We start from the raw sequence: 54,537 nt of genomic DNA, 5'->3' as shown, positions 1-54,537 counted from the left end.
AGTTGGCCGAGCCTGGTGCCATCGAGCGGGCGAACCGCAAGGGAGTGACGATCAGAAAGATGATCGAGCAATACCTTGATGAGTACGAAAAGATCCGGCCGCTGGGTAAGACAAAGAACGCAACACTCAATGCGATCAAGGACACTTGGTTGGGGGACCTCGACGACTCGGCGTTGACCAGTCAGAAGCTGGTTGAGTTCGCGCAATGGCGAATGAGTAAAGAAGGCGGCGGCGTTCAGGCGCAGACGGTCGGCAATGATCTGTCGCACTTGGGCGCGGTGCTGTCAGTGGCGCGGCCTGCGTGGGGCTATGAGGTAGATCCGCTAGCGATGCCTGACGCACGCAAGGTATTGCGTAAGCTGGGCATGGTAAGCAAGAGCAAGGAACGCAACCGCCGGCCGACGCTCGCTGAGTTGGACAAGCTAATGGCGCACTTCTTTGAAATGCAGGAGCGTCGTAAGGCTCAGATCGACATGCCGAAGGTGATCGCCTTTGCGCTTTTCTCAACGCGCCGGCAGGAAGAAATTACGCGGATCCGCTGGGATGATCTCGACGAGTCGCGGCAAGCTGTCCTAGTGCGAGATATGAAAAACCCCGGGCAGAAGATCGGCAATGACGTGTGGTGTCATCTGCCAGATGAGGCTTGGGCGATTTTGCAGAGCATGCCAAAGGTTGAGCGGGAGATCTTCCCTTACAACGCGAAGTCGGTGTCGGCCTCATTCACGCGGGCGTGCCCGATGCTCGGCATCGAGGATCTGCATTTCCATGACCTGCGGCATGAAGGAGTAAGCCGTCTGTTTGAGATGGACTGGGACATTCCGAGGGTGTCGAGTGTTTCTGGTCACAGAGATTGGAACTCACTCCGTAGATACACCCATTTGAAAGGTAGGGGCGACGTGTACCAATCCTGGCGTTGGCTTCCAGATGTGTTGAATTAGCTCATTTGTGTATTGATGTCCCGTCGTGATTGCAAAATGGCATCTACGTCAATACCCTAGAGCCATATCATGGAGGCTTGAGCGAAATGGCTAGGGTGAATGGTGTTTCACATGACGGGTATTTGATAGAGCTAGTTAAGTCTGACCATCTGTACGATGACTCGAATATTTTCTCAGTGATAGTTGGAAAAAATGGCGTTGGTAAAAGCAGGTTATTAGCAGACATTGCAAAAGACCAGTCGATAGAATATGCGTACCTCCTTGATCTCGATGACGGAGATCTGATTTTTTCCAATCGGATAGGTGAGGACAAAGATTCGAAAGTTATCGCAATATCAACCAGTCCATTCGATAAATTTCCAAGCCCTAGAAAACGTTTAGGTCAGGATGTGAGCAGCAACTACAGATATGTAGGGATGCGCGGCGAGGGAATGTATCAACCCTCTTCAGCTGTTTCGCTGATAGCCTCAGCTGCAAAAGGATTGATAGATAAATTATTGGCTCGACAAAGTAATCACAACTTACTGTCTGTATTTGATTCCTTGAATTTTCGCCCAATTGTTGAGTTTGTATTTAAGCCTGGTTATATAAGAGCGGCGAAGAAATACGACGAATACGATCCTCATCGAATAGGCGACGCTAGTCTGGCAATAGACTTGAAATGTCTTGACCATGATTATGGTATTCAGATTGATGAGCGCTATTTTCCGATACTCGAGGCTCTGCCATTTTCAACGCGGCAAAAGGTGTTCAATGCTGCAAAGAGGGTGCATGGTTTATTTACCAAGCGAAAGGCTGTTGAGCTGACGGTAAATTTCTCCGGTGGTTCTGCATCGTTGGATGGTCAGTTTGCGAATGATGAATACATAGAGTCAATGTTGGTTTTATTGAACGCGGGGTTGATGCGCCTTATCGACCTTAAGCTTGAAAAAATCGGCTACGGTGAAATGTCTCTGAAACGGGCTAGTTCGGGAGAGCAGTGTCTGTTGGTTTTAATGTTGGGTATTGCGGGGCATATAACGGATGGCTCGACTATTCTGATTGATGAACCTGAGATTAGTTTGCATCCTCGATGGCAAGAGCAGTTTATGATGCTGCTCACTACATCCTTCTCTGCGTATAGAAAATGTCATTTTATTGTTGCTACGCATTCGCCGCAGATTATAGCTAGGCTAAGGGGGGATGGGTGTTTCATAACTTCTCTCTCGAAGAGGGAAGTATATGATGCTGAGGAGTTTTACAATCGATCAGCAGACTATCAACTCGCCGAGCTTTTTGATGCTCCAGGTATAATGAATGAGTATATTTCACGTCTTGCTTTCAATTTGCTAGCTAGGGTGAAGGCAAATAAATGCGTTGACTATGAGTCGGTCGCGGATCTGCAAAGATTAAAAGAGCTCGATAAGCAGGTTGAAGCTAATGATCCTGTAAAAGAACTTATTAACTCCGTTGTAGATTTGTGTGAAAGCTATGCCGATAGTAAATGAGCCTGTAGTTTTAAGTGAAAACTCATTGGCGATTATTAGGGCCAAGACTAGTGAGCCTGATTATTGTCATGCGAAATGGAATGATCCAGATCTGGAGTCAGTCAGATGTGAAATCAGAGATCATTACCGAAATGTGCAGCGTTTGATTTGTGTGTATTGTCAGGGGGCGGTGTCAATGCGTTCGGCTTTTGGAGCCCCAGTTGAACATATAGTTCCGAAATCTCAACATTTAGGGTTTATGTTTGAACCAAAAAATCTTTGTGTAGTATGTCCTGATTGTAATGAGTATAAGGGGAAGCGGGAAGTGTTGGTTGAGCCAGTGATGGTTGCCAGTCGCGTGAATTACCCGGATAATCCTATGGCTTTTAGGATTATGCATCCTCATTATGACGAGTATGAGGATAATATTATGAGGCATAACAGGATTTATCTCGAATGCTCAGATAAGGGCGGCTACACAATTTATATATGTAATCTTAATAGGTTTTTTAGAAAGTTTGGTCGCTGTGACGAGTTTGTAAATGATGCTGAGTTGGTGGAAAAATCTGAACGCTTTTATGATGAAGGGCGTGTTGAGCTGTAATTATAACCCGGTCAAATTGACCGGGTTATAATTTGAATTAAAGGTTTTTTCCAAGTAGTTTTGATTGTTCATTGACTGCCTGTTGTCGTTGGCGGTCAATATAGTTTGCTAGGTCGATCAAATGAATCCCTAGTCCTGCTTTCTGACTGCGAGCGCCTAAACGTACTACAGGGATGTCTATCTCTCCTGTCAGTTGTTTGTGCTTGAATTTTTCGACTGTGAGATTCATGTAGTCGGTGCATACGCGAGTTAATGGGATTACAGCCAGTCCGTCATATTGGGCCATGAGTAGGAACAAGGTATTCATAGATGCACCGTTTTTGTCGACGCACTTAGCGCAATGGCTACCGGTTGCACCCAGATCGAAACATTACTGAGCATGAATGTCTCGCCTGTCTCCGAAAGCAGCAGCGTCATCCCGAACACGGCTTCTGGATCTTCGTTGCCGGCAGCGCGGCGCAGATCTTCGGCGGTGGCCTCCTTCCATGCGGAGGGCGGCTCCTGGTCGTGGAATGCAGTGAACTGCTCGCGGGTGAGCAGATCCATCAACGTCCCTGATACACCTGTCATCATTTGGAAGTCGCGCAGGCCGGCTGGGTCGACGTCGACACCTCCCAGGCATTGCCATTCGGCTTGGATAGAACCCAAGGCAGGCTTGGAATCACTAAAGCCTGCGGCACCACTGCCCAGCCCGCAGCACATGTTGAAGTGTTTGAAAGTGCGCTTGATCACGGGCGAGCTCCTTTGGCTTGCTGGCCAACGAGTGCGGCGTGGTTCCACGCTCTGCGCTTCCATGCTGCGAAGCCAGCCCAGTACGCGTAATGCTCACGGGCGAACGAGTCGGATGTCTTCGCGCCTGGTGCGGTGAAGTACGTGCCTTGCTGGGCGCAGTACTGCAGGCCTTCAGGGGGCGAGAACTCTTTCTCGAACTCAACCCGCTCGTCGATCTGCATCTCGTCGACGGATTTCTGTGGTGGGCTGTCAGAGTGCGTATACCCCACAGCAGGCTGCGCGCGCGGGCGATTCTGAGCGATTAGCGTTGCATTGGGTGTGGCTGCCTCGCGCAGCCTTTTGTGGGGTTTAAGCGACTCGATGGTGCTGCTGGAAGAGGCAATAATGCCTGCTGCTTCGCAGCAGAGACTGTTTGTTTCTAGTGTGTCGACGCTGGCTTTTTCGCAGAGCAAAGCGGTCGTGGATTTGTTGTTTTGCTCGTCCTTTTGCATGCCGCTTTCCTCCGAGGTTCGATTGCGCGTTGGTTCTTCTGCCGCTAGTGGGGCGTGAGCCGGGTTGCGGTGGGGGCTGGATTGATTGCTGATCCGGATCATGCGACGTTCTCCTGATCGGCTGGCTCTAGCAGAGCGGCGATGGCAAGCGCTTGCTCGCGCAGGGTACGGGTTTCGCGTTCGAGTTTTTTACCCGTGCGAAAGGCGGCAAACGTCTCGGCGGCAACCCGGAGCTTTTCGGCGATATCGATTAATGTCTGGCGTTCGGTTTCCCCGAGTGCCAACGCTTGCTGAAGGCGCTTACTGAATTGCGCCAGGTGGGCATGGTCAGCCTTGATGAAGTCGAGGGATGCTTTCAATTCGCGAATGGTCTTGGCGCTTTCGGCGCGTTGGATGGCATCGCTTTCTTTCATGCCCGTGGACTTGCCGTCGGTATGCCCCATGAGATAGCCGGCCCAGACTAGTAGTCCGGCCAAGGCGATCAAGGCGATAAGTGCGCAGATCTGAATAGCAGTCATGTGGTGTGCTCCTGGTGATGCCACAGGCTGGTGGTGGCAGCCGTTCGGTGTGTGGGTATTACTCGTTGGTGTCGTCCTGCTGTCGCTGCATGTCTTCGTCGGCCTTGTAGGCACGGATGTCGATCAGTGAGGCGACGTGCCGGATGTGGGCGTACTTCGGTGCCTTGCGGCTGGTGTCCAGCGTAGTGATGGGGAGCTGGATGCGGCCGCTGCTGATCTCGGCCACGAACGATTGCTCGTTGAGGTTGCGGAAGTACTGCTCGCGCACTTTGTCGAGCGGGATTAGGACGTCGCCGAAAATGCGGTAGAGCAGTTCGACGGTGGCTGACTCCGGCGCCGGGTGTAGGCGGAGTGGGTTTTGTGCTGTGTTACTCATGGCTTTGTTGGGCCTCCTTGCGTTGTATTCTGGCTGGGTGGTTCCAAGCGTTCAGGCAGTGGGTTTTGGTCAGCTCGCGCAGATGTTCGGGCACTTCGAGGAGCGCCGCGTTGCGCTCCTCTAGTGTCCGCATGGCAATGATCTGGCGGGCGTATTCCCTAGGCCACGTCACGGTTGTCTGCCGGAATGGCAGGCAGGTCGATGCCCAGCTGTTCGGCGAGCCAGCGGATACCGAGTTGCTTCACCCGGGTGGACTGGCTGTATTGCATGCCGAGTTGGTCGTGGTACCACTGGCCGTCCTTGACTCGCAGATAGTCGCGATCACGGTTTGGGTAGGCCGGTAGGTTGCGTTCGTTGAGCAGGCCTTTTTCCCGCATGCGAGCGATGAGCTTGGGGCGTGTCAGGCCGAGTTGGGTTGCGGCTTGGGCGAGGGTGCGTTCCATGGCGTCCCCCTCATGCCGCGTGCGCGGCTGGGGTTGCCGCTACAGCAAGATGGTTGATGGATTCGCTCACCTTGCCGTAGATCTCGACATCGCTGCCGTACACGGTGAAGCACCGGGTGTGTGGGCTTTTGTTGCCGATGCTCAGGATGGTGGTGACACCCGAGCGCGATTGAGTACGGTGAAGCGCGACAACTAGGGGATAGTCGAAGCCCATGTCGAGGTTCAGCACGCCTCCGGTGCGTACCAGCTCGAACACTCGTTGCTTGTCCGATACTTCAAAGCGGCCGTATTCGCGGCTGGCGTGCGATCGCTGCACCAGATCGCTGGAGTTGCTCGTGTCGAACGGGCCATTGGCGATTTCTTCGATGAAGTCGGCCAGCTTAAGGTGCATCTTCTTGTCGTTCTGCAGCGTCAGCGTGTGGCGTTCGCTGCCCAACTCGACGACGAAGGTGCTTTCCGTTGTGCCACGTTCAGCCCTGAGGCGAAACGCCAGGCACTCGCGCTTGGGCGCTGTCCGGAGTACATGGTTGAAGGTCTCGCTCAGGTTGACTTGGGCATTGAGCAACTGCAGGGTGCGGTTGTCGATTTTGAACTTGATCATGCCGCGTGCCCTCCGCCGTTCGGATCGAATTTTTCGGGGGCGGTACTTGCTTTCTGCTTCGGTTTGGTGGGGACGAACGAGCAGCCGCTCTCGCGGGCAAGGCGACGGATTTCGAAAGTTCGGAAGGGGTCGGCAGCGGTCGGATGGACGTGCAGGGTTGCTGTGGTGTGCATGGTGTTGCCTCGCTCTGTGGTGGAAGAGTGAGGAAAAATTAACCCTAAAGGTTATTTTCGTCAATAAAAATATCCTTGTAGGTATTTCTCGCTTTGATCATGTCGATGATCGGTGATGGCAAAAGAGAATCATTGGTTGCTAAGATTGAGGTCTCACATTTCAACTACGGAGCGGTTCAGGTGAGTGAGTTTTTTGAAATTGCGTATGCAGCAGCCTCTAAACGACTGTGTTTTTTTACTGGAACGGGATTTTCTAAAGCAGTAACTGCCAACCAAGCACCGAGTTGGCAAGAACTATTGGAGGTGGCTTGTGATGCGACTTTAAATCCTGAGCCGCTTAAACAAGCATTGTTCCCAAAGGATGGACCTAATCCATTGAGTTTAGAGGAGGCAGCTCAAGTAATTGCTCTCGAACTCTCAAAGGTTGATAAAGATATTCATAATGAGATTGCAGCGGAAATCAGTAAATTATCACTGATGGGTGATAATTCAATAATTGCCAGTTTTTTGATGTCTAACTTCGTAGATGTTGTGACTACCAATTATGACAATCTTGTTGAGGTCTTGTCGGGTAATGGATGTCACTCTTTGACCCCGGGGATTCCAGTTCCGCGCTCAGACGCTAGAGTAAAGGTTTATCACGTCCACGGGTCTATTGTTAGTCCTCAAAATATGGTGGTTACGTCTGAGGATTATTTTAAATTTATTAACGGTGAATCGTATTTCTCTAGGAAACTAAGTACGGTGCTTCATGAGAATACAGTGGTGATTCTCGGTTATTCATTAGGGGATACAAATCTCAAGGCGATCATTAATGAGTATCGAGGTTTCTCCAAAAGTCATGTTATTGGTTCTAACATATTTTTTGTGTCACGATCTCTTGTGAGTCAATACGTTAAGGATTACTACCATCACTGCTATGGGATACGCGTATTAGACGGTATGCAGGTCCATGAGTTTTTCCAGCGTCTTAGCTATCACATGCCCGCTGCAACGGCATGTGCGCTACCATCATTGAGTAATATCAGAGATATTTTGCAATTTGGAAAAGTTTATACACCTCACTATTTGCAGTCGGAAAACTCATTTTACGAGATAGTGTCATCTTTTTCCGCGGTTGGTGTCAGCATAAATCATCAGACTGTAGTGGAATGTATAGGTAAAATAATTCAAACAAAACTCGAATTGACATCGGTGAATGGTGCGTGGGAGCAATATCATCAGATGGCAAAGTGGTTGGTATATCTGGGGAGTATATTGGAGATTAAAGGTACTTCAATTGAAGGTACTTATCTTTCGGCAGTGAAGTCTTCTATGAGTAGTATGCGAAGTGGGTACTATCTTGGGTATTCATGGGATGCTTATAAGTGTTGGTACTCCAAATGGAATAGCTTGATCTCCTCCAATAGATCAATGATTAAAAAATTCATACACCAAAATTTGCCTTGGCCTGATGCTCATACTGTTGTTGATCAGTAGAGCGCCCATGCGGCGAATATTAGTATTCGCCGCATGGCAATCAGAGATTGATACGCTGTTACAGGTCTGAGATTTTCCACCTGGCCCTGCCACAAATAACCCACTCCTCTGTCATCCGTATTATCCGTTCAGGCCAGTCGGGATTTAGTGCATACAGGTAACGTTCGCCACCTTCTTGTTTTAATTGTTTAAGTGTTGCAGCTTGATCCCTTGTCCTCTTTGCCGCGACAAAGTGGCCAGGTAGCGCCTCCAGGGAAGGATCAATCACGATTTTATCGCCCTCCGTGAATTTTGGCTCCATGCTCATACCTTCAACACGAAGGATGAAAGCTCGAGGGCCTACGGGGCCCGGTGCGTCTATCCATTCTTCAGCATCACTTGGGTCAAAATTTACGTGAGTCTCGCACCAAGCCCCGGCTGCGATCGATCCCATTACTGGAAGCTTGCGACCTGTATGACAGAGTACAGTTGCGTTGTTGAACTCACCGATGCCGTACGGCATATCGAGATACCCATCGTGTAGATGAAGAGCCTTTTCAATCTCACGAGCAATCTGGTCGCCAATACCCTTCGTCGGGTTCTTGCCCCCGAAAGCACTCACTTGGGCTGGTGCCTTACCTAATCGGTCGGCAACGTCCGTCAGGCGGAGTCCTTGCTCAGCAATGACTCTGCGGAAATTCTGTAGGCGGGTATCTGAGATTTTCATCAGGCGATTCTGGCCGGATTAACCTTGCGGGTGAATGTCTCTTCGGGTATTGCAAAAAATAACCTTAAAGGTTAATTTGTTCCTCGGAGGTATTTTATGAAGCTACGAGACTACATAACCGATTTAGATTTACGAGGGCTTGAGGCATACGCCACGCGCTGTCGTATCGCTGTTAGTTATCTGCGTCTACACGTCAAATATGCGAGCAAAGATCCTAGTGTTTCGTTGATCAAAGCGTTGGCTCGTGAGAGTGAAGGCCGGGTTTCGTTAAGCGAAGTTCTTGAGCATTTCGGCGTCACAGAGACCGCTACATTGGTCAAAGCAGCATAGCTAGAAAAAAGGCGACCCAAAGGTCGCCCAGTTCCTCCCGGCACGCACCACCACAGCGCTGTCGGGTCGCAATAAAGATAGGCGGGCACACCACATGCAACCACCTCCCTTTATCGCGCTTTTCCAAGGCTCGGAAGCCTTGGTGTTGCTGCCTTTTCCACCACAGATTGGGCAGCTGTTGCGCCAGGGGTGAGCAACGGATTGCTCGCCCCGGCACGGTGCCGGTGTCGATCCCGAAGATCTAGCCGGCGTTTGGGCCCTTTCAAGCCACGCGGCAAATGTATCACCACTGCATGTCGCGCGGCACTGGCAACTTACAAGGATTAATGCCATGAGCCGTATCATTCTGAGCTCTCTAGACCGGGCGCAGCGGGAAGTTCTGCCGCTCGACCTCGCGCTTTACCATGCCGCACGGGACTACCCCGGCGGCGCCGCTGCCATCGCCGCCACCACCGGCCGGAATGCGACCACGCTGCAACACAAGCTTTCCCCAACCCACCCAAGCCACACGGTGAACATTCAAGAGTTCGGGGAGATTCTGGAGCTGACCAAGGATCGCCGCATTCTGGATGCGGTACATGCGTTGGTCGGTGACACGACTTGGCAGGAGCTAGCCGAGGCTTACACCAATGACATGCCCGAGACGTTGACCACCGGTATCGCGGACTACTTCCGGCAGGTGGCGGATCTGGCGGATACATGGGCCAAGAGCATCGGTGACGGTGTCGTTACTGACGAGGAACTGGCTGCGATTCGCCTGCAGGTGTTTCGTGGGATTCAGGGGCTGTTGGGGATGTTCAACCGCGCCACGTATGTCAACCAGACGACGCGGGGTGTTGATCGTGGCTGATATCGCTGACTTCGCTAATGACCTGGTGCAAGAGCGCATCGATCAGGCGCTCGCTGCACGCAACGCTGCCAAGCCTGCCTTGGTGGCGCATTCGTTTCTGTTCTGCGAAACGTGCGATGACCCGATCCCTGAGGCCCGTCGTTTGGCGCAGCCCGGCTGCACGCAGTGCGTGGGGTGCCTTTCTCTCGCGGAACAGAAGGGGGCCCACCATGCTTGATGAGGTGTTGGGGCAATTCGCCGATTACGGGCTTGAGCCTGCGCAGCCATTGGTGTTCGGCAAGCTGACGCGGTGCAAGACGGCGCAGGACAAGGGCAAGGAAAAAAACGGTTGGTACATCGCCCATGAGCATCGCACGGAGAAGGGCGAAACGCTGATTTTCGGCGCGTTCGGTGATTGGCGTTCGGGTGAGTCGCAGAAGATCAAGGTCAAGGCCGGGCGCATGTCGCCGGAAGAGCGTGAGGTTATGCGCGCTCGGCAGGAGGAGGCAAAGCGCCGGGCTGCCGAGATCGCGGCCAGTGCGGCACGTCGTGCTGCGAAGCGGGCAGCGGGCATGTTCAAGCGTATGCCGGAGAAGGGCCGCAGCGATTATCTGGATCGCAAGCAGATCGTCGGTATCGGTGTTCGGTATGCGCCTCGCACTGGCGCGTTTCTGGTACCGATGAGCAACGTGCGTGACGAGATTGTCGGCCTGCAGGTGGTGTATCCAACCAAGCAGGAAGACACCGGCCGCGACAAGACCTATTGGCCTTACGGTATGTCGAAGGAGGGCGCCTTTCACCTCATCGGGCCGCATCCGGATCCGGGGGAGCCAGTGCTGGTGTGTGAGGGCTACGCCACCGGCGCCAGCCTGCAGATGGCGACTTCGCTGACTGTGGCCATCGCGTTTGATGCGGGCAACCTGTTGGTGGTCTGCAAGGCCATGCGCGAGCGGTTCGCTGGCTGCCCGCTGATCATCTGCCGTGACGATGACTGGAAGACCACGAAGCCGAACGGTGATGCTTGGAACCCCGGTGAGGAGAAGGCCAACAACGCGGCCCTGATCGTCGGTGGTCAGGTGGTCGCGCCGATCTTTTCTGGTGAGCGGGAGATCAAATGGACCGACTTCAACGACCTGCACGTCGCCGAAGGTCTGGACACGGTGCGCCGTCAGGTGCTGGCCGTGGTCAAGCCACCAGCCGCTGGTGGCTGGAAAGATCTTCTGGCTCGTAGCGAAAGTGGGGCATTGATTGCGCACATGCAGAACGTCGAGCTGATCCTGGCCAATGACGAACGCTGGGCTGGGGTGATCAGCTACAGCGCTTTCAGCTCGAAGATCGTGAAGCTGCGTGCGGCACCGTATGGCGGCGGCACGGGCGATTGGGCGGACATCGATGACGTGCGGGTGATGAAGTGGCTCGCGCAGCAGTACAACCTGCGGGTGAAGGCGTCGCATGTGATCGAGGCGGTCAGTGTGGTCGCGCATGACCATGCGTTTCATCCGGTGCGGCAGTATCTGCGCAAGCTCGAATGGGACCGTGTGCCGCGTCTGGAGAGCTGGCTCACAGACGTCATGGGCGTGAAGGCCACCGATTACTCGTCCAAGGTGGGTAAGCGCTGGATGTTGTCGGCCGTGGCGCGGGTGATGAAGCCTGGCTGCAAGGCTGACTCGGTGATGATCCTCGAGGGCGCGCAAGGCGCTGGTAAGTCGACAGCGATGAGCATCCTCGGCGGCGAGTGGTTCATGGATACGCCGTTCGCCCTCGGCGACAAGGACGGGTTTCAGGCGATCCGGGGCAAGTGGATCGTCGAGCTGGGCGAGCTGGACAGCTTCAACAAGGCAGAGAGCACCAAGGCCAAGCAGTTTTTCTCTGCATCCACTGACACCTACCGCGAGAGCTACGGCCGTCGCACGATGGACGTGCCGCGTCAGTGCGTGTTCGTGGGCACGACGAACCAGGACGAGTACCTCAAGGACGCGACCGGTAACCGCCGGTATTGGCCGGTGGCGTGTACCAAGGTGGATCTGGAGTTGTTGCGCTCGATCCGCGATCAGCTCTGGGCTGAGGCGGTGTTCTGCTACGACGCGGGCGACCTCTGGTGGGTGACATTGGATGAAGCGGAGATGTTCGGCGAAGAGCAGGATGAGCGCTTTGTGGTGGACGAGTGGGAAGGGCCGATTCTGACCTGGCTGGAAGAGTCGCAGATCGGCGAAACCACTACCGGCAGCGATGTGCTGACCAGTGCGTTGAAGTTGGACTACGGGCATTGGGGCAAGCCGGAGCAGATGCGGGTCGGGGCGATCATGCATCGGTTGGGGTGGCGGCGTGTCCGGTTGCCGCCGTTGGTGAAGAGTGGTCAGCGGCCTTGGGCTTACAAGAAGCCGGCAGGGTGGGGTGGGGCTTCGGCATTGAAGCGGGAACCAATTGAGGAGCCTTGCTTTGATTAAGGAAGTCGACTCGCTGCTCAGACTGTGGGCTCAGGAGCTGCATTCCGAACATTCGAAAGGGGGGCTTGCTGGGGGGAACATGGTTGCCATGATGATGGAGAGTAATGGGCAACTGATCCGTGGGCGGCGGGCCTTTCGTGCGCCGCTGGAGAGTTCTCTCGACATTGAGCTGATCGTGAACAAGCATCTTGTGCCCGAGCTGGTGACGGTTGTGCGGGAGCATTACTGCACGCTCGACGTTGATATGCGCTTGCGGTATGCCCATTGCGGTTGCGGCCGTGACACGTACTACCAGCGCTTGCATGACGCTCACCTGCAGATCCTCGGCGTGATGATGGGGAAGGCTGCGTGACCCCAGGCATTCATCCGGCTGTTGTTGTCCCACTGGCTCGTCTTGTCCCGCTGCGCTTTGATGCAGTGGGACAGGTGCGGGCCTTGTCGTTGTTGGGCTGTCCCACCGTCCCGCTACAAACTGCCTTCCGCCCGTGTAAGCGTAGCGGGCAGCAGTACGCGCGTTTCACGCGCATGCGTGTTCTTTAAATTCTTCCTTTACACGAGAAAGGAGAAAAATAAGTAGGACAGTGGGGCGAAGCCCGAATTTAGGCGCTCTCAGGCGTCCCACTTCGACGCTGAATGGTGGGACATATGGGACACCGCCGAAATAGCAGAATGCCGTTGTGAGATATTCGCCGACATTCGCTAGGCGTTCACCCGGTGTTACCCACTTATTCGCCGGGTGGCATTAAACCGGGGTTGCTGCCACCGGAATCGACCTGTAAAAAGTAGTCATCTTCGATAGGTGCGACCGCAAAGAGCGGCAGGCACCACACCACCAAACCCGGCCATTGCGCCGGGTTTTTGCGTTTAGAGGTTAGCGATGACAAACGAGCAACAAGCGCTGGCAGAGATGCCGATTTGGTTAGTGATCGTCCTGGCCCTGGTCGGTGGCGTATCGGGGGAGATGTGGCGAGCCGATAAAGACGGGGCGCGGGGTTGGGCGTTGTTGCGACGCCTCGCGCTGCGGTCCGGCGCCTGTATCGTCTGCGGCGTGTCGGCGATGATGCTGATGATCGCCGCCGGCATGTCGATCTGGACAGCGGGTAGCTTGGGCTGTCTGACCGCGATGGCCGGTGCCGATGTTGCCATTGGCCTCTACGAACGCTGGGCTGCCAAGCGGCTGGGCGTTTCCGAAGTGCCACCCGCCAGTGGCGAACAGGGGTGATGCACCGTTCCGGGGCGCCGAAAATCGCCGGGGACCCTGGGGTTATCCGAGGGGTACGGGGTCGGAAACCCGCGGGATCGTGTTAGCGGCAGGGTTGCCAGCTTACTGAAATTCAATCCATTGAAAATTGAAAGGTTCCATTGAAAAGCCGTTGAAAAGGAGGGCTTATGACAGAACCAATGTACCTGTCAAAGAGTGCCTTCGCGGCTCGGATTGGCAGGGCGCCCAGCTACATCACCTGGTTGAAAAACAACGACCGTCTGGTGCTGACCGCCGATGGAAAACAGGTCGACGTGCTGGCCAGCGAAGCGTTGATTCGCGACACCGCTGACCCCAGCAAGGCCGCTGTTGCTGATCGGCACCACCAAGACCGGCTTCAGCGTGACGTGTACAGCCAGCTATCCAGTCAGGTCGAACCGACTTCAATGGCTGCGCCGCCGCCTGCGATCACCCCTGCGGGACAGTTGCCCGACTTCCAGAAGGCCCGGGCACTGCGCGAGCATAACCTGGCCCAGCTCGCCGAGATCGAATTGCACAAGGCCAAAGGCTCGCTGGTCGCGATGTCGGCGGTGCAGACCGGCGCCTACAACGCCGGCCGCATGCTGCGCGATCAATTGCTGGGCATGCCTCCGCAGCTGGCTCCCGAACTAGCCTCCATGACCGACCCTTGGGAAATTGAAAAGCACCTCACCGCGGCGATCCGTCGCTCGCTGGAAGACGCCGAACGCATGTCTTCAGCGGACCTTGAACACGCACTGACCACGAGTTAAGCCCATGCCCACGGATATTCCTGACGGTGCAGAGGTGTACCGCGAGGCGTATTTCCGTGGGCTACGGCCCGACCCGGACGTCTGGATCGATCAGTGGGCCGATGAGTACATGCGGATTCCGCGTGATACCGGCGCCGCTGAGCCGGGCCAGTACCGCACTTCGCGCACACCGTATGCCCGCGAGCCCATGCGTTGTCTGTCGCCGGCTCACCCTTGTAAGCGCGTGATCACCATGGTCGCGTCGCAGCTGATGAAAACCCAGATCGGTCTGAACTGGATCGGCGGCCTGATGCACATGGCGCCGTCGAACATCCTGGCGCTGCTGCCAAGCCTCGGCCTGGCCAAGCGGGTGTCGTCGCGGATCGGCAAAACGATCAAGGCCACGCCGGTGCTGCGGGAGAGAGTAGCTGCCAACCGCTCGCGGGATTCGCGTAACACCATGGACACCAAGGAGTTCGAGGGCGGTACGTTGTACGTCACCACCGCCGGCTCGGCAGCCAACCTCTCGGAGCTGTCGGCGCGCTACGTGTACGGCGACGAGATCGATCGTTGGGAAGTGGACATCGGCGAGGAGGGCGACCCCATTGAGCTGGCGGAGACCCGGGGCAGCACCTTCGGCCGCAACGCGAAGTTCTACTTCTCAAGCTCACCGACGATCAAAGGCGCCTCGCGGATCTCCGACCTGTTCGACGGCAGCGACCAGCGTCATTACTACGTGCCATGTCCGACCTGCGGGCACATGCAGACTCTGGAGTGGGAGCGACTGCATTACTCACAGGACTTCAGCGTGGTGCACTACCAATGCGCCGGGCCTGACTGTGACGTGCTGATCGAGGAGTACCACAAGGGCGAGATGCTCGCTAACGGCGAGTGGCGTGCCCATGCCGAGGGTGACGATGAGACGGTCGGCTTCCACCTCAACGCGCTGTACTCGCCGCTGGGCTGGATGGACTGGAAGTCACTGGCCAAGCAGTTCGAAAAGGCCAAGAAGGCCCAAGCCAAAGGTGATCTGGAGCCGATGCAGGTGTTTTACAACACCCGTCTGGCGAAGGTCTGGGACGCCGCTCAGGAGCAAACCAAAGCCGATGTGCTGAGACAACGGGCGAGGTTGGAAGGCTTCAGCCTCGGCTCGATGCCGGCAGCGGTGCTGATGATCACCGGTGCCGTCGACGTTCAGGCCAACCGCCTGGAGTTCATGGCGATGGGCTGGGGTGTCGGCATGGAGCGCTGGGTCATCGACTACCAAGTGGTGTCGGGCGATCCCGCCGATGAACGCACCTGGGCCGCGCTGGACGAATTGCTCAAGGCCAAATATCGCCATCCCTGCGGTGTCGGCCTGGGCATTCTCGCGGTGGCCGTCGACTCTGGTGGTCACCACACCGATGAGGTCTACCAGTTCTGCCGGGTGCGTCGCTGGCGCAACGTGTTCGCCATCAAGGGGGCGAGCAAGCCTGGCAAGCCAGTGATCGCACAGCGACCGTCGATGGTGGACGTGACGTGGAAAGGGCAAACCGAACGCAACGGCGCGGAGCTGTGGTTCGTCGGTACCGATACGGCCAAGGACTGGATCTACAACCGTTACCCGTTCGAGTCGGGACCGGGTGCATTGCACTTTGCCAGTGACCTGCCGGACGACTTCTTTGACCAGTGTGTCGCTGAGCGCAAGGTCGCCCGCTACATCCGGGGCCACAAACGCATCGAATGGGTCAAGGGCAAGGCTGAGCGTAACGAAGCGCTCGACCTGATGGTGTACTGCCTGGCCATGGCGCACTACCTGGGTCTTAACCGCTACAAGGAACACGACTGGGAGCGGGTGCGTCAGGCCTTGGCGCAGTCAGGACTGTTCGACGAAGCATTGGGCATCAAGCCCGTGCAAGGCGAACGCGTCAGTAACCCGCTGCCAGCAGTCCCCGTTGCCGCCCCCCAACCGGCACCGCAACCCGCTGCCCCGGTCGTGCAATCGCGACCGGCAGCACCGCCACCTCAACGCCGCAGCTCCAGCAGCGGTTACCTGAAGAGACGCTGATATGTCATTTACCCAGAAGCACCTCGACGCGGTTGAGGCGGCCATCGCTCGCGGAGAGAAAACCGTGCGCTACACCGACCGCACCGTGGAGTACCGCACGGTCGATGAGCTGCTCAAGGCTCGCGAAGAAATCCGCTCGTCGCTGATCAGCGCCGCCGGGCCGCGCTCGCGTGTGGTTCGGCTGTACCACGGAGGCAAAGGAGTCTAATGGCCCGCCACTATCCGACGCTGACCCGTAACGGATTCTTGCTGCCGTCGAACATCAAGGCCAGTTACGAAGGCGCCGGGGAGGGCCGCCGATCCACTGGCTGGGATGCTCCCGACAACGGGATCAACAGCATCAACACCCCGGCACTGCGTAACCTGCGTTCGCGTTCGCGGGCGGCGGTTCGTAATGACCCCTATGCCTACAACGTGATCGACAAGCGGGTCAGCAACCTGATCGGTACCGGCATCACGCCACGGCCCAAGACCGACGATGAAGCTCTGCGCAAATTGCTGCAGGAACTCTGGGAGGACTGGGTCGATGAGTCGGACGCCGATGAGCGCACCGACTTCTACGGCCAGCAGGCACTGATCGCGCGCACGGTGGAGACCTCCGGCGAGTGTTTTGTTCGCTTGCGGCCGCGCAGTCTCGACGAGGGCCTGGCGGTGCCGTTGCAGATTCAGGCGCTGGCGCCGGAGTTCGTTCCGCACGACAAGTACGAGACCACCAAGAACGGCAACGTCATCCGCGCCGGGATCGAGTTCACTCCCAGTGGCAAGCGGGTGGCGTACTGGATGTACCTGTCGCATCCGCGTGATGCGTCGTCGCTGAACGCCGGCTACAACCAGCTGGTACGGGTGCCAGCGGCCCAGGTGCTGCACATCTTCGAACCGGTCGAGCCGGGCCAACTGCGCGGCGTGCCGCGACTGTCGCCGGTGCTGAAACGCCTGCGTAGCCTCGACAACTATGACGACGCGGTGCTGTTCCGTCAGGAGGTGGCCAACCTGTTTGCCGGCTTCATCAGTCGACCGCCGCAGGACTCTGGACCGGTGCCGAGAGATCCCGTCACCGGCCAGCCGCTGAGCCTTGATCGCGACGGCTTCACGCCAATGGTCGCGCTCGAGCCCGGCACCATGCAGGAGCTGGGGCCGGGTGAAGAGGTCGAGTTCTCCAAACCGCCGGACGCGGGTAACAACTACCCGGACTTTATGCGGCAGCAACTGATGGCCGCTGCGGCGGGAACGGGCACGCCTTACGAAATCCTCACCGGCGATATGCGCGAGGTCAACGATAGGGCGCTGCGTGTGGTGCTCAACGAGTTCCGGCGTCGCCTGGAGCAACTGCAATTCAGCGTTTACGTCCACCAGCTTTGCCGCCCGGTTCGGGCTGCCTGGATGGACATGGCTGTGCTGTCGGGCGCTCTGGTGCTGGAAGACTACGCACAGCGTCGCCGCGAATACCTGCGCACACGTTGGGTGCCACAAGGTTGGGCCTACATCCAGCCCGTGCAGGACGTACAGGCTCGGCGGATGGAAGTGCAAGCCGGCTTTGCCTCGCGTAGCGAGATGGTCCTGCGCACCGGCTACGACGCGGAAACGGTCGACGCGGAAAACGCCGCCGACCTGGTCCGGGCCACAGCTCTCGGCCTCAATTACACCACTCTCGAAGCTTTCGTCCCCATCGACGACAAGGAGCAACCATGAGCAAGAAAGCGAGCCCGCGCATTTATAACCGGGCTGGCAAACGCGTGCAGGTACAGGACAAAACCTGGTATGCACTGCAAGCCAGCGGCGAAGCCGCCGAGCGAGTCATCGAAGTCTTCGTCTACGGCGAGATCGGTGCCTGGGGCATCACCGCCAATCAGTTCGTGCAAGATCTGCGCGCCATGGACGACGGCGTCTCGCAGGTGATCGCGGCGTTCAACAGCATTGGCGGCGACCTGTTTGACGGCTTGGCCATGCACAACGCGCTGTCGCGTCTGGGCGAGCGTTGCACCGGTCGAATCGATGCGTTGGCCGCCAGTGCGGCCAGCGTCGCAGTCTGCGGGGCACACAAGGTCGTGATTGCGGCCAACGCCATGCTGATGATTCACAACCCATGGACCTACGCGGCCGGGGATGCCGAAGACTTTCGCAAGGTGGCCGACGTCCTCGACCAAACCATGGAAGCGATCATCGCGGCCTACAAGGCCAAGGCGCCGGACATCGATGAGGTCGAATTGCGGCGGCTGGTCGCCGCTGAGACTTGGCTGACGGCCAATGAGGCCGTGGCCTTGGGCCTGGCCGATGAAGTCGGCGATGGCATCAAGGTCAAGGCCTGCCTCGGCCAAGGCGGTGTGCTGCAGCGTTACCAGCACGCACCGGCCGAACTGCTGGCCCAGCTCGATGAACCACCCGAGCCAGATCCGGAGTTAGAGCCTGAGGATCCGCCACTGGTACCGCCGGTGGTCGACTCGACGAAGTTGGCGCTGATGATCACCCAGCGTTGCACGGAGGCGGGCATTAGCAACCTGGTCGCGCCGCTGCTCAGTTCGACGAAGCTTGAAAGCGAAGAGATTGTCCTGGCTGGCCTGGCCCGCGCCAAGGCGGTGAATGACCTCTGTGTGGCGGCCCGGTTGCCGGAGTTCAGTGCCGAATACGTCGCGGCGGGGCTGGATGCTCCAGCCGTCCGGGCGCGTCTGTTCGACAAGATTGTCACCAGCGGCAAGGGCTTTGAAATCGACAACAGTCTACCGCTCGACAACGACCCGGCACCCAAGGTGCTGGCCAAACAACCTGATCCAACCTCGATCTGGGCCTCGCGACAAGCAGCTCAGTCTGGAACCGCGCACGGCGCGAAAGGAGCAAGAACATGACCATCAAAAAAGAGCCGATCCACGCGGGTGAATTTCTCCTGTCCGAGGGCGCCGGGAACATTTCGCGGGAGTCGATCAACGTTGCGGCAGGCCCTGCGCTAGATCCGGGCCAAGTCCTCGGTCTGGTGACGGCCACGGGCGAATTCGCGCCGTATCACCCTACCGCCGAAGATGGCACTCAGACCGCCGTCGCGATTCTCTTCGGACCACTGGGGGAGTCGGACGTCGTACGCCGTGGTCGCGCCGTGGTGCGTTTGGCTGAAATCAGTGAAGCGCATCTAACCGGGCTTGATCTCGATGCCGAAAAGGCGCTGGCCGCCCATTTCCTGATCGTTCGATAAGTCCGTCAGTCACGTTTACCCAGCCCGCCTTGAGCGGGTTTTTTCATTTCTGGAGAGCACCCATGGCCGAGATCGCCATTTTTGACGACGAAGCGTTCACCGTCACCGCGTTGACTGCTGCACTCAACGATCAACCCTACCTGCCGGGCCGCATCAGCGCCCTGGGTCTGTTCCGCGAGGAAGGCATCACCACCCTGACCGTTCAGATCGAAAAGGACGGCGATACCTTGGCCCTGGTGCCTGCCGGTGAACGGGGCGGCTCTGGTCTGGTGGTCGCAGCCAGCAAGCGCAACCTGATCCCGTTCAACACCGTGCACCTGCCGGAGCGCTTCACCATCAAGGCCGACGAGATCCAAGGCATTCGCGCCTTCGGTACCCGCACCGAGTTGCAAGCGGTGCAGGATGTGGTCAATGCCCGTCTGGCCAAAGCGCGTCGTCAGTTGGACGCGACCCATGAGTTCCAGCGCATGGGCGCGCTCAATGGTCTGATCCTCGATGCCGATGGCTCGACGGTGCTGTTGGACCTTTATGACCGCTTCGGTGTGCAGCGTCAGAAACTGCCTATGGGCTTGGCGGATCCAGGCACTGAGTTGCGGGTTAAATGCGGTGAAGCGCTGGATATGCAAGAAGACGCGCTCGGCAGTGTGACCAGCACCGGTTCCCGCGCCTTCTGCGGCAAGAACTTCTGGAACAAGCTGATCGTCCACAAGTCGGTCAAGGAAACTTACCTCAACAGCCAGCAGGCGGCGGCTTTGCGTGGTGATGCCCGGGAGAGTTTCGAGTTCGGCGGCATTATCTGGGAGCGCTACCGTGGAAAGGTGGCCGGTGTGTCTTTTGTCCACGACGACAAGGCGTTGTTGGTCCCTGAAGGTGTGCCGGATCTGTACATCTCGGTGTTTGCTCCCGCTGACTACATGGAGACGGTCAACACTCAGGGCATTCCGTACTACAGCAAGCTCGAGCCGCTACCGTTCAACAAAGGCATGGCCGGTGAGGCCCAGTCCAACCCTCTGCACCTATGCACCCGACCGCGCGCACAGATCCTGCTGGAGCTCTGACCATGGGCTTTCGCGATCTGATCGCCGAGGTCGACGCCGTGGTGTTCGAGACCCTGGGCGACACCGCGCGGATCGAAGGCCGGGAGGAACCGGTGCTGGGCATGTTCTCCGCGCCCTGGCTACAGCCGAAGATCGGCAAGCTCAACACCGGCCTGCGCGAGCCTCGGTTCGAGATTCGCGTTAGCGACTCGCACGGACTGGAGCAGGGTTTGCTGGTCACCATCGAACTGCCTGAGTTGGATGGTGGCGGCGAGTACGACCTGCTGCAGCTGGAGCCCAGCGGTGACGGTCTGGTCGCCCTGATCCTGAGGATGCGCGCATGAGCGTCGGCAGCTACTACAAACCGTCAGCCGGTGGCGGGATGCTCTCCATCCAATCCTCGGCGGTGGACCTGAAAGCGTTTCAGGACTTCGCCAAGCTGGTACCGAAAGCAGCCGCAGCAGCGCACCGTCGAGCGATCAACAAGACGTTGGGTTGGTTGCGCACGCACATTGCCCGCGCAGTCAGCCGGCAAGAGCGCATCGCCGTCGCGGCGGTGCGTCAGCGTCTGCGCAGTTACCCGGTGTCCGGGGGAGCCACGAGTGGCAAGTTGTGGTTTGGTCTCAACGCGATCGAGTCCAGCCGGATTGGGCGAGCACGGCAGTCCGGTAGCGGCGTGTCGGTGGCCGGGCGGCGGTATCAAGGGGCCTTCCTCAAGAAGGTTTATGGCAACAAACCCGACATCTGGATCCGCACTGCGAGCAAGCACTTCAACGCAGACGACTATCCCGATAGCACGGTGTCGTCGGCCGCCGGTGCCAGCTCGGGATGGGTCGTGGAAAACGGCGATCGCTTTCCACTGGCCAAGGCCAAGGTGTCACTGGAGCAAGCCCGCCCGCACTTCGACACCTGGGTCAAACGGGCCGACGCGCGTCTGCTGGAGATCCTGCAACAAGAGCTCAACTTTGAGCTGCAGAAATACCTCAAGGGGACGGCCCATGTCTGACGAGCCTTTTAGCCTGGACCAGCTATATCAGGCCATCGAGCAGCACCTGGTGAGCAATCTGTCCGGCATCAAAGCGGTAACGGCTTGGCCCAACATCAAGGACCGCATCGCGTTGCCGGCGGTGTTCATTGAAATGGCGGAGATGGAACCGGGGGTTGATATCGGTACCGGTGAGACCAGCCTGATTTGCCGGTTCGAAGCACGGATCATCGTTGATCCTATCCGCCCGAAGCATTGCCAGCAGGCCGCGCACTTGGCAGCGCAGTTGGCCGTGTTACTCCGCCTGCAAACCTGGGGCTTGGCGGTAGAGCCCGCTGAGTTCGTTCAGGCCACACAAGATTGGACCAAGCCGGAGCTCGACGGTTATGTGGTCTGGCTCGTTGAGTGGACTCACCAGATTTACTTGGGCGCTGAGGAATGGCCGTGGCCGGATGAGCTACCGGGCTCGCTGGTGATCAATGTCGAGCCAGGTGACGGCCCGGTTCATCCGGAGGATCTGTGAGTTACGCCAGTGCGGAACACGACCGCATGATTGCCGCAATGCTGATGCCGTGCGTGGTGGTCGGCGTGGATCTGGCTGCGGCGATGGTTCGTGTCTCCAATGGCGAATGGACCAGCGCCTGGGTGCGCTGGCACAGCCTCGCAGCCGGTAAGGCGCGGCATTGGCGGGCGCCGAGCCTCGGCGAGCAAGGGGTGTTGTTCAACCCCAGCGGACAGGCTGGCATAGGCACCTTTATGCCGGGGCTGTACGGCAATGCCGGCGCCCAGCCGGACAACCGCGACCATGTTGAAGTCTGGCGCTTTGACGATGGGGGCTCGCTGATCTACGACTGGCAGGCCAAGACCTACACCATCACGCTGCCCACCGGGACAATGACGATCAAGGTCGGCAGCACCGAAGTCGCCGTGACGGATGACGCCGTGACGGTGAAGGTTGGCGGCACCGAGGCCGCGCTAACGCCCGATTCGATGACGGTTAAATCGGCCGCCATCAAGTTGGTCGCAGCGGTGGAAATCGACGGCACGTTACACGTAACGCAGGACATCACCGGCAGCGCCTCGATCCTCGCTGCTGGATCCAGCGACAACCATCACACGCACTAATCAATAAACCCATTCATCCCGCCCAGTGCGGGCTTTTTTATGCCAGGAGAAAACATGGCCAAGACCACCGAACAGTCAGCTGCCGATCAGTCGCGGGCGGATCTGCTGCTGACCTTTCGCGACAAGGTGTACACGTCGCGCACTCTGATCATTCCTGGCAGCGATCGCACGCTGTCGGTGGCCAAGGGGTGTGTCGAGGTGTCCGTTTCCGATGAGCAGGCCGTCGCGTACCTGAAGGCCCATCCCGAGATTGAACCACTGAAGGAGTGATGTAGATGATCGGAATGGATCGCCATACCGGCCAGCCCATTTCCGGCATCGAGCATCTGCGCCAGTCCATGGGTGACGTCCTGGGCACGTCACTGGGCAGCCGCCGGCACCGGCCGGAGTACGGCAGCAAGGTCCGCTCCTACGTGGACTTGCCCGTCAATGAGGGATGGAAAAGCTCCGTGCAAGCGGAAGCCATTCGTGCCCTGGAACGCTGGGAGCCGCGGCTGAAACTGCAGCGCGTGCGCGTGCTGTCGGTGCTGAGCGGGCAAATCAATCTGAGCATTGCCGGCGACTACCTCGGTGACAGCTTTCTTGTGGAGGTCAGCGTATGAGTCTGCTGGATCTGTCGGCCCTGCCAGCGCCGGATGTGCTGGAGCCTCTGGACTTTGAGACCACCTATGAGGAAGGGCTGGGCGTCTTTCGCGGCTACATGGGTGACAACTGGACCGCGACGCTGGAAAGCGATCCGGTCACCAAGGTGATCGAGGTCGGGGCTTACATCAAGGTCGGGAACCGCGCCCGGGTCAACGACGGCGCCAAGGCGCTGTTACTGGCCCATGCCATTGGCAGCGACCTCGACCAGTTGGGGGCTAATTACAATCTGAAGCGCCTGGTGATTCAGGCCGAGGATCTGACAGCGGTGCCGCCGGTACCGGAAATCAAGGAAAAGGATGATCCGTTTCGCGAGCGCATCCAGTTGGCCTTTGAGGGGTTGACCACGGCCGGCCCGCGTAATAGCTACATCCTGCATGCGCGTAATGCGTCGGGCCTGGTGGCGGATGCCACGGCGGAAAGCCCGGCGCCGTGTTGCGTCACGGTAACGGTGCTGAGTTCGGAAGGGGAAGGCGAGGCCGGCCCTGAGCTGTTGGCCATCGTGGACACGGCGCTGAATGATGAAGATGTGCGGCCGTTGACCGACTGGGTGACGGTGCAGCGCGCGGAGATTATCCGTTACCGCATCGATGCCATTTTGCACATGAGCAGCGCCGGGCCTGAAGGGGATGCCAGTTTGGCCGAGGCCATCAAGAGACTGGCAGCCTGGATCAACCCGCGCAAGCGGTTGGGGGTTGAGGTGGCGCGGTCGGCGATTGACGCTCAGTTGCACGTTGCCGGCGTTTCCCGGGTCGAGTTGCCCGGCTGGGTCGATCTGGCTCCGACCAAGGCGCAGGCGGCCTGGTGCTTCGATTACAACGTCACGATGGCGGGGGCGACATGAGAAGCCTGCTACCCAGCAATAGCACGCAACTGGAGCGCGCCCTGGAGGCGACGTTTTACGAGCGCACGATTGTCCCGCTACGCACGCTCTACAACGCCGATACCTGCCCGGTGCATCTGCTGCCCCATCTGGCATGGGCGTGGTCAGTCGATCGCTGGGACTACCGTTGGCCCGAAGCGACCAAGCGCGCCGCCATCAAGGCGTCGTATTACATCCATGCCCACAAGGGGACCATCGGCGCCTTGCGCCGTGTGGTCGAACCCTTGGGCTACCTGATCGAAATCGTCGAGTGGTTCAAGACGGTGCCTAAAGGCGAGCCGGGCACCTTCGCGCTGAAGGTCGGCGTTCTGGACACCGGGATCACCGAAGAAATGTATCAGGAGCTGGAGCGCCTGATCGACGACGCCAAGCCGGTCACCCGGCACCTGACCGGGTTGGCGATCAGCCTCGAAACCCAAGGCGATTTGAATATCGCCGTATCCCTCTACGAAGGCGACGAAATCGACGTTTACCCGCCGGTGATGCGTGACATCGAGGTCACGGGCCGCTTCGGCGTGGTCGGGCGCGAACACTCCATAGATACCCTGGACGTTTACCATGATTGATGCGAACTCGCAGTTTTTCGCCATCCTCACGAACGTGGGCATGGCCAAACAGGCGAACGCCGACGCGCTCGGCATTCCCTGGAAGATCACCGAAATGGGGGTGGGTGATGCCAACAACACCGACCCGATCCCCAATGCCTCGCAAACAACGCTGATCAACGAATGGCGGCGCCGGCCACTGAATCAGCTCAAGATCGACCCGATTAACCCGGCGGTGCTGATCGCAGAGCAGGTTATCCCGGCGGATGAGGGCGGTAAGTGGATTCGCGAAATCGGCCTGTACGACGCGGACGGGGATCTGGTGGCGGTGGCTAACTGCGCGCCGAGCTTCAAGCCGTTGCTGTCGCAGGGCTCGGGTCGCACGCAAATCGTGCGCATGAACTTCATTGTCACCAGCACCGGCAACATCACGCTCAAGATCGATCCGGCGATTGTCCTGGCCTCGCGGGCCTACGTCGACGCGGCCATTCTGGAGGTGCTGCCGAAGAACAAGACCTCCGGCGAGTGGACTCGGGTCAAGACCAACGATCGGGGGATTGTGGTGTCGGGTGACAACCCAAACACGCTGGCGGGCATGGGGATCACGGACAGTTACACCAAGGCTCAAGTCGAGGCGATGATTGCCCAGGCCTCGGCGTTGCCGGTGGGGGCCACCGTGGCGTTTCCACTGGACAAGGTCGCTCCCGGGTTTCTTGAGCTGGATGGCAGCGTCAAGAGCATTGCGGCCTATCCGGATCTGGCGGCGTTCCTAGGTACGGCCTTCAACAAGGGCGATGAGGGGGCCGGCAACTTCCGCCTGCCGGAATCACGCGGCGAGTTCCTGCGTGGCTGGGATCATGGGCGCGGGGTTGATGCAGGTCGCGCAATTGGCACTTATCAGAAAGGTTCGTTGCTTTACGGTAATGATGATACTGGTGCCGAGGTTCACGGGCTCAATAATATCAATGCTAATCGTGTTGGCTTGGGCTGGGATCTTCCGGCGATGGCTGACTATTCTGGGAGCAGCGCGTACACGGCAAGCGGAGTTCAAATTCCCGGCTCCTCGCTGTTTTCTCAAGCGCACTATGGTGTGTCGCGCCCGCGCAACTTGGCGGTGATGTGGTGCATCAAGGCCTGGAACGCGCCGATCAATCAGGGAAACATCGACATTCAGGCGCTCGCGGCGCTGGCGACGCAGGCCACGGAAGCAAAGCTGGGCACGGCCAAGATTGCCACGCAGGCGCTGACCGATGCCGGCGTGGATGACGCCACGATCGTGACCCCGAAAAAGCTCCGCTGGGGGTTTCAAATCCTCAAGGCCACCAATGGCTATATCGTGTTCCCGTCGTGGCTGGGCGGCCTGGTTATTCAATGGGGGATCTTCACCGGGAATGGCGGGAATGATCTTTCCGTTCCTTACTCGATCCAGTTTCCCAATGCCGTGTTCACGGTGCAGGCCACTCTGCAATACACGCCGTCTGCGGCAATGAATGGCTATGTCGATGTGTCGCAGGGCGTGAGTAAGACCGCCTTTTGGGCAAAGCACTCGTTTTCGGGCCCTACCGCAATCAACTGGCTGGCAATCGGTCACTAAGGTAAATCTATGAAATACGCAGTGTTTAACGATGACTCGACCTTGCAAACTTGTCTGATTGAAGGGGTTCATCCAATCCCCGTGTCGGCGCTAAAAATCGACGACAGCCTGTTTATCAGGCTGACCCAGGAGACGGATGGGGTTTGGCGTCTGGTCGACGGTGAGGTGGTCAAGCAGGCGCTGCCGGAAGCCGTGCCGGACTATGCGCAGTTGGTCGCCGTTGAGCGCTTCCGGCGCGAGGCTGCCGGCGTAGCTGTTGCAGGCCTGCAAATCGAGACGACCCGCGAAAGCGCAGGGTTGGTCTATGGCGCCGGGCTCTCGGCGCTCCTCGATCCCGAATACCGCTGCAACTTCAAGACGGTGACTGGCTTTGTCGAGATCGGATCTGCGCAAATCATTGCGATTGCCAAGGCGGTTCGGGCGCACGTCCAGGCCTGCTTTGACCGCGAGCTGACATTGCTGCGCGCGATTGAGGCGGGCGAGTATCACGACGACATGCTGTCAGAAGGTTGGCCGGATTCATCGCCGCCTGACCCTGTAGAGCTGCAATAGACGCCCCGCACTGACGGGGCGTTTTCTTTTCCGTTACGCGTAACACGAACACCCTCACAGCCTCGCTTATGCGGGGCTTTTTCGTTTCTGGAGATTGACCCTTATGAGTGGTTTTTTTCACGGCGTTACGACCACGCTGATCGACACCGGCGCGCGCACCATCTCGCTGCCGTCGTCCTCGATCATCGGTCTTTGCGACACGTTCACCCCGGGCGTTCTTGGCGGCGGCACGGCCAAGGCCGGCGAGCTGAAGCTGATCACCTCCGAACGCGAAGCCATCGCGGCGTTCGGCGCGGGTTCGGCCATCGCCAAAGCGGCGGCTGCGATCTACGTACGGGCCAAGGCGGTGATCGTCGCTGTCGGCGTGCCCAAGCTCGAAGACGCCGCGCTGCAAACGTCCGCCATCATTGGTGGCGTTCTTGCCGATGGCCAGCGTACCGGTCTTCAGGCGCTGCTGGACGGCAAGAGCAAGCACAACGCCCAGCCCAAACTGTTGATTGCCCCGGGGCATTCGGCGACGCAGGCCGTGGCCACCGCCATGGATGCCCTGGCCGGTAAGTTGCGCGCGATCGCCATCATCGACGGGCCGAATACCACCGATGAGGCCGCCATGGCCTACGCCTTGAACTTCGGCAGCAAGCGGCTGTTTCTGGTCGATCCGGGCGTGCAGTTCTGGGACACGATCGAAAGCGCGACGGTCGATGCGCCGGGCTCGGCGTGGACGGCAGGTCTGTTTGCCTGGACCGATGCCGAATACGGCTACTGGGCGTCGCCGTCGAACAAGGAGTTTGTCGGCATCACCGGCACGAGCCGGCCGGTCGAGTACCTGGACGGCGACGCCACCTGCCGGGCCAACCTGCTCAATAACGCGAACATCACCACGATCATTCGTGACGGCGGTTTCCGTCTGTGGGGCAACCGCACGCTGTCCAGCGATCCGAAATGGGCGTTCGTCACTCGCGTGCGGACTTGCGACATCCTCATGGATGCGGTCCAGGCCGGGCACAAGTGGGCGGTCGACCGCTCGATCACCAAGACCTATGTCAAGGACGTGACCGAAGGTCTTCAGGCGTTCATGCGTGACGAGAAGAACCGTGGCGCGGTGATCAATTTCGAAGTCTACGCGGACGACGAAATGAGCACGGCCAGCCAAATCATGCAGGGCAAAGTCTACTGGCGCATTCGTTTCACCGACGTGCCGCCGGCGGAAAACCCGAATTTCCTCTTCGAAGTCACCGATCAATGGGCGACCGAAGTTCTTGAAGCAGCCTAAGGGGGCCGTTCGATGATTCCTCAAGTTCTCTCCAACTGTAACGCGTTCGTCGACGGCATCAGCTTCGCCGGCGACGTGCCGACCCTGTCGCTGCCCAAGCTGACCCAAAAGACCGACGACTACCAGGGCGGCGGCATGTTGTCGCCGGTCGAAATCGCCACGGGCCTGGAAAAGCTGGAAGCGGCGTTTACCACCAACGGCGTGCGCCGCGAGGCGCTGAAGTACTTCGGCCTGGCCGATCAGACCGCTTGCAACATCGTGTTCCGTGGTGCCTTCAAAGGCCTGAAGGGTGCGGTCACACCGGTCATTGTGACCATGCGCGGCGGCATCAAAGAGGTCGACATGGGCGACTGGAAACCGGCCGACAAGGCTGAAATCAAGCACGCGATCAAGCTCGTTTACTACAAGCTGGAGGTCGACGGCCGGGTCATGTACGAGATCGATCCGCTCAACATGGTGATGGTGGTCGATGGTGTCGACCAAGCTGCCGCCGAACGCTCGGCCCTCGGCCTCTAAGGACAGAAGCACATGACTCAAGTAACCCAGGACCAAGAACTGCCGAGCTGGCTGAAGCTGAGCGATGAGGGCGTGACCGTAACGCTCAAATACAAAACCCTAATCAGCGGTGTCCTGACGGACAAGCTGATGATGCGTGCGCCCAGCGTCATGGATTGGCGCGCCTCAAAGGTGGCGGGCAATGGCGACTATGAAAAACAGGAGTTGTCCCTGTTCAGCAGTTTGCTGGGGCTCACTGAGGCGGAATTGTTGAGCCTGAAATACAAGGACTATCAGCGCCTGTCGGCGGGCTATTTTCGCCTGGTCGAAGAAGACGACGTTTAACGCGACCACCCTGAAAATGGCGGCCCAGCGCTTGGCGAAAGAGACTGGTTTCTCTGCCGCCGAGATTACGGCCATGCCCTTTTCAGAGATGGTTTGGTGGCTCACGGATTGAGCCGCTGTTTGATCGACCCGACGTATAGGGCAAGTACATGGCGAACAAACTCGCGCTCGGCCTGGTCATTGGCGGGGCGGTCAGCTCTACCGTGGGTTCCGCGTTCAAGGATGTCACCAGTCGCATCAAGCGCCTGGAGGCTGAAGGCAAAAAAGCCCGGGTGCTGGAAAAGACCATTGGCGACACCATGCGGTTGCGCGATGAATGGCGCAAGGCACACATGGCGGGCGAGAAGGGCGCCGGTGCGCTGCTGAAGCAGCTGGAAAGCAATCTCAGCAGCCTGAAGAAGCAAGGCGTTGAAGTCCGCAATCTGGCCAAGGCTTACAGCACCATGGGGCAGGCGGCCGCCAAGGCCGAGCTGAAAGCCAAGGGTCACCAGCAGATCGATGAGGGCAAGCAGCGGCTGAGAAGCAGTGTCGGCCAGGCGGTCGCCGGCACGGCCGCGCTGGCGCTCCCGGCGAAGATCAGTGCGGACTATGGCGCGATCATTCGTGACATTGCGATCAAGTCGAACATTGCCAACAAGCCCGAAGAAGCGAAGCTGTCCCAGACGGTGATCGACACGTCTCGCGACACCGGCATGGCGCGTAATCAGGTGGCCGAGGTGGTCAACGCGCTGGTGGGGGCCGGCATGGAGCTGGACAAGGCCCTGCAATATGCCCCAACGGCGGCCAAGTTCGCCGTGGGCCAAGGCTCGGATGGCGGCGAAACGGCGCGCATGATCAACGCCCTGGGGCAGAACGCCAAAATCACCGATCCGGCCATGATGCAAAAGGCGCTGGAGGCGATCGCCTACCAAGGACAAGCGGGCAGCTTCGAGGCGGCCGACATGGCGCGCTGGTTCCCTGAGCTGCTGGCCGGCATGGGCAAGCTGGGCATCACTGGGATGGATTCGGTGACGCAGCTGGGCGCGATGCTTCAGGTGCAAATGAAGACCGCCGGCGGCTCGGATGAGGCGGCGAACAACCTCAAGAACTGGATGGAAAAAATCGGTTCGGGCGACACGGTCGAGGCCTACAAAAAGGCCGGGATCGATTATCAGGGGTCGATGAACACCGGCCTGCAGAACGGCAAGTCCACGTTGGAATCCAGCTTTGAGCTGGCGCAAAAATACATCGCGGCGACCGATCCGAAGAAGGCCGCCGCTATGGCGGAAGCCACGGCCAAGATCAGCAAGGAGACCGATCCGGAAAAAGCCAAGGCCATGATTGCCTCCCTGGAGCAGGCCTTGCGCACCGGCGATCTGTTCGCCGACATGCAGGTCAAGGGCGCCTTGACCGCATACATGCAGTACAAGGATCTGTATGCGAAGTTAAAAAGCGAGTCGGCCAGCGCCACGGGGATTCTGGATAAGAACCTTGAGGAGCGCCGACAGTCCTCCGCGCAGAAACAGGCGGAAATGGTCCAGGGTATCGACGACGCTATGCGTGGCATCGGTGATGCCTTTCGGCCGGTGACTGACGCAGTGGTCGACGGGGTGACCTCCGTCACGCAAGGCCTCGCCAAACTGTCCGACGAATCGCCCCGGCTGGTGACGGGCATCGGCGCGGCCGTCGCGGCCGTGATCGGCTTTCAGACCGCCATGAGCGGCTTCAAGATTGCCAAGGGGCTGATGAACATCGGGCGTGGCTCGCTGATGGGCAATCCCAATATCCCGCAAAAGGTAATCGTCACCAACATGCCAACCACTGGTGCCGGCGGGCTGGATGGTGGCGACTTCGATGCCGGTGGCGAAGGCAAAAGAGGCAAGGCGGGCGGCAGGGGCGGTGGCGTTCGTGGTGGGGGTGGTGTCGATGCTGTGGTCAAAGGTACGGCGGTGGTTGCGGTGGCTGAAGCCGGTTTTAAGGCGTGGGATACCTACCAGAATGCCGAGACGCAGGACGAGAAGGCCGAAGGCTATGGCGCGGCGGCGGGTGGTCTGGCCGGTACGCTCGCCGGTGCTGCTGCCGGTTCGGCGATTGGTTCGGCTGTTCCGATCATTGGGAATCTCGTGGGTGCCGTGATCGGTGGCTACCTGGGCAGCATGGGCGGTGATGCCCTAGGCGGTGTACTCGGCAAGTCGGTGTTTGGCGCTGACGAGACGCTGAAGACCATGCCCGCGGCCGGGCCGCTGATGATGGCTAACGCCGGCAAGAACATCCCGCCGGTGATGGGCGACATTGCCAAATCGTTCGCCGCGCCAGTGCCGGGGTCGCTGGTGATGGCCAACGCCGGCGAGGTGGTACCGGGCGGGCCAGCCCCCGCTGCGCGTACGTCTAACGCTGCCGAAAGGCAGCCGGGAGATGCCGCGCGCTCCATGATGTTGCCACCGGCCAATGCTGATGCCAGTGCGGGGCCGCTGGCCAAGGTCCTGGTGCCGGCCGCGAAGCCGGAGCCCGCCAAGATCGAATCCAAGGTGGACATTCAGGCGCCGTTTTCGATGGTGGTTAACGGTGACGTGAAAGACGGTGCGGCGCTGTATGCGCAACTCAAACCATTCCTCGATCAGCATCAGCGCGACCTCGCCAAGCAACTGGAGAGCCGCAAGCTCTACGACGAACCGCACGTTTAATCAGGAGGACTCATGGAAGCATTGGGTCAATTACAGTCGGGGCTGAAGTACCTGGCCTCGGCCGGGGAAACGGGCCGGCGCAGCCTCGACGGCATGCTGGGCCCGGTGAACGGCGCGATCGGGGAAATCACCGGCGCGGCGTCCGAGCTGGAAGGGCTGCCCTTTGTCGGTCCCGCGATGGGGGCCAAGCTTCAGCGCGTCATGCGCGGGGTGAATGCGGCGCAGGCCAAGGTCGGGCAGGTGGTGGCCACGTACAACACGGCCACCCGGGCGCTGTCGCAAATTGACGAGCGCATGGGGGTACTGAAGGAACAGGTGGGCAAGGCGGCGACAGCGATCAATAAGATCGCCGGCAAGGCCAGCCCGGCGCTGGCCAACATCGTGCCCACCGGGGCCTTTGCCACGGACTCGACGCCGGCATCGGAAGCGGTGAAGCCGTTCCCGCACTTGCTGATCATCCAGCCCCAAGACCCCAAGGCGCCGCCGTATTTTTTCAACCTCGACACGGCGGCCTTTGACGAGTTGCGCCGCTCGACCGAATTCCGCTGGGCCTCGCAGGAGCGTCTGTCGCGCCGCCCGGCGCAGCAAGCCGTGGGCATGGGCGACGAGAAAATCACGCTCAAAGGTGCGATCTTTCCGGGGTTCAAGGGCGGCCTGAAGCAGCTCGACACCTTACGCGCGATCGGCGCCAGGCTTGAACCGTTGAGCCTGGTGACGGGCTATGGCGACGTACTGGGGAGCTGGTGCCTCAAGAGCATTGAGGAAGAACAGAGCGCGCTGATGCAGGGCGGCATCCCGCGCAAACAAGGGTTCACACTGGAGTTTGTGCGCTATGGCGACGACATGCAGAACGTCTGACGGGGATCTGTTGGACACCATCTGTCACAACTACTACGGCCATCTGGTCGGCAGTGTCGAGGCGGTACTCGATGCCAATCAGGGTTTGGCTGACGAGCCTCAACCCTATCGCGCCGGGGTAGTTATCACGCTGCCGGATCTGCTGGCCCCTGCTACGGAGCAGGTAACGCTATGGGATTGATGGTCTACACTCGTGTCGTTCATCACTTCAAATTCCTTACTTTCTTGCCCGCCTTGTGCGGGTATTTTTTTGGAAAAAATTCATGACGCCCATCTTTCGTATCGTGGCGGATGGTACCGATGTCACGAGCCTGATTAACGATCGGCTGTTGCAGCTCAGCACCACGGACAAGCCCGGCATGGAGTCGGATGAGTTCGAATTGCGTATTGACGATCGCGACGGGCTGGTGACGCTACCCCGTAAGGGCATCGGTATCGAGATCTACCTGGGCTATGCCGAGACGAGCCTGGCGCGCTTGGGGCGCTATGTGGTGGACGAGGTCTCGGTATCCGGTCCGCCGGATGTGATCGTGATCAAGGGCAAGGCCAGCGACATGCGCGGCAGCGGCAAGACCATCCGCAGCGGTAGCTGGGAGAACGTGCCGCTGTCCAAGATCGTCAGCGATGTCGCCACGCGTAACGGCTGGCAGCCGGTGTGCCCGGTCACGACGAAGGTCGCCCGGGCGGACCAGCTCAGCGAATCCGACTTTAACTTCATCACCCGACTGGCCAAGCAATACGACTGTACCGCCAAGGTGGGCGACGGGAAGCTGTTGGTGATGCCCCGCCAAGGTGGCCAGACGGCCAGCGGCAGGGCGTTCGGGGTGGTCACTCTGACCCGCAGTGAGGTCAGTCGCTGGCAGTTTCGCTTTGGCGATCGCAGTGCGCATAAGGCGGTGGCCACCAAGCACCAAGACAAGAAGACCGGAAAGCTCGCGGTCGTCTCCCTGGACAATGACGACGTGCCGGACGGCCTGCCGGCGGTGCATACCGATCGGCATATTCACCCGAACAAGACCGCCGCGGAATCGGCGGCCAAGGCGCGCTTGGCGGCATTCAACCGTTCGAGCGCGGATGTTCGCTTTGAAATGCCCGGCCGCACGGACCTGTTTGCCGAGCGGTCCATCAGTGCCCAGGGTTTCAAGGTCGGGCTCGATGGCGAATACCTGATTGATTCGGTCGAGCAGGTCTACACCCAAGCCGGTTGGTCGACCACCGTCGAATGCAACGGTTGCAAGAACGGCAGGGCCAAGGCCAAGGGCAGGAAAAAGAAGAAGGAGGCGAAGCCGGTCAAAGTCGTGTCCCTGAAGTAACGCCAAAACGAATCCATAGCCGCCGAGTGCGGTTTTTTTATGCCTGGAGTTTGTATGTCCTTAACCGAGAAACAGCTGCAACTCATCATGCCGAACGCCCGCCGCCAAGCGGGCGTTTTTGTATCCGCCCTAAACACCGCCATGGCCCACCGGCAAATCAACACACCGAAGCGGCAGGCCGCATTCCTGGCCCAAGTCGGTCACGAGTCTGGCCAACTGCAGTACGTCCGTGAGTTGGGCGGCGACCAGTACCTGAGCAAGTACGACACCGGCAATCTGGCGGCGAAGCTGGGCAATACGCCAGAGCCGGATGGTGACGGCCAGCGCTATCGCGGTCGTGGCCTGATCCAGGTGACCGGCCGCAACAACTACCTGCGCTGCAGCTTGGCATTGTTCGGTGACGAGCGATTGCTGCGCACCCCGGAGTTGCTCGAGCTACCGCAATGGGCTGCCGAGTCGGCCGCCTGGTTCTGGTGGGTGCGCGAGCTGAACGCCCTGGCGGATCGGGATAAGTTTGAGGCGCTCACCCGCAAGATTAACGGCGGCCTCAATGGCCTGGCGGATCGGCTGCAAATGTGGGAGCGGGCGAGGGCGGTGCTATGCGTCTCGTCGACCTGATCCCGGCGCCGTGTCGGCAGCTGGCTATCGGCGTGCTGCTGGCTGCTTTGGCCGGCGGTTCCGCCATGGCGAGCTGGCAGGTTCAGGACTGGCGTTACGGCCGACAGCTTGAGCAACAAGCCCGCCTGCAGGCGGAAAGTCTCAATCAACTGACTCTGGCCGCTGCATCTCAGCAACAAGCCGAGCAGGACAAACGCCTGGCCCTGGAGCAGCGGCTTTCAGCCAGTGAACAAACCCATTACCGAGCCCTGAGCGATGCCCAACGTGATCAAGGTCGCCTGCGCGACCGCCTTGCCACTGCTGATCTGCGCCTGTCAGTCCTACTCGATGCCACTGATGCCGCCAGTAGCCGCACAGTGTCAGCCGCCTCCGCAACCGGCGGCATGGTTCATGGCGCCACAAGAGCCCAACTTGACCCGGCGCATGCTCAACGAATTATCGGCATCACCGATGCCGGCGATCGAGGATTGATCGCGTTGGCGGCCTGTCAGGCCTATGCCAAAGGAGTCTCAGCACCGAAGTGAAAAAGAGCGACCGGAGTGGATGCGTCAACATCCAACCCGGTCGCCGTCCCTGCAGATGGTCCCTGCAAGTCCAGCCAAGGCTCTTACTCCGTGCACGAAGCGCGGCGAGCCTAGCACCTGTTTATCCATACAGTAAAGGTCTTGCTCTCTATGTCTACACCCATCATCCCTTGGATGGGCGGCAAACGCCGCCTGGCCGACCGCCTCATTCCGCTCTTCCCACCGCACGAATGCTACGTCGAAGTCTTTGCCGGCGGTGCCGCGCTGTACTTCATGCGGCCTCAAGCCGCGCCGGTTGAAGTCCTCAACGACATCAACGGCGACCTGGTGACGCTGTACCGCGTTGTGCAGAACCACCTGGAAGAATTCGTGCGCCAGTTCAAATGGGCGCTCAGCTCGCGCCAGGTGTTCGAGTGGCAGAAGATGACCCGCCCGGAAACCCTCACCGACATCCAGCGCGCCGCCCGGTTCTTCTACCTGCAGCACCATGCCTTCGCCGGCAAGGTCACCGGGCAGACGTTCGGTACCGCCACGACCGGGCCGGCCATCAACCTGTTGCGGATCGAGGAAAACCTCTCGGCCGCCTGGCAACGGCTGTCCGGCACCTACGTCGAAAACCTGCCCTGGCTCGAATGCGCTGAGCGCTACGATCGCGCCCACACCTTCCATTACATGGACCCGCCTTACTGGCAGACCGCGGGCTATGGTGTGGACTTTCCGTTCGAGAACTACGAGCGCATGGCCGACTTCATGCGCCGTTGTAAAGGCAAGGTAATGGTCAGCATCAATGACCACCCGGACATCCGGCGGGTGTTCCAGGGGTTTCATTTCGAAACGCTGGACATCCGCTACAGCAACACCAACCAACGTCAGGGGAGGGCCGAGGTGAGCGGCGAGCTGGTGATCATGAACTGGGAGCCGGCAGCACTGGGCGCGCTGTTTTAGCGGTGCTCGTGTTGCGATGTGTTGGATCAGGGTGTCGCTTGGTACGCGGCTAGAGGCATGGGACTTTGTCGCGGGTATGAATCGCTCAATAACAGCCATCACGAACGTCGGCGATAAACCGCAACGTGTCAGCCTTGCGATCGGCAGAGCAGTCAGCTCGCTTCACCAGTGATTCACAGTAGCCATAGTCATCATCAATCAAGATGCGCAATAGGCTCACGCACAACAGGACCTCATCGTCGTAGTTGGTCTGCAGCGTATGATACTGCGCCTTCAGTTCGTCAATGCGCGCCTGCAGCTGCTGGCATGTTTGTTCGGCCTGGTTCATGGCTAGGGCTTTTCGTTATTTAAGCTTAATTAGCCTAGTCCAGCGGCTGGCGGAGCGGGGGGGCTTTCGTTCGATTCGTTACGGGTATTGGTGCCGATCCGACTTAGCCTCTACCCGGTGCCCCTAAGGTTGCGTTTCACTAGATGAGTACGTCCGGCCCCAATACGCAGAGGGGGAAGCCCGCTAGAGAATCACTTAGGAGTCAACACCACAGCCAGGTACCAAGCCAGCATGGCAGATAGCTGTTCTCTCAGATACGATTAGAATTTAAACGTAGCCTTGAGGTGCATGAAATATGAGTTTTTCTCTAGCTGAAAATCCTGAGCTTATCCTGGGAGCGGTGCTGCTGGTATGCGTCGTTTTCGTGTTTAGTTTCAAATTCGTTAGAAAGCGAAACGTAAATGTCAAAGCGAATAACGGCTCGGCTGCGGTTAATGGAAAGAATACTGGTGGTATCACAATTAATCATAATAAAGAGAAATAATAGTGATTATTAGGGATTTTCTCAAGCGCTTGACAGGGAAAGTAGTCGCAACAAGTGTTGTAGCGAAAAACACAAGTGTTGCGATTAATGGTCCTAATAGTGGCCCAGTCACGATAAATGATCTGGATACTATCGTTGAGGCAGTCTCTAAAACCAGTGCAGCGCAGTATGCAGTAATAACTCAAGGTGTGGATGGGGACCTACATACTGAGTTTGATAGGCAGGTGAATGAATATAGAGATAAGATGAATTCTGGCGCAGTTAAAGTCGCTCTGGATTTATTTGAAAAGCTCTTGGATAATCAAGAAAATAAGCTTAGTGATGTTCTGATTTTTCGTATCAAAGCTAACATTGCACTCTGCCATTATCAATTGGGTAACGTGGCGTGTGCGCCAGGTCTGCTCCTTGAAGCTTGTACCTATGCTCCAGAAGACCGAAGGGCCATAGCCAATAAAGTCTTAGCATATGTGTTGCAAGATGATTGCGACAAAGCGTTGACGTTCGGAAATCAGAAAATTCTGGAGGACCCCAATAACGAGTTATTAGCCGGATTTCTATTGCAGGCGATTCGAATAAAATATCAAAGTGAGGGCGGGTTCTACGATCCATTTGACAAATTCTCTGAGCGGGTTCAGCTCAATCGAACCGTTCGAATAGCGCACATACACCTCTTGGCTTCTCAGCGCGTTGAGGGGTGGCGGATGATGGCGAAAAAATTCCTTGAAGAATACCCGGATGACGCACAGGCAAAAAACCTTATAGCCATCGGAATCCTTCATCATTATGTAGATCACCGCCAAAGTGCAAACGGTTTCACGTTCACCAATGAAGAAGTTGATGAGCTAAAGCTAGCTGCTGAATATATTGGCCTGGAATGGCAGGCGTTTAAGTCAAGTGATGGTGTTGCTCATAACGGAGATATTCTAAATATTCAGAATCTCTTGATTCTGTATAAACTAACTAACGATGTGGATGCACTTGTACGAGAGTGTGCCTATGTGCTTGCACATCTGTCAGGCGATCAGGATGTTATTGAAGCAACCGCGCGAAGCTTGATTGATATAAATGAAGTAGAACTGTTTGATCAGGCTGTGCAGAAAGTCGCTAACCCAACAAGCGCGAAAAAGCTCAAATTTCTGAATATGGTAGCAAGGAAAGACTGGGAAGGGCTCAGCAAGTTTCAAGACTATAGCTTTGCAAAGTTCGACGATCAGTTTGCCATCCACGCTAAAGTGGTCGTGTACATAGCTCGCGCGTTCGCAGGACAAGCGCGTGGAAAAGAACAACTAGAACAGTTGCTGGCCAGCTCTGAATTGGATAGCCGAGGTCGGTTGTTATTGTTTGAGTTCGCTGCTACAAGCAAACTCAACTCTATCGCCAGAATGGCTCATGCCTATGGACACGACCGAGTCAGCGAGCGCTCCGAGGTAATCGAATTTCTTCACTATATGAAGCTTGTCCGCTTTTTGATGTTATGGCGAGAAATTGTAGTGAGGCTCGAGTTTCATCCGGCGGCTCATGAAAATTATGAGCTGAAGCACATGCTTGCCCTCGGTTTTCTGAACGAGTATCCGATAAGAGCCGAGGCGGTCGATTTTTTTGAAAAATACGTAGTTCCCAATCCTGAAGGATTCGAACTGTTAGCCGGTTGTTTTTACTTTAAGCGAAATGATTTTTCGCGAGCTGTACCCTTGGTTGAAAAGTACTTGGAAAATGGAGGGGGCGATCTGTTCGCCTTCATCGTATTATGCGATATTGCTAAGTTAAGCAATGATAATGTTGCTTTAATTAAACTATTCGATAACTATGATCCTGAGTCATTAGAAGGTACCCCCGAGCAACGCATTCACGTTGCGAGGATTCGAGCTTCGATCGGCGATGGGGTTAAAGCTCTTGCGGAAGGCTATAAGTTAGTAATTGACAACCCCAATTCGGCAGCGGTTGCGCTAGGCTATTTCAGTATATTCCTTACCGCGGAGAAAGCTGAAATTTTAGACAGCACAACGGTTGTCAGCAACGATTGCCACTACCGGCTAGTATCTTCCGATGGGGAAGTAATCGAAAGAAAGGTCGAGGCTAATACCGAAGATCTCTTAGCGCTTTCTCCTGAAAAGGTTGATTTGTACACTAGGCGAGTCTGGGGGTACGGAATTGGATACGAATTCACGCAGGAAAAATTGCAGGGTACTGTAGTGTGGAGGTTGGATGAGGTCAAGCATCACTACCTGCATGCATTTCATCAAATTTGTAACAACTATGAAAGTCAATTTCCAGATGCGGGAGGGTTGTGGGCTTTAAAGGTTGACAAAGATGATCTTCAACCGCTTCTTAATTTTATGCAGAGTCAGATGGATCGGGATGAGACGCTATTAGGAGAGATTTTCGAGAAGCATATGCCTTTTGAAGTTGCTTCAGGCCTAAGTAAAAAGAACATCTTCGATCTTTACGATCTGGTCCGAGCAAAGGGGGGAGTGATCAGTACCTGCGTGGGTACAAAGGATGAAAGATTGAATTCGATGCAGTTGGTGGAGAGTTACCAAGGTAGGCCGGCAATACTAGACAGCTATGCTGCGAGGGTTGTAGTTGAACTAGGCTTGCTGGACTCCCTTAAGGCATACTTCGGTCACGTTATTGTATCTCATAGCACGATACAGACGTTGCAAATGATGGCGGTTGACCGCGCAGAGTTTCCATATGTTGAAAACTCAAGTCATGACAATATTCTGCGCATTATCGAAGCGCTGGAAGATGCCTGCGAAGTCGTTGTATTCGACTTTCCCCGAGCCTCAGATGAGCTGACCGAAAAGCTGATTGAGTTGAACGCCGGAGGAATTGCACCGTACTTCATCGCGAAAGAGCGGGGAGCCCTGTTCATATCCGAGGATTCTTTCTCGCGAGAGTTTGGAGCGAATGTATACACGGTTTCTGATAGCTCATGGCTTCAGACAGTAATAAATGTGTTGGTGCAGCGAGGAATCATTGGAGGGGAGCAATATGCTCGTTCTATCCTTGGCTTGGCTGAGCGTAAACATAGTTTTGTGTCAGTTGGAGCTGTCTTGCTGGAGCATACTTATCAGAGTGATGCGACCGCCAATCTCTCCCGGTTGTCGATGCTGTGCGAATTTATAGGTGGGCCTAATGCTGAGCTTGAAAGCCATTATCAACTAATACTTCAATTTATTTTGGCCCGCTGGCTGCTGGACTACAACCCAAATTACGATCTCGCACTAGAAAGTATGTTGCTTAAAAAGCATGGAGATGCGTTTCCGTCTGCAAAAGCGATGAATGCAACTTCACTATTATTAGAACGGCTGGTCACGATACCAGGTGGGCGCGAGAGATTACTCGAACTTGTCAATATTCCAGTGCTAAGGTTGAGAAAATTCATCATTGGTTGGTGGAAAGGCCACTTTTACAACGGTTAATCATGCAATTCAATGCCCGGTATGCATTTCTGCAAGCAGGCAAGAATAGATGTTGCGGCCCGCAAACACGGGCCTTTAGCGCCAAGCTGCCATGTACTCCTACATAATTGGCGTTTGATCTGCTTAAGTAAAAAGAGGAGGGGGGGAAATCGTTGAGACCTTCTGAAATACATCTCAAAAAATCGTCTTGATGACCTTGTCTACACCATCAATGAGGTCCGTTACCTCTTCGGATGTGGGATCACTGGAACTCTTATGACCGCATTTGTTGCGAATATCCCCTAGGAACTGGATCTGGCGGTGCTGGGACAGTTCGATGATGTTGGCTGCTCTCAGGGCTTCAATGATAGGGGTGATCGTGGTCAGCTTTTTGGGTAGATCGTGCTTGTCTCGAACTTCCTTCAGATGGCCTTCCAGTACCACTCCTGCAATCGCACCAGCGGCGCGAGCGAAGCCGGATTTCAGTAGTCCACGCGAGGTGTCGAGCTCGGAATCGTAAAGGTCGGCTTGTACAAGCTGCTTAATGTCGAAAAGTGAGCTTTCGAATCGGCGCTTGATTGCCTCTACAATGGCGATCTGTTGATCCAGTAGCGGAATGGCTGTTTGCATGCTTGCTAGCACATCGCCGAGCCTGCTGGTCTGAAGGCCCTGACAAGCGTCTTCAATGCGATAGGTTTCAGCGTCCAGAGTTTTTCGCGTCTTGGGGCGCTCGTATAACCGGACGAAGTCATTGAGGCGGTCGGGTAGGAGCTGTTTAACCAGTGTGACGGCTTCAGAGTACCAGTGATGATAGGCCTTTTTGAATGACGGTAGGCCTTTCAGGAATTTCTCGGCTTTCTCCTCGTCACCGTTGGACGATTTAAGGACTGCTTTCCGGAATCGGTCAGGGGTAGCCTCGTACGTCAAACACATCGCGAGCGTTGAGGCCTCGCTCAGAAGTGCATCTAAATCCTTCCGGTATTTCTCTAGATTTGATATGTCCATATTTTCTAGCCCGGAAAGGGGCTAGCTCCGCTTCGTTGAGGATCGATCATCGAGAGTAATTGCATTTTGCCCCATATGCCAAGCGGTGCACTGTTGAGGGCGCGGCGATTCACCTGCCTAGGGCAAATTTAGGGCAGCACACGGGCCGCAGTAGGCCGCTAAAGGCTTCCAAGACTCGTTTGGTTTCCCGGTTTTACTGGCCTATACCGGTATGCGCGAATGCAGGAAGGGTTCGAATCCCTATCCACACTTCACTCCCTAGGCCGCGCCCCGAACCGTTTTCGACCTAATAGCGGACATCAATCGCTCGGAAAGCCGATTGTGTCCTTTGAGGTATGAAGCGGGAGCAAGCCCTCAAGCGGCGATGCCTAAGCTACCCAAGGCATCCACGCAGCATGTAAGCGCAGCGTAAGCAGGCCGGCGCGATTACTCGCCCGCCACTGTCTGTGCAGGTGCAGGTTTCACCTTTGAGAGAGTGATGGCGCCAACAGCTTTGCCCGCGAGCTCCTTCACTTGCTCAGTAAAGCCAGGAACGGCTTTAATTGCTTGCTTCACTATGTCCGACGAAGCAAGCTCATGCCAAGGGCTACCGTGGGTATCAGTTTCCACAAGACGGAGGGGAAGCTCATCAAGACGCGTGAGCGCAGATGTAAGCAGTTTCGCTTCCATATCTTTGTCAAACCTAGCGGCCTCCCGACGAAACCCCTCATACGCGCGTGAAATTGATGCCTTGAAGGCATAGTCTTCGGCTAGCCTGAACCTTTGTCCTATCTGCTTCGTAGCCAGCCACGAGAACCAGACAGGCGCGCCAACCGACAGTAGCGACAAAAACAAATTCAAGGCGACTACCGATGTCGATAAGTTTGGAACTTTGAAAAGTTCTGAAAGCGTATGAAGCTGGTTGGAACCGAAGTAGCTTCCAGCGACAAGTGCACCAGCAAGTCCAGCAACCCAGAACCACATTGACTTGGACAGAGCAGTAGAGCGCTCACTGAATGCGGCGGCCAGGCCAACGCTAGTCGCTGCTGAGTAGGCTGTTTCGCAGCGTTGTAGTACGGCTTCTGCGTCGTTTGCACTCTTGTTCAGCTGACTATCGAACTGGTCTGCTTGGTCTCGAAGCGCCTGGATGCGACCTTGGTCTTTTGTGGCGTCTTGAAACAGATCATTGATCTTTTGTTGTGCCTCTGACAGTAACTCCAAATCTGCCGGGAGCTGGTCAGCTGCGTTGTAGGCCTGTTCGATCCGCTCAACCATTGAGGTAAGGGATGCCGTGCGCGGCTCCAATCCGTTGACTCGTGCTTGCATCCCTCGTAGCTGAGTATTCAGTTTACGAAGTGCTGCCAGCGCCTCCGCGCGGTCATCGGTTTTCAAGGCTGACTCAAGGGTCTTGCGCAGCCCCGCAAGCGTGAACATGTACGCTGGAACGGCAGAGCCTGCATTGCCCCACATTTGCGGAATAGTCAGCTGCTGCAGATGAACTAGGCGCCGCTCATAGTCTTTGATCCGAGCTTCGGAGCTTCCGAGCACCTCGACCTCGTTTTCGTCAATCATATCGATAATCGATTGCGCCTCCTCAACGAGCTCCGCCCTGGTAAGCCCAGGGAAGGAATAGTTGCCGTGTGCGGTCCCGAACGGCTCATCGTTCGGGACCTGTGACTTCAGACTTGCGATCACTTTGTCTAGCTGGTCCGCAATAGCTATCAGTGCTTCGTGCATTCCATTTCCCCTATGTCAATCTGCTAGTAGGTGGGAAGCATCAGAAAAACTCAATACCTTGAGATCGAAATTCGGGAGTGCAGCGCATCGCGATAATGCTCGTGATTGCCATCATGGTGGTTAGGACTGGGATATCAGTGGTGAATGGGGCAAAAATGGGGCAAACCGTACGCCAATCCATGCCATTCAATGCCCTTTATGCAAGCAGGCAGAAACGGGCGTTACAGCCAGAAAGTACGGGCCTCTAGCGCCAAAGCCGCCACATACCCCAGCACAATTGGCGTATGGTCAGTTGGTGAAGTTGTGATCGGGCTACTTTCGGCCAAAAACAGCTATTCACTATCTACGAAACCAGGGGTAATTCAATTATCGTCTGGACCCTATAGCTATTATGGATAACGAACAAACAATCGACCTTCAACCCATGTCCACTTAAAAGTAGTGATCACGTTATGTGTGTATTTTTTTTCTTTTCGGGCTTGCGCTAGATTTAAATGGTGCTATACCAAGTAAAAGCAATCTGCCATCAAATGCACCAGTAGATTTTTGGCGTACATGCCATAGACAAATACCTAATGGAAGTAAGGTAAATCCATAATAGGGATAATTGTATGCGACTGTTATCATTTGTCAGTCAGTCTTCTAAAGAAGAATATGTGTCAAGTGCTTTTCTGGCTGTAAGGTTGGCGGTAATAATGTCTGTTGGGTTTGTGTTAGCCGCTTGCTCCCATTACACCCCATATACTGTAAGAAATCAATTGTACACCGCATCACTCGAACCGCCTCCGGTGGTCTTGAATACGCCAGTATATTCATCGTCTGAGATGTCCATATATAAGGACGCGAACTTAAAGGTTTATTATGTAGTCCCGGCATTTTTTGGAGTCGTACCATTGAGCGGGAATGTAGCCGAGGCACTATCGTTAGAACGTGCAGATGGAAAACATATGATATTGATTGGAGTGGCCAGCGCTACATCTGATGTTTTTAAAGAGGCGGAAAGGGCGCTTGCCAGTGAAGGGTATGCCCAATCAGAAATTAAATACTATCCTATCACCCAAGCAGCTATTCGACCTTTAACGGAAGCTCTCGATCCGGCGTCCATAACTACATCGCTAGTATATGGCAATAGGCCGGCCCAATCCCCATTTGAAGTCTTAGTAGTGTTCCAAGTAAGTGGGATGGATACAATAAAGTCGATTAAGTCAATGCTATCAATGAATAGTGGTATAGCTTTCGAGCTAACATACCCGATCCGCTCAGTAACCGACTCGTACATCACTCAAAAGCCCATTTCCACCCAGGTCAATATAAGAAATATTGACATTACAAGCCTTACAAAATAATCAAGCGTAGGTGAATTGCGATGACTATAATGATATATGACTCTGTGGCTGCCACAAATTTCATAACCGTGTACAGGGACTCAGATGATGCAAAGCTATTTTATTACGCCCCAAAGTTCGCTGAGATTTCGAAGCGCCAAAATGGTGATTTGAACTTTGGTGCAAGATTATTCGCCAAGAACAAAAATGACCCTAATGACGGCTTTGCAGTTTACAACTTTGGAGTAACGGCAGTTACACCAACGGCGGATTTTACTCAGGTATTAAATGCACTGAATGCCAATTATGGCCCAGGAGTAAAGCTTGCAGTCATATCACCTGACGCTCAACAGCCCTCATTATTTACGCTTACAGAAGGGATTTATCGAAGTATCAAGTGCCAATCTAAAGGAGTGAATCTGTATACAGACTTGGCCTGCTCCTTCACCATCGATGAGTCAATGGAACCAGATATGTCTCAGTATTTCCAAAATACAGGAGCCGGTTGGTCTGGAGTGATTAACTTCTCAGTTCGTACGAAGAAAACCGATTTTTCTTGGTCAATAACCGCAAACTGGCGTAGGGTTCAAGAGCATTTTCGAACTCAAGCAAGCGTTAAGCATTGGTTCGTAAGTTCTAATATTTCTTACGAAACACAAAAACTTATACAGTCCGATGTACTACATATCGATATGACTGGCGGTACGCCTTCGCAGAGAGAAAAAATTTACACATTCGCCGAAAAAGTCGCAACACGTTTGTTCGTGCCATCGCTACAAGAAAATCCGATGCCAGATCACCCTACTGGCTCAGTGTTCTGCTATAGCCTTAACTACTCTAAAATAGAAGAAGATAAAATTTCTATTTTGTCGGGTAATGAGCGGGATTACGAAGTTAAAGACCTTGGAATAGCAGTGTACGTGGGGAATATTGACAAAAAATATTTCAGCGGATATGACGGTGTCGCTTTGACTTATGATATGGATAATCAGTCCGATTTTCACGATTATATCGATCCGTCCACAGGTAAAAGCATTAAACATTAAATACTGACTTGGAGAATTAAAATGCCGAGACCAGTCATAAATTGGCCGATAACTTCTACGACTACGACATTATTCGCAGACCTAGACGATCCAAGCTTACTTCACTTTGGGCCGATCGCCACGTGGGGCACACTTAACTCACGAACCATTGGAGGTAAAGCCACAATTTTGCAAGGAGAAATCGATCTGCAAATTAGCGCGGCAGAACTTGCAAAGTTACAAGGAGACTTTCCAGGCAAACTATTCGCACCGTTAGTCGCGCAGGATATCTCAGAAAACCTGTCGGTTACTGTCGAAACAAGTTACCAGCACAACATAACTATCACATTGATTCACTCGATTCCATTTCCTAAGATTTCCTTTAATGCAACAATATTTTCTCTTGATCCACAGCATGCCAGCCTTATATCAGAAATATCTCAAAGGTGGCGCGACAAAAATTTAATATCTGGCGAGCTAGTACTTACATATGCAATGGTGAAATGCAATTGTTCAGCACAGATACAAATTGACACTTCATTAGCGATCCAAGAAATAACCAAGTCGATGAGCAATCGTATCTGGAGCCAAATCAGCCTATTTGGCGGCATAGCAAAAGCAATTGATAGTAATAGTGCTGCGTGGATTGTAAATCGATCTCCAGTTCAAGGGCAAATCAGCAAATTTGGCGAGATAAAAGATTATGTTGGACAACAACTATTCATAGCCTTAGCTCGCGAAGCAGGAGATGTAATTGTATTTGACAATGGAGAGAGGGTAAAAGAATATGAGTTAATTGATAAAAGCTTTTTGCTGCAAACCCTATCGTGGCGGATTACGAATTCCGAGATAGTCCTGAATGAAATGATATTTTTCAAATAGATCTTGTAAAAACTACATTACGGCAGAGCATGGCAATTACGAACCAAGGGTCGCACCGTATGGGTTGTTGAGACAGTATTTCTCGAAGGACTGATCTTGCGGAACACTCGCAAGCCATGCTCAACGAAGTGGCAAGGCAGCTAAACAGCCGTCCTCGGAAAACACTAACCTACGAAACGCCCGCTGAACGATTTAGCTAATCTGTTGCGTCTTGAATCCACAGCCGATAGCTGCCCTTGAGGTGAACCGGGCTGGTTCACCGAATTCACCTCGACAGGAATGTCGGCAGGGCTTTGGCGTGTAATCGATTAACCGATGTCCAATTTCTTCAATCGAGCCAGGCCTTGTTTGATATGGCCGGCGTTTTCACCCATGGTCCACAGTGCGCCACGGACATTTCCGCCCACTTCCTGCGCCCCTTGCTCCTCAACCAGCAGGGTCAGCTCCATAAGGGCCGCCTGCAGAGCCTGCTGGTTTTCGTACAGCCTTTCCAGTACATCCGACAGTGAATAATCACTAGGCATGGCGTCGACTCCCTTCAAGAAAAATACAAGCATAGTACCGGCAGAGCCAATGTCAGGCAGTTATTACAGCTTGCTTGGAAATTGCTACAAAGCGAAGAGGTTGCGGCGGGTTAGCCAGTCTGGCTGGGGCGTTGGGGGATTGCTAGACCCAATCCATCATCGGGGCGACGGAGAAGCGGCGAGAGAGCGGAGCGGGTGTGGCAGTGATTGGGGGCATTGGCGTTTCTGGAATGGGTGAGGCTGGGAGGTGGGGAGTTTATCAGGATTGGGCTTGCGGGGCTCAGGTGAGTCTAGCGGAGGTAGTTGAGCGGGAGGGATTGAGCGACTTGCAACAAAGAGCCATCGATATACGGACACCCTGTAAGTTAATACGTGGTGTTCGCGTCATTACTTAGCGAGGTCAGTACTAAGTAGTAGCTAATTTTTTAACGTATGCGGCGAGCTCCAATTAATGCCATTGATGCTTGATTTCCTGCCACTGGTCGTCTGACAGCCACTTATCTGCCGCCGGAAAGAAAATATTTTCCTCAGCGTCCATATGATCGTAATATTTTTTGATGAAGTCATCGATAGTGTCAGCAATTACTCTCGTTTCGTGAGTTGTATCCTTCAGCATCTTCAACTGTCCAGCAATGCGCCCAAATGCCTGATGATCTCGCTCGATATCCTTGACCCGTTGGTGGATCGGCGCCTCAGTCTCTAGCAAGGCCAGCCGAATAAGTTCTTCATTTTCATGGTGGTGTCGCTCTGCATCACCATGCAAGGCTTCCAGCATCGTGAACAACAGCTTGCAGTCATCAGTTCCATCGGGTTCATGTCTGATTTTCCTCAGCAACTCTTTGATCTGAGTAATTTTCATAGACACTTCGTGATGATAGGTCAGAAGCTCTTTCAACAAAACGTTCATGTCAAATCCTCATCGCGATACCAGTAGTTCGCAAGGGTATCTACATATTTAAATTTCAATAATTTCAATATCTTATTAAGCGTGCTCATTAGCACTATTTAATCTTTTTAGTATAGGTGAGCGCAAAGCCCTCGCGGCAGTAAATTTGCCGCCCTTGGAAAAAATTGAAATATCAAGTGTATGTTATATGCACTATTGATCTGCCGGATGTCCTCCAGCGAAAAAGGAAGGAAAAGCAGCGCCAAAATCGACAACCGCTAGGTGGAAAATCAATTCCGGAGAAAAGCAGAAAGGGGAGGGGTTGAGCGTCTTAGTACGAGTAAATAAATCCGTCCCTCAGGGGCGGATTTATTTTGCGTATGAAATAGATCTGTCCAATTTTTACCATCCAAAAGATGGTTTATCTTACCTTTTTTTGCATTCCTCAAGCTCGTTTTGGTTTTTCAATGTCGTAGTCACACCTAACCGATATTTACAGTACTGGATGACCAACTGTCGCTCCGTGTCACTTAGCTCACTCAATTTTTTGTCATCTGATTCGTACGCGAAAATATTTTCAAACTTAATCTGGAATGTCGGGTATTTCTTGATGAAAAATACTTTTTCCGGGTAGGCGTCTTCCATCCTTTCGTAAAAGCCGATGTAGAGGAAGGCGACGAGTATGGTCGGAACAATGATAAGTAGAAATTTCATGATGCGGGTGGTCGTAACAGTTTGGTTTTAATTCGAAGGTTTCTCACCAGCTCCATCCCAATGTTGCCGGGACAAATCTTTCCTTCCCCGGCTTGCATGGGAAATTCCCGGTGTCCACCCAAAGTCGTCACCCTGAAAACGCTGGTCAGGGCTTGAATTAAGTTCAGTAGGGTGTCGATTTGTATGGCTGGGATTTTCTGGTCCATATTGCCGTTGATGGCTTCAAGAGCCTGACGGGCAAGGGCAACCACATCGCCACCTTCATCGGCGGTTGTCAAATTTTCTAGCAAAACGATGCCAATTACGCCCGTGTTGTAATTATGTACGCTTGAGCCTTTGAACCGGATGTCGCGTCCTTCGAATACTTTACCCATACAATCGATGCCGTAGTGATAACCGATGTCATCGAACTTGGCCTGGTGCTCGCTCTGAATCGCACGCATCTGTCCTGCGCCGGCACCACAGCCGACACTTCTACCGGCATGGTGAAGTGCGATCATCGAGTAGTCCCAGTCATCGACCATTTCGCCTTTTGCTTTATGCGCTCCCCAAGATGATCGTTCTATAAACTCACCATTTTTGCGGACGAGTCTGAGGATCGCTTCTCTGGTAGCAGCTCTATCGTTGACGTTGATGGTAGTGGGCGCCGCTGGTTCTTTGGGTTTGACTTCGGTTGCTTTTGCTTCAGTCGTAAATTGTTCAGCCATGTTTGATCAATCCGTGAGTTCGCTAAGCGTCCGAGCAGGAGAGATAAAGTAAATGCTCACAGAAATAGTGGCATCTTTGATGGGGGTTTTGACGTGCGCGATTCCTGCGCTATCGGTAATGCCAATGATCTTTTCACCGTTAACGGTGGCAGTGAAACTTCTTCCGGCTAAAGGTTGACCGGTTTCGCTATCGACGATGCTGAAGCTGTGTCCGTAGGTTTTTTGCAGTAAAAGCGGAAGTGGGGGCATGAACGGTGCTGGTGTATGCGAATCACCGATGATCACAGTGCCTGACCCACCAATCACGACGTCGCCATGGGCGCCGACAGTGCCGACCAGTGCAGCGTTCTTGCCATTGATGAAGACCGTTGCTGCTACGCTCGAGACTAGAGCGCTGCCACAGGTGCAGGCATCGCCTTTGGTCGCGGCTGCAAGACCGTCGAAGAACACGTTGGGAGAGCCAGAGGCGATGGCTTTTGGGCCGTGCCCAGGCATGGGACAACTGGTGGGGTCGGTGATACGTGCGGCGGGCTTTGCCATGTTTGACTTCCTGTCAACGAATTTACCGGGGGCGACTGTATCAGAGTTGCTTTGAAAGGTGGCTGAGGCGCGAGGAGCTCACGCTCCCCGCGCCGATGTACAACATTAATTACTCAGACGGCTCGACCTTATCCAACGCCTGATTCACCGCCAGCTCCCCCAACATGACCACCTGCGCAATACCCAGCAGGGTTTTGCGGTGTGTCCCCTCCAGCAGCGCAGCAAAATCATTGAGCATAACCGTGGCCGAGCCCAATGACTCGCAGGCGTTGGCCAGCAGGGATTCGGTGTTGTACTTCGGGTTGGCTAGGAACATGCGCTCGGGCTCGTTGGCCGTGGCCATGATTTGAGCAGCCGGTTTGAGGTAGTGGTCGAGGGCGCGTTCGACGGCTTCGTGGAGTTTTTTTGAGTCGAGTGATTCGTAAGGGGATGTCGGGTCTGTGACCGGCGGGTTGGGTGTGGCCTTGAACATGGTGAAACTCCTGATTATTCATTAGGAGCTACCAGCATCACTTGCAGATGATGGGTGGCAGCTATGCGCGGGTCTGCAAGACCGGGAAACCAGGAACCCGGCAGACCCGAAGGTCTCCCGCACAAAGCCGCCATTGAGCGGACACAAACGAGTGTCCTACGGTAGGGCTATGCGACTGGTATTCCGGCGGGCTTGCAGACCCGATCACTGATGAGCAGTGACGGGAATCAAGTTACCGGCGGGAGCGCCAGGCGCACAGCCGGCGGATTCTGGCGCAGTCGTAGGCAACGACGCAAGGCGTTGTAGCCTTGGTGAGGTAACGGTGAGTGTCTTTAAACGCTTATCTAAACAGGTGGGTCGCTTCAGAGAAACAAGGATGCTGAACCAACGCTGTCACTCAGCAATGTTTCATCAAGTTCGGTGTTCTTGCGGCATAGGATGACCACCTAAACTCGGTGTAGCCACGCCTCAATCCCACAGGAAACAAAAAAATGTTCTCGAACCTCTTCAAAGCCATGCTGATCACCGGTGCTTTGCTCTTGAGCGCCTGTTCGGGTGTGAGCACCAGTTCCTGCTTTTCAGAAGGCTGCCAACAATTCGACGGCCATAACCCCAACAAGGTGAACTTTGGTGGGAGCGCCATCGGCAACAGCTTTAATGAGTACAGCTCGGGCTTGCTGCACGACTAAGGAATGACGCAACGGCTTGGGTGTTTTCGCCGTTGCGTGATTTGCCTGATGAACCGCATGTTCTGACTTTACGACTGCTGCGCAGCCGAACGCAGCCTCGCAGGCTCGACAGCTGCTACGGTCGAACGCAGGCTGCGCCAGCTGCTATGTATGGACTAACGGGCTATTTAGCCTCTGGCACCGCGATCCACTGACCCAGAATTTTCTGGTAATTCCCTGTCACCTTGGCCAGGTGCAGCCACTGATCGACATACATCTTCCAGCTGATGTCATCTCGCGGCAGCAGATATGCCTTCTCCCCATACTGCATGTATTGCGTCGGGTTGACCGCGCACAACCCCGGTTTGAGTTTCTGCTGATACAGCGCTTCCGAGGCGTCGGTAATCATCACGTCAGCCTTCTTGTCCAGCAGTTGCTGGAAGATGGTCACGTTGTCGTGCAGCTGCAATTGCGCCTTGGGCAGGAAGGCGTGGACGAAGGCTTCGTTGGTGCCGCCGGCCGGTTCGACCAGGCGAACCGAAGGCTGGTTGATTTGTTCGAGGGTCTGGTATTTCGCCTGATCTTCGCAGCGCACCAGCGGGATTTTGCCGTCGACATCCAGGGTGGTGCTGAAGAAGGCTTTTTTCTGGCGTTCCAGGGTGACGGAGATGCCGCCGACGCCGATGTCGCATTTGCCCGCGAGCATGTCGGGCATCAGGGTTTTCCAGGTGGTCTGGACCCACTCGACCTTCGCGCCCAGGCTCTCGGCCAGCGAGCGGGCCATGGCGATGTCGATGCCCGAGTATTCGCCGTCTTCCCCTTTGAAGGTATAGGGTTTGTAGTCGCCTGTGGTGCAAACGCGCAGTTGGCCTTGTTGCAGGACGGTGTCCAGGTGCGAAGGGCTTTGCTCTGCCTGAGCGCCGCAGGATAGCGCCAGCAGGCCACTGAGCAGCAATGTGCTTTTTATGGTTTTCATGGTTATCGGGCTTTTGTGATGGAGTGGGGGGCAAGGCTGGACCAGTGTAGTGAAACCGCTTCCTGGCTGTCAGCAATGTGCTCAGTCAATCACGGCCCGGCGCAGGCGCAAGGCATTGAACACCACTGAGGCAGAGCTCACGCTCATGGCCAGTGCCGCTATCAGCGGGGACAGCAGATGCCCGGTCAACGGGTAGAACAACCCGGCGGCGAGGGGGATGCCCATGGCGTTGTAGGCCAGGGCAAAGGCAAGGTTCTGGTGCATGTTGCGCACGGTTGCCACCGACAGGTTGCGGGCATGCAGAATGCCGAGCAGGTCGCCCTTGACCAGGGTGACTTGAGCGCTGTTCATGGCGACATCGGTGCCAGTGCCCATGGCGATACCGACGTCGGCACGGGCCAGGGCCGGGGCGTCGTTGATGCCGTCGCCGGCCATTGCCACTCGGTGCCCGCGTTCCTGCATTCCGGCGGCCAGGCGTTCCTTGTCCTGTGGCTTGACCTCGCCGTGGACTTCTTCGATACCCAGTTGGCGGGCGACGGCACGGGCAGTGGTGAGGCCGTCTCCGGTCGCCATGATCACCCGCACGCCATCGGCCTGCAGGCGCTCGACAGCAAGTCGGGTGGTGGGTTTGATCGGATCGGCGACGGCGAGCAACCCCGCGAGCACGCCATCCACGGCCAGGTACATGATGCTGGTTCCGTCGCTGCGCAGTTGCTCGGCTTGAGGTTGCAAGGCTTCCAGGACGATGCCGGCTTCTGCCATCAGGGCGGTGTTGCCCAGTTGGACACGGTGCCCGTCGACCTGGCCGCGCACGCCGATCCCTGACGCCGACTCAAACGTCTGCGCTGTGCTCAGCACCAAGCCATTGGCGCGTGCACGTTCGACGATGGCATGGGCCAACGGATGCTCACTGCCCTGGTCGAGGCTGGCGGCCAGGCGCAGCACCTCGTCAGCACTGTAGCCAGGCGCAGGTTCGACGCTGTGAAACGCCGGGCGGCCTTCGGTGAGGGTGCCGGTCTTGTCCACGATCAGGGTGTCGATCTTGCGCAGGTTTTCGATCGCCGCTGCATCCCGAAAGAGCACGCCGCTGCTGGCCGCCTTGCCGGTGGCGACCATCACCGACATCGGTGTGGCCAGGCCGAGGGCACACGGGCAGGCGATGATCAGCACCGCCACTGCATTGATGAGGCCGAACACCCAACTCGGTTGCGGCCCCCACAACCCCCAGCCGACAAAAGCCAGGACGGCAATGGTGATCACCACCATGACGAAGTAGCCAGCAATCACGTCCGCCAGGCGTTGCATCGGTGCTTTGGAGCGTTGTGCCTGGACCACCATCTGCACAATTTGCGCAAGCACGGTGGCTGAGCCCACCTTCTGCGCCTGCATCACCAGGCTGCCGTGGGTATTGAGGGTGGCGCCGATCAGCCCGTCACCAGGGCGTTTCATCACGGGGACCGGCTCGCCTGTGAGCATGGACTCGTCCACCGCGCTTTCGCCCTGCAACACCACACCATCGACTGGGACCTTCTCGCCGGGGCGCACGCGCAAGGTGTCGCCGCTGTGCACATGGCTCAGTGCAATGTCTGTTTCGCTGCCGTCGGTGTTGATCCGGCGCGCAGTCTTGGGCGCCAGGCCGAGCAGTGATTTGATCGCGGCCGAGGTTTGCGAGCGCGCCTTGAGTTCCAGCATCTGTCCGAGCAGCGTCAGGGAAATAATGACCGCCGCTGCTTCGTAGTACACGCCAACCCGGCCGTCCATCATGAAGGTGGCTGGAAACAGGCCGGGTGTCAGGGTGGCGGCAAGGCTATAGAGGAAGGCAGCCGCGGTGCCGAGGCCGATCAGCGTCCACATGTTGGGGCTGCGCTGGATGACCGAACGGGCGCCGCGCACATAGAACGGCCAGCCGGCCCAAAGCACGACGGGCGTGGCGAGCACCAGTTCGACCAGGTTCTGTGTGGCGCCGTGAAACAGGCTCAAGCCATGGCTGCCCATCGCCAGCGCGGTCACCGCCAGGGTCAGGGGAAGGGTCCACCAGAATCGCCGGGAAAAGTCCGCGAGCTCAGGGTTATCCGATTCCTCCAGTTCGGGCAACACCGGCTCAAGGGGCATGCCGCACTTGGGGCATGTCCCCGGACCGCGCTGGCGGATCTCCGGGTGCATGGGGCAGGTGTACTCTCTATCGCTCGTCGGCTCCGCTGCCTGCTGCGCCAAAGCAGGTGATTTGAGGTGATCGAGATGGCGGTGCATGGGTCAGTGTCTGCCGCCGTGGTGATGCCCGAACAGGTGCATCAGCGGGCACAGCAACAGAATCAGATAGGGCAGAAGCGGGTAGATATGGCCGTAATGCTCGCGGGCCAGGTAGAACAGTCCGATCACCAGCAGCATGCCCAGCGCGATGCCGGGTTTGCTGCGCCAGAACGAGGGGGCTGGAGGTGTCGAGGGGTTTGAGTGGTTCATGTGACTCGCTCCATTTTTGACGAAAATGTTGCGGGGTGTCGTCCGGCCAATGCCAATCGTTAGCGACGGGTGCTATGGCGCAATGCTTATTGGCCCATCGGCATCTTCATCATCCTGGATTGCTGATCCATCATTTTCATCATCATGTCCATCATCGCTGTATCCGAGCTGCCCTTGCCACCGGACATGCCCATGCCCATCCCCATACCTCTGCAATTGTCGTGCAGCATGCCGAGACTTGTTCTCATCGTAGTCATGGCTTCCTGCATGGCTGCCCGGCGTTCGGCCGGGGTTTTGGCGGCGATCATTTTGTCGTGGGCCGCCTGCATTTTCTTCATCTGTTCGCTCATGGCCTTGTCTTGCATGGGCGTGGCTTGGGTTGCGTCATCGGTGGGAGCGGCGGGCGCTGTTTCGGGGTATTCGGCAGCCAGCGTCAGCAATGGGCTGCTGATGACCAGTGCGGCCAGGAGGGACTTGATGTAGATGTGCATGGCGATCTCCACAGTGATAACGCGGATCGGCAGCGTCGGATGGCTGCGGACCAGGATATGTTGTGTTCCCGTTAGAGGGAGTGATCTTGAACTTACGCCACGGTCGCAGAGCGTTGTTGATCCATATCAAACGACGCCCACAGAGATTTGTTGCGCTGCCAGGGTGACATTCCAATGGCTGATACGTGTCAGGCAAGGCCC

The 54,537-nt window shown here is 56.2% G+C and carries 62 protein-coding genes and 2 pseudogenes (1 of these 64 only partly in view); 42 read left to right on the top strand and 22 right to left on the bottom strand.

The genetic code is table 11. The features are described 5' to 3' along the window. The 3 genes from AC30D7_RS26340 to AC30D7_RS26330 form a co-directional block, all read left to right on the top strand. Nucleotides 1-938 carry the 3' portion of a site-specific integrase gene (locus AC30D7_RS26340; RefSeq protein WP_490136029.1) on the top strand. Its footprint begins 154 nt before the window's first position, so the window shows 938 of its 1,092 coding nt (coding positions 155-1,092); its start codon lies off the left edge, out of view; it ends in the stop codon at nt 936-938. A gap of 86 nt (nt 939-1,024) precedes the next feature. Further along, nucleotides 1,025-2,425 carry an AAA family ATPase gene (locus AC30D7_RS26335; protein WP_490136028.1) on the top strand — a complete coding sequence of 467 codons (1,401 nt, stop codon included), beginning with the start codon at nt 1,025-1,027 and terminating at the stop codon, nt 2,423-2,425. Continuing rightward, nucleotides 2,409-3,008, top strand: a complete 600-nt coding sequence (locus tag AC30D7_RS26330; protein ID WP_490136033.1) for an HNH endonuclease — start codon at nt 2,409-2,411, stop codon at nt 3,006-3,008. Before AC30D7_RS26335 ends, AC30D7_RS26330 begins: the two co-directional genes overlap by 17 nt. A 37-nt stretch (nt 3,009-3,045) precedes the next feature. On the opposite strand, the gene AC30D7_RS26325 is transcribed toward AC30D7_RS26330, so the two are convergent. From AC30D7_RS26325 to AC30D7_RS26290, 8 genes and pseudogenes are all read right to left on the bottom strand, one after another. Then, complete coding sequence (locus tag AC30D7_RS26325; protein ID WP_490136027.1) at nt 3,046-3,315, bottom strand: pyocin activator PrtN family protein; 270 nt, start codon at nt 3,313-3,315, stop codon at nt 3,046-3,048. An 89-nt stretch (nt 3,316-3,404) separates the two neighbouring features. Continuing rightward, nucleotides 3,405-3,740 (bottom strand): annotated as a pseudogene (locus tag AC30D7_RS26320) (DNA cytosine methyltransferase); the annotation flags it as partial. Further along, the gene (locus AC30D7_RS26315; protein ID WP_490136026.1) at nt 3,737-4,333 is read right to left on the bottom strand and encodes a hypothetical protein; all 597 of its coding nucleotides are present in this window, start codon (nt 4,331-4,333) and stop codon (nt 3,737-3,739) included. The gene AC30D7_RS26315 and the pseudogene AC30D7_RS26320, both read right to left, overlap by 4 nt. Then, nucleotides 4,330-4,749, bottom strand: a complete 420-nt coding sequence (locus AC30D7_RS26310; RefSeq protein WP_490136025.1) for a hypothetical protein — start codon at nt 4,747-4,749, stop codon at nt 4,330-4,332. Before AC30D7_RS26310 ends, AC30D7_RS26315 begins: the two co-directional genes overlap by 4 nt. 58 nt (nt 4,750-4,807) lie before the next feature. Beyond that, a complete protein-coding gene (locus tag AC30D7_RS26305) occupies nt 4,808-5,125 on the bottom strand; it encodes a pyocin activator PrtN family protein (protein ID WP_083366740.1) in 318 nt (105 codons plus the stop codon). A 158-nt stretch (nt 5,126-5,283) separates the two neighbouring features. Continuing rightward, complete coding sequence (locus AC30D7_RS26300; protein WP_490136024.1) at nt 5,284-5,568, bottom strand: phage antirepressor KilAC domain-containing protein; 285 nt, start codon at nt 5,566-5,568, stop codon at nt 5,284-5,286. A gap of 10 nt (nt 5,569-5,578) precedes the next feature. Further along, nucleotides 5,579-6,169, bottom strand: a complete 591-nt coding sequence (locus AC30D7_RS26295) for a hypothetical protein (protein WP_490136023.1) — start codon at nt 6,167-6,169, stop codon at nt 5,579-5,581. Further along, nucleotides 6,166-6,342 carry a hypothetical protein gene (locus AC30D7_RS26290; protein ID WP_490136022.1) on the bottom strand — a complete coding sequence of 59 codons (177 nt, stop codon included), beginning with the start codon at nt 6,340-6,342 and terminating at the stop codon, nt 6,166-6,168. Before AC30D7_RS26290 ends, AC30D7_RS26295 begins: the two co-directional genes overlap by 4 nt. A 99-nt stretch (nt 6,343-6,441) precedes the next feature. On the opposite strand from AC30D7_RS26290, the gene AC30D7_RS26285 reads away from it, so the two are divergent. Continuing rightward, the gene (locus tag AC30D7_RS26285; RefSeq protein WP_261991200.1) at nt 6,442-7,821 is read left to right on the top strand and encodes an SIR2 family NAD-dependent protein deacylase; all 1,380 of its coding nucleotides are present in this window, start codon (nt 6,442-6,444) and stop codon (nt 7,819-7,821) included. Nucleotides 7,822-7,879: 58 nt separating this feature from the next. Here AC30D7_RS26285 and AC30D7_RS26280 read toward each other — a convergent pair whose 3' ends face one another. Continuing rightward, on the bottom strand, nt 7,880-8,527 hold the full coding sequence (locus tag AC30D7_RS26280; protein ID WP_490136021.1) for a LexA family protein: 648 nt from the start codon (nt 8,525-8,527) through the stop codon (nt 7,880-7,882). A gap of 661 nt (nt 8,528-9,188) precedes the next feature. Here AC30D7_RS26280 and AC30D7_RS26275 point away from each other — a divergent pair. The 32 genes from AC30D7_RS26275 to AC30D7_RS26120 all read left to right on the top strand — a co-directional run bounded on the left by AC30D7_RS26275 (nt 9,189) and on the right by AC30D7_RS26120 (nt 35,729). Then, on the top strand, nt 9,189-9,707 hold the full coding sequence (locus tag AC30D7_RS26275) for a phage regulatory CII family protein (protein WP_186448466.1): 519 nt from the start codon (nt 9,189-9,191) through the stop codon (nt 9,705-9,707). After that, nucleotides 9,700-9,924 (top strand): TraR/DksA family transcriptional regulator, encoded by a 225-nt coding sequence (locus tag AC30D7_RS26270; RefSeq protein WP_490136020.1) that lies wholly within the window; start codon nt 9,700-9,702, stop codon nt 9,922-9,924. The genes AC30D7_RS26275 and AC30D7_RS26270 overlap by 8 nt, the downstream gene beginning before the upstream one ends. Beyond that, the gene (locus AC30D7_RS26265) at nt 9,917-12,133 is read left to right on the top strand and encodes a VapE domain-containing protein (protein ID WP_490136019.1); all 2,217 of its coding nucleotides are present in this window, start codon (nt 9,917-9,919) and stop codon (nt 12,131-12,133) included. Before AC30D7_RS26270 ends, AC30D7_RS26265 begins: the two co-directional genes overlap by 8 nt. Then, nucleotides 12,126-12,485, top strand: coding sequence for a PA0613 family protein (locus AC30D7_RS26260; RefSeq protein ID WP_490136018.1), 360 nt, complete (start codon nt 12,126-12,128; stop codon nt 12,483-12,485). The genes AC30D7_RS26265 and AC30D7_RS26260 overlap by 8 nt, the downstream gene beginning before the upstream one ends. A 525-nt stretch (nt 12,486-13,010) precedes the next feature. Further along, nucleotides 13,011-13,355, top strand: coding sequence for a phage holin family protein (locus tag AC30D7_RS26255; RefSeq protein ID WP_490136017.1), 345 nt, complete (start codon nt 13,011-13,013; stop codon nt 13,353-13,355). 167 nt (nt 13,356-13,522) lie between these two features. Then, the gene (locus AC30D7_RS26250; RefSeq protein WP_490136016.1) at nt 13,523-14,125 is read left to right on the top strand and encodes a terminase small subunit; all 603 of its coding nucleotides are present in this window, start codon (nt 13,523-13,525) and stop codon (nt 14,123-14,125) included. 4 nt (nt 14,126-14,129) lie between these two features. Continuing rightward, on the top strand, nt 14,130-16,151 hold the full coding sequence (locus AC30D7_RS26245; RefSeq protein WP_490136015.1) for a phage terminase large subunit family protein: 2,022 nt from the start codon (nt 14,130-14,132) through the stop codon (nt 16,149-16,151). Between the two features lies 1 nt (nt 16,152). After that, on the top strand, nt 16,153-16,359 hold the full coding sequence (locus AC30D7_RS26240) for a phage head-tail joining protein (RefSeq protein WP_038980012.1): 207 nt from the start codon (nt 16,153-16,155) through the stop codon (nt 16,357-16,359). Further along, entirely contained in the window at nt 16,359-17,840 is a 1,482-nt protein-coding gene (locus AC30D7_RS26235) for a phage portal protein (RefSeq protein WP_490136014.1), read from the top strand. Before AC30D7_RS26240 ends, AC30D7_RS26235 begins: the two co-directional genes overlap by 1 nt. Further along, complete coding sequence (locus AC30D7_RS26230; protein WP_490136013.1) at nt 17,837-18,991, top strand: head maturation protease, ClpP-related; 1,155 nt, start codon at nt 17,837-17,839, stop codon at nt 18,989-18,991. The genes AC30D7_RS26235 and AC30D7_RS26230 overlap by 4 nt, the downstream gene beginning before the upstream one ends. Further along, nucleotides 18,988-19,332 (top strand): head decoration protein, encoded by a 345-nt coding sequence (locus AC30D7_RS26225; RefSeq protein WP_282410686.1) that lies wholly within the window; start codon nt 18,988-18,990, stop codon nt 19,330-19,332. Before AC30D7_RS26230 ends, AC30D7_RS26225 begins: the two co-directional genes overlap by 4 nt. A gap of 62 nt (nt 19,333-19,394) precedes the next feature. Beyond that, nucleotides 19,395-20,390 (top strand): major capsid protein, encoded by a 996-nt coding sequence (locus AC30D7_RS26220; protein ID WP_490136012.1) that lies wholly within the window; start codon nt 19,395-19,397, stop codon nt 20,388-20,390. Nucleotides 20,391-20,392: 2 nt separating this feature from the next. Beyond that, nucleotides 20,393-20,713: a head-tail joining protein gene (locus AC30D7_RS26215; RefSeq protein WP_201059397.1), complete on the top strand. Its 321-nt coding sequence runs from the start codon at nt 20,393-20,395 to the stop codon at nt 20,711-20,713. Beyond that, nucleotides 20,710-21,375 (top strand): hypothetical protein, encoded by a 666-nt coding sequence (locus AC30D7_RS26210; RefSeq protein ID WP_490136011.1) that lies wholly within the window; start codon nt 20,710-20,712, stop codon nt 21,373-21,375. Before AC30D7_RS26215 ends, AC30D7_RS26210 begins: the two co-directional genes overlap by 4 nt. Then, nucleotides 21,368-21,877 carry a hypothetical protein gene (locus AC30D7_RS26205; protein ID WP_490136010.1) on the top strand — a complete coding sequence of 170 codons (510 nt, stop codon included), beginning with the start codon at nt 21,368-21,370 and terminating at the stop codon, nt 21,875-21,877. Before AC30D7_RS26210 ends, AC30D7_RS26205 begins: the two co-directional genes overlap by 8 nt. Next, nucleotides 21,874-22,479 (top strand): phage baseplate assembly protein V, encoded by a 606-nt coding sequence (locus tag AC30D7_RS26200; RefSeq protein ID WP_490136009.1) that lies wholly within the window; start codon nt 21,874-21,876, stop codon nt 22,477-22,479. Before AC30D7_RS26205 ends, AC30D7_RS26200 begins: the two co-directional genes overlap by 4 nt. 54 nt (nt 22,480-22,533) lie before the next feature. Continuing rightward, nucleotides 22,534-22,749 (top strand): hypothetical protein, encoded by a 216-nt coding sequence (locus AC30D7_RS26195; RefSeq protein WP_490136008.1) that lies wholly within the window; start codon nt 22,534-22,536, stop codon nt 22,747-22,749. A 5-nt stretch (nt 22,750-22,754) separates the two neighbouring features. After that, on the top strand, nt 22,755-23,081 hold the full coding sequence (locus AC30D7_RS26190) for a GPW/gp25 family protein (protein WP_490136007.1): 327 nt from the start codon (nt 22,755-22,757) through the stop codon (nt 23,079-23,081). Next, nucleotides 23,078-23,965 (top strand): baseplate assembly protein, encoded by an 888-nt coding sequence (locus AC30D7_RS26185; RefSeq protein ID WP_490136006.1) that lies wholly within the window; start codon nt 23,078-23,080, stop codon nt 23,963-23,965. Before AC30D7_RS26190 ends, AC30D7_RS26185 begins: the two co-directional genes overlap by 4 nt. Beyond that, nucleotides 23,962-24,570 (top strand): phage tail protein I, encoded by a 609-nt coding sequence (locus AC30D7_RS26180; protein ID WP_490136005.1) that lies wholly within the window; start codon nt 23,962-23,964, stop codon nt 24,568-24,570. The genes AC30D7_RS26185 and AC30D7_RS26180 overlap by 4 nt, the downstream gene beginning before the upstream one ends. Then, nucleotides 24,563-26,143 (top strand): phage tail protein, encoded by a 1,581-nt coding sequence (locus AC30D7_RS26175; RefSeq protein ID WP_490136004.1) that lies wholly within the window; start codon nt 24,563-24,565, stop codon nt 26,141-26,143. The genes AC30D7_RS26180 and AC30D7_RS26175 overlap by 8 nt, the downstream gene beginning before the upstream one ends. Nucleotides 26,144-26,152: 9 nt before the next feature. Then, nucleotides 26,153-26,695, top strand: a complete 543-nt coding sequence (locus AC30D7_RS26170) for a DUF4376 domain-containing protein (RefSeq protein ID WP_490136003.1) — start codon at nt 26,153-26,155, stop codon at nt 26,693-26,695. Nucleotides 26,696-26,798: 103 nt separating this feature from the next. Continuing rightward, on the top strand, nt 26,799-27,968 hold the full coding sequence (locus tag AC30D7_RS26165) for a phage tail sheath subtilisin-like domain-containing protein (RefSeq protein WP_490136002.1): 1,170 nt from the start codon (nt 26,799-26,801) through the stop codon (nt 27,966-27,968). A gap of 12 nt (nt 27,969-27,980) precedes the next feature. Beyond that, complete coding sequence (locus tag AC30D7_RS26160; protein WP_490136001.1) at nt 27,981-28,484, top strand: phage major tail tube protein; 504 nt, start codon at nt 27,981-27,983, stop codon at nt 28,482-28,484. A gap of 12 nt (nt 28,485-28,496) precedes the next feature. Beyond that, nucleotides 28,497-28,808 (top strand): phage tail assembly protein, encoded by a 312-nt coding sequence (locus tag AC30D7_RS26155; RefSeq protein ID WP_123720930.1) that lies wholly within the window; start codon nt 28,497-28,499, stop codon nt 28,806-28,808. 149 nt (nt 28,809-28,957) lie between these two features. Next, entirely contained in the window at nt 28,958-31,471 is a 2,514-nt protein-coding gene (locus AC30D7_RS26150; protein ID WP_490136000.1) for a phage tail tape measure protein, read from the top strand. Nucleotides 31,472-31,483: 12 nt separating this feature from the next. After that, nucleotides 31,484-32,329 carry a phage tail protein gene (locus AC30D7_RS26145; protein ID WP_490135999.1) on the top strand — a complete coding sequence of 282 codons (846 nt, stop codon included), beginning with the start codon at nt 31,484-31,486 and terminating at the stop codon, nt 32,327-32,329. Continuing rightward, on the top strand, nt 32,304-32,510 hold the full coding sequence (locus AC30D7_RS26140; protein WP_123720933.1) for a tail protein X: 207 nt from the start codon (nt 32,304-32,306) through the stop codon (nt 32,508-32,510). Before AC30D7_RS26145 ends, AC30D7_RS26140 begins: the two co-directional genes overlap by 26 nt. An 82-nt stretch (nt 32,511-32,592) precedes the next feature. After that, a complete protein-coding gene (locus AC30D7_RS26135; protein ID WP_490135998.1) occupies nt 32,593-33,642 on the top strand; it encodes a phage late control D family protein in 1,050 nt (349 codons plus the stop codon). 54 nt (nt 33,643-33,696) lie between these two features. Beyond that, complete coding sequence (locus tag AC30D7_RS26130; RefSeq protein ID WP_490135997.1) at nt 33,697-34,260, top strand: glycoside hydrolase family 19 protein; 564 nt, start codon at nt 33,697-33,699, stop codon at nt 34,258-34,260. Continuing rightward, nucleotides 34,242-34,784 (top strand): lysis protein, encoded by a 543-nt coding sequence (locus tag AC30D7_RS26125; protein ID WP_490135996.1) that lies wholly within the window; start codon nt 34,242-34,244, stop codon nt 34,782-34,784. Before AC30D7_RS26130 ends, AC30D7_RS26125 begins: the two co-directional genes overlap by 19 nt. A 150-nt stretch (nt 34,785-34,934) precedes the next feature. Next, the gene (locus AC30D7_RS26120; RefSeq protein WP_490135995.1) at nt 34,935-35,729 is read left to right on the top strand and encodes a DNA adenine methylase; all 795 of its coding nucleotides are present in this window, start codon (nt 34,935-34,937) and stop codon (nt 35,727-35,729) included. A gap of 85 nt (nt 35,730-35,814) precedes the next feature. Here the strand turns inward: AC30D7_RS26120 and AC30D7_RS26115 are convergent, their stop codons facing one another. After that, the gene (locus AC30D7_RS26115) at nt 35,815-36,057 is read right to left on the bottom strand and encodes a hypothetical protein (RefSeq protein ID WP_490135994.1); all 243 of its coding nucleotides are present in this window, start codon (nt 36,055-36,057) and stop codon (nt 35,815-35,817) included. 486 nt (nt 36,058-36,543) lie between these two features. Here AC30D7_RS26115 and AC30D7_RS26110 point away from each other — a divergent pair, with 486 nt between their 5' ends. Next, nucleotides 36,544-39,966, top strand: coding sequence for a PIN domain-containing protein (locus AC30D7_RS26110; protein WP_490135993.1), 3,423 nt, complete (start codon nt 36,544-36,546; stop codon nt 39,964-39,966). A 174-nt stretch (nt 39,967-40,140) separates the two neighbouring features. On the opposite strand, the gene AC30D7_RS26105 is transcribed toward AC30D7_RS26110, so the two are convergent. Both AC30D7_RS26105 and AC30D7_RS26100 read right to left on the bottom strand, forming a co-directional pair. Continuing rightward, nucleotides 40,141-40,950 carry a hypothetical protein gene (locus AC30D7_RS26105; protein WP_490135992.1) on the bottom strand — a complete coding sequence of 270 codons (810 nt, stop codon included), beginning with the start codon at nt 40,948-40,950 and terminating at the stop codon, nt 40,141-40,143. 426 nt (nt 40,951-41,376) lie between these two features. Next, nucleotides 41,377-42,666 carry a hypothetical protein gene (locus AC30D7_RS26100; protein WP_490135991.1) on the bottom strand — a complete coding sequence of 430 codons (1,290 nt, stop codon included), beginning with the start codon at nt 42,664-42,666 and terminating at the stop codon, nt 41,377-41,379. 611 nt (nt 42,667-43,277) lie between these two features. Between AC30D7_RS26100 and AC30D7_RS26095 the strand changes: the two genes are divergently transcribed. The 4 genes and pseudogenes from AC30D7_RS26095 to AC30D7_RS26080 all read left to right on the top strand — a co-directional run. Continuing rightward, nucleotides 43,278-44,012 (top strand): hypothetical protein, encoded by a 735-nt coding sequence (locus AC30D7_RS26095; protein ID WP_490135990.1) that lies wholly within the window; start codon nt 43,278-43,280, stop codon nt 44,010-44,012. A 20-nt stretch (nt 44,013-44,032) separates the two neighbouring features. Further along, nucleotides 44,033-45,037, top strand: coding sequence for a hypothetical protein (locus tag AC30D7_RS26090; RefSeq protein ID WP_490135989.1), 1,005 nt, complete (start codon nt 44,033-44,035; stop codon nt 45,035-45,037). Nucleotides 45,038-45,058: 21 nt separating this feature from the next. After that, entirely contained in the window at nt 45,059-45,898 is an 840-nt protein-coding gene (locus AC30D7_RS26085; RefSeq protein WP_490135988.1) for a hypothetical protein, read from the top strand. 61 nt (nt 45,899-45,959) lie between these two features. Beyond that, nucleotides 45,960-46,098: pseudogene (locus tag AC30D7_RS26080) on the top strand (IS30 family transposase); the annotation flags it as partial. Nucleotides 46,099-46,206: 108 nt separating this feature from the next. Here the strand turns inward: AC30D7_RS26080 and AC30D7_RS26075 are convergent. From AC30D7_RS26075 to AC30D7_RS26050, 6 genes are all read right to left on the bottom strand, one after another. Beyond that, on the bottom strand, nt 46,207-46,422 hold the full coding sequence (locus AC30D7_RS26075; protein WP_490135987.1) for a hypothetical protein: 216 nt from the start codon (nt 46,420-46,422) through the stop codon (nt 46,207-46,209). Nucleotides 46,423-46,870: 448 nt separating this feature from the next. Further along, complete coding sequence (locus AC30D7_RS26070; protein WP_138867190.1) at nt 46,871-47,329, bottom strand: hemerythrin domain-containing protein; 459 nt, start codon at nt 47,327-47,329, stop codon at nt 46,871-46,873. 405 nt (nt 47,330-47,734) lie between these two features. Further along, nucleotides 47,735-48,022, bottom strand: a complete 288-nt coding sequence (locus tag AC30D7_RS26065; protein ID WP_018928133.1) for a hypothetical protein — start codon at nt 48,020-48,022, stop codon at nt 47,735-47,737. Further along, nucleotides 48,019-48,729 carry a peptidoglycan recognition protein family protein gene (locus tag AC30D7_RS26060; RefSeq protein WP_490135986.1) on the bottom strand — a complete coding sequence of 237 codons (711 nt, stop codon included), beginning with the start codon at nt 48,727-48,729 and terminating at the stop codon, nt 48,019-48,021. The genes AC30D7_RS26065 and AC30D7_RS26060 overlap by 4 nt, the downstream gene beginning before the upstream one ends. 6 nt (nt 48,730-48,735) lie before the next feature. Then, the gene (locus AC30D7_RS26055) at nt 48,736-49,269 is read right to left on the bottom strand and encodes a PAAR domain-containing protein (protein ID WP_490135985.1); all 534 of its coding nucleotides are present in this window, start codon (nt 49,267-49,269) and stop codon (nt 48,736-48,738) included. A gap of 109 nt (nt 49,270-49,378) precedes the next feature. Continuing rightward, nucleotides 49,379-49,741: a DUF6124 family protein gene (locus AC30D7_RS26050; RefSeq protein ID WP_490135984.1), complete on the bottom strand. Its 363-nt coding sequence runs from the start codon at nt 49,739-49,741 to the stop codon at nt 49,379-49,381. Between the two features lie 491 nt (nt 49,742-50,232). Here AC30D7_RS26050 and AC30D7_RS26045 point away from each other — a divergent pair, with 491 nt between their 5' ends. After that, nucleotides 50,233-50,430, top strand: a complete 198-nt coding sequence (locus tag AC30D7_RS26045; RefSeq protein WP_490135983.1) for a hypothetical protein — start codon at nt 50,233-50,235, stop codon at nt 50,428-50,430. Between the two features lie 163 nt (nt 50,431-50,593). On the opposite strand, the gene AC30D7_RS26040 is transcribed toward AC30D7_RS26045, so the two are convergent. The 4 genes from AC30D7_RS26040 to AC30D7_RS26025 form a co-directional block, all read right to left on the bottom strand. Next, on the bottom strand, nt 50,594-51,385 hold the full coding sequence (locus AC30D7_RS26040) for a transporter substrate-binding domain-containing protein (RefSeq protein WP_490135982.1): 792 nt from the start codon (nt 51,383-51,385) through the stop codon (nt 50,594-50,596). An 81-nt stretch (nt 51,386-51,466) separates the two neighbouring features. Further along, a complete protein-coding gene (locus AC30D7_RS26035) occupies nt 51,467-53,548 on the bottom strand; it encodes a copper-transporting P-type ATPase (RefSeq protein WP_490136032.1) in 2,082 nt (693 codons plus the stop codon). Nucleotides 53,549-53,638: 90 nt separating this feature from the next. Next, nucleotides 53,639-53,845: a DUF2933 domain-containing protein gene (locus AC30D7_RS26030; RefSeq protein WP_477814024.1), complete on the bottom strand. Its 207-nt coding sequence runs from the start codon at nt 53,843-53,845 to the stop codon at nt 53,639-53,641. A gap of 86 nt (nt 53,846-53,931) precedes the next feature. After that, the gene (locus AC30D7_RS26025; protein ID WP_490135981.1) at nt 53,932-54,336 is read right to left on the bottom strand and encodes a hypothetical protein; all 405 of its coding nucleotides are present in this window, start codon (nt 54,334-54,336) and stop codon (nt 53,932-53,934) included. Nucleotides 54,337-54,537: the final 201 nt, after the last annotated feature.

This window comes from Pseudomonas sp. DF5, from assembly GCF_058148225.1.
The sequence above is the reverse complement of the archived record's forward strand: the minus strand, read 5'-3'. Positions and strand labels throughout refer to the sequence as shown.

Excerpts from the sequence above, each read along its gene's own strand:
- AC30D7_RS26035 (WP_490136032.1), bottom strand. The coding sequence starts at position 53,548 with ATGCACCCGGAGATCCGCCAGCGCGGTCCGGGGACATGCCCCAAGTGC.
- AC30D7_RS26175 (WP_490136004.1), top strand. The coding sequence starts at position 24,563 with ATGATTGATGCGAACTCGCAGTTTTTCGCCATCCTCACGAACGTGGGC.
- AC30D7_RS26295 (WP_490136023.1), bottom strand. The coding sequence starts at position 6,169 with ATGATCAAGTTCAAAATCGACAACCGCACCCTGCAGTTGCTCAATGCC.
- AC30D7_RS26145 (WP_490135999.1), top strand. The coding sequence starts at position 31,484 with ATGGAAGCATTGGGTCAATTACAGTCGGGGCTGAAGTACCTGGCCTCG.
- AC30D7_RS26155 (WP_123720930.1), top strand. The coding sequence starts at position 28,497 with ATGACTCAAGTAACCCAGGACCAAGAACTGCCGAGCTGGCTGAAGCTG.
- AC30D7_RS26180 (WP_490136005.1), top strand. The coding sequence starts at position 23,962 with ATGAGAAGCCTGCTACCCAGCAATAGCACGCAACTGGAGCGCGCCCTG.
- AC30D7_RS26135 (WP_490135998.1), top strand. The coding sequence starts at position 32,593 with ATGACGCCCATCTTTCGTATCGTGGCGGATGGTACCGATGTCACGAGC.
- AC30D7_RS26335 (WP_490136028.1), top strand. The coding sequence starts at position 1,025 with ATGGCTAGGGTGAATGGTGTTTCACATGACGGGTATTTGATAGAGCTA.
- AC30D7_RS26325 (WP_490136027.1), bottom strand. The coding sequence starts at position 3,315 with ATGAATACCTTGTTCCTACTCATGGCCCAATATGACGGACTGGCTGTA.
- AC30D7_RS26150 (WP_490136000.1), top strand. The coding sequence starts at position 28,958 with ATGGCGAACAAACTCGCGCTCGGCCTGGTCATTGGCGGGGCGGTCAGC.
- AC30D7_RS26090 (WP_490135989.1), top strand. The coding sequence starts at position 44,033 with ATGACTATAATGATATATGACTCTGTGGCTGCCACAAATTTCATAACC.
- AC30D7_RS26205 (WP_490136010.1), top strand. The coding sequence starts at position 21,368 with ATGTCTGACGAGCCTTTTAGCCTGGACCAGCTATATCAGGCCATCGAG.
- AC30D7_RS26025 (WP_490135981.1), bottom strand. The coding sequence starts at position 54,336 with ATGCACATCTACATCAAGTCCCTCCTGGCCGCACTGGTCATCAGCAGC.
- AC30D7_RS26160 (WP_490136001.1), top strand. The coding sequence starts at position 27,981 with ATGATTCCTCAAGTTCTCTCCAACTGTAACGCGTTCGTCGACGGCATC.
- AC30D7_RS26300 (WP_490136024.1), bottom strand. The coding sequence starts at position 5,568 with ATGGAACGCACCCTCGCCCAAGCCGCAACCCAACTCGGCCTGACACGC.
- AC30D7_RS26050 (WP_490135984.1), bottom strand. The coding sequence starts at position 49,741 with ATGTTCAAGGCCACACCCAACCCGCCGGTCACAGACCCGACATCCCCT.
- AC30D7_RS26310 (WP_490136025.1), bottom strand. The coding sequence starts at position 4,749 with ATGACTGCTATTCAGATCTGCGCACTTATCGCCTTGATCGCCTTGGCC.
- AC30D7_RS26070 (WP_138867190.1), bottom strand. The coding sequence starts at position 47,329 with ATGAACGTTTTGTTGAAAGAGCTTCTGACCTATCATCACGAAGTGTCT.
- AC30D7_RS26250 (WP_490136016.1), top strand. The coding sequence starts at position 13,523 with ATGACAGAACCAATGTACCTGTCAAAGAGTGCCTTCGCGGCTCGGATT.
- AC30D7_RS26225 (WP_282410686.1), top strand. The coding sequence starts at position 18,988 with ATGACCATCAAAAAAGAGCCGATCCACGCGGGTGAATTTCTCCTGTCC.
- AC30D7_RS26100 (WP_490135991.1), bottom strand. The coding sequence starts at position 42,666 with ATGCACGAAGCACTGATAGCTATTGCGGACCAGCTAGACAAAGTGATC.
- AC30D7_RS26115 (WP_490135994.1), bottom strand. The coding sequence starts at position 36,057 with ATGAACCAGGCCGAACAAACATGCCAGCAGCTGCAGGCGCGCATTGAC.
- AC30D7_RS26275 (WP_186448466.1), top strand. The coding sequence starts at position 9,189 with ATGAGCCGTATCATTCTGAGCTCTCTAGACCGGGCGCAGCGGGAAGTT.
- AC30D7_RS26060 (WP_490135986.1), bottom strand. The coding sequence starts at position 48,729 with ATGGCTGAACAATTTACGACTGAAGCAAAAGCAACCGAAGTCAAACCC.
- AC30D7_RS26305 (WP_083366740.1), bottom strand. The coding sequence starts at position 5,125 with ATGAGTAACACAGCACAAAACCCACTCCGCCTACACCCGGCGCCGGAG.
- AC30D7_RS26235 (WP_490136014.1), top strand. The coding sequence starts at position 16,359 with ATGGCCCGCCACTATCCGACGCTGACCCGTAACGGATTCTTGCTGCCG.
- AC30D7_RS26055 (WP_490135985.1), bottom strand. The coding sequence starts at position 49,269 with ATGGCAAAGCCCGCCGCACGTATCACCGACCCCACCAGTTGTCCCATG.
- AC30D7_RS26315 (WP_490136026.1), bottom strand. The coding sequence starts at position 4,333 with ATGATCCGGATCAGCAATCAATCCAGCCCCCACCGCAACCCGGCTCAC.
- AC30D7_RS26105 (WP_490135992.1), bottom strand. The coding sequence starts at position 40,950 with ATGGACATATCAAATCTAGAGAAATACCGGAAGGATTTAGATGCACTT.
- AC30D7_RS26185 (WP_490136006.1), top strand. The coding sequence starts at position 23,078 with ATGAGTCTGCTGGATCTGTCGGCCCTGCCAGCGCCGGATGTGCTGGAG.
- AC30D7_RS26255 (WP_490136017.1), top strand. The coding sequence starts at position 13,011 with ATGACAAACGAGCAACAAGCGCTGGCAGAGATGCCGATTTGGTTAGTG.
- AC30D7_RS26065 (WP_018928133.1), bottom strand. The coding sequence starts at position 48,022 with ATGAAATTTCTACTTATCATTGTTCCGACCATACTCGTCGCCTTCCTC.
- AC30D7_RS26330 (WP_490136033.1), top strand. The coding sequence starts at position 2,409 with ATGCCGATAGTAAATGAGCCTGTAGTTTTAAGTGAAAACTCATTGGCG.
- AC30D7_RS26125 (WP_490135996.1), top strand. The coding sequence starts at position 34,242 with ATGCGTCTCGTCGACCTGATCCCGGCGCCGTGTCGGCAGCTGGCTATC.
- AC30D7_RS26195 (WP_490136008.1), top strand. The coding sequence starts at position 22,534 with ATGGCCAAGACCACCGAACAGTCAGCTGCCGATCAGTCGCGGGCGGAT.
- AC30D7_RS26120 (WP_490135995.1), top strand. The coding sequence starts at position 34,935 with ATGTCTACACCCATCATCCCTTGGATGGGCGGCAAACGCCGCCTGGCC.
- AC30D7_RS26030 (WP_477814024.1), bottom strand. The coding sequence starts at position 53,845 with ATGAACCACTCAAACCCCTCGACACCTCCAGCCCCCTCGTTCTGGCGC.
- AC30D7_RS26170 (WP_490136003.1), top strand. The coding sequence starts at position 26,153 with ATGAAATACGCAGTGTTTAACGATGACTCGACCTTGCAAACTTGTCTG.
- AC30D7_RS26230 (WP_490136013.1), top strand. The coding sequence starts at position 17,837 with ATGAGCAAGAAAGCGAGCCCGCGCATTTATAACCGGGCTGGCAAACGC.
- AC30D7_RS26285 (WP_261991200.1), top strand. The coding sequence starts at position 6,442 with ATGTCGATGATCGGTGATGGCAAAAGAGAATCATTGGTTGCTAAGATT.
- AC30D7_RS26045 (WP_490135983.1), top strand. The coding sequence starts at position 50,233 with ATGTTCTCGAACCTCTTCAAAGCCATGCTGATCACCGGTGCTTTGCTC.
- AC30D7_RS26040 (WP_490135982.1), bottom strand. The coding sequence starts at position 51,385 with ATGAAAACCATAAAAAGCACATTGCTGCTCAGTGGCCTGCTGGCGCTA.
- AC30D7_RS26140 (WP_123720933.1), top strand. The coding sequence starts at position 32,304 with ATGGCGACGACATGCAGAACGTCTGACGGGGATCTGTTGGACACCATC.
- AC30D7_RS26215 (WP_201059397.1), top strand. The coding sequence starts at position 20,393 with ATGGGCTTTCGCGATCTGATCGCCGAGGTCGACGCCGTGGTGTTCGAG.
- AC30D7_RS26095 (WP_490135990.1), top strand. The coding sequence starts at position 43,278 with ATGCGACTGTTATCATTTGTCAGTCAGTCTTCTAAAGAAGAATATGTG.
- AC30D7_RS26085 (WP_490135988.1), top strand. The coding sequence starts at position 45,059 with ATGCCGAGACCAGTCATAAATTGGCCGATAACTTCTACGACTACGACA.
- AC30D7_RS26265 (WP_490136019.1), top strand. The coding sequence starts at position 9,917 with ATGCTTGATGAGGTGTTGGGGCAATTCGCCGATTACGGGCTTGAGCCT.
- AC30D7_RS26130 (WP_490135997.1), top strand. The coding sequence starts at position 33,697 with ATGTCCTTAACCGAGAAACAGCTGCAACTCATCATGCCGAACGCCCGC.
- AC30D7_RS26220 (WP_490136012.1), top strand. The coding sequence starts at position 19,395 with ATGGCCGAGATCGCCATTTTTGACGACGAAGCGTTCACCGTCACCGCG.
- AC30D7_RS26245 (WP_490136015.1), top strand. The coding sequence starts at position 14,130 with ATGCCCACGGATATTCCTGACGGTGCAGAGGTGTACCGCGAGGCGTAT.
- AC30D7_RS26290 (WP_490136022.1), bottom strand. The coding sequence starts at position 6,342 with ATGCACACCACAGCAACCCTGCACGTCCATCCGACCGCTGCCGACCCC.
- AC30D7_RS26190 (WP_490136007.1), top strand. The coding sequence starts at position 22,755 with ATGATCGGAATGGATCGCCATACCGGCCAGCCCATTTCCGGCATCGAG.
- AC30D7_RS26210 (WP_490136011.1), top strand. The coding sequence starts at position 20,710 with ATGAGCGTCGGCAGCTACTACAAACCGTCAGCCGGTGGCGGGATGCTC.
- AC30D7_RS26240 (WP_038980012.1), top strand. The coding sequence starts at position 16,153 with ATGTCATTTACCCAGAAGCACCTCGACGCGGTTGAGGCGGCCATCGCT.
- AC30D7_RS26075 (WP_490135987.1), bottom strand. The coding sequence starts at position 46,422 with ATGCCTAGTGATTATTCACTGTCGGATGTACTGGAAAGGCTGTACGAA.
- AC30D7_RS26280 (WP_490136021.1), bottom strand. The coding sequence starts at position 8,527 with ATGAAAATCTCAGATACCCGCCTACAGAATTTCCGCAGAGTCATTGCT.
- AC30D7_RS26165 (WP_490136002.1), top strand. The coding sequence starts at position 26,799 with ATGAGTGGTTTTTTTCACGGCGTTACGACCACGCTGATCGACACCGGC.